Genomic DNA, 56,855 nt, shown 5'->3' with positions numbered 1-56,855 from the left:
GGATTGCGCAACGGTCTGGTTGCTGCGGTTGAGCTCCTCGACCAGCGTATTGAGCTGCGCGTCGCCGTAGATCTCCCACCAGGCGCCGCGGGCGATGGCGTCGGACGGTTTGGCCTGGGTCCAGCCTTCGGCCTGCTTGAACTGCGCCGGGGTGCTCAACGCTGGACGGTGGTAGTCGGGGCTCAGGGTACAGGCGCTGAGCATCGCCACGCACAGCCCGGCGCCAACCAGGCGCGAGCCGCGCCCCTGGGTCAGGCGCATGAGGGCACGGTGCAGGCGGGTATGGGCAAAGTTCATAGCGGGGTATCCAGGGCAGCGTCGGTGCGCACGCCGCGCCAACGGTTGAAACGGTGGCGCAGGCGGTCGAGATAGAGGTAGACCACAGGCGTCGTGTACAGGGTGAGCATCTGGCTGAAGACCAGGCCGCCGATGATGGTCAGGCCCAGCGGCTGGCGCATTTCGGCGCCTTCGGCCTGGCTGAGCAACAGCGGCAGTGCGCCGAGGATGGCGGCCAGGGTGGTCATCAGGATCGGCCGCAGGCGCAGCAGGCAGGCGCGGCGGATCGACTCTTCGGGCGACAGGCCGTCGTTGCGCTCCAGCTGCAGGGCCAGGTCGATCATCAGGATGGCGTTCTTCTTCACCACGCCGATCAGCAGGAACAACCCCAGCAGCGAGATCAGGCTGAATTCGCCGCCGGTCAGGTACAGCGCGAGCAATCCGCCGACGCCGGCCGAAGGCAGCGTGGACAGAATGGTCAGCGGGTGGATGTAGCTCTCGTAGAGAATGCCCAGCACCAGGTACACCAGCACCAGGGCGCCGAGGATCATCAGCGGCTGGCCTTCGGTGGTCTTGGTGAAGGCATTGGCAGTACCACCCAGCTTGGCGATCACCGATTCCGGCAAACCCAGCCTGGCCACCGCACGTTCCAGCGCAGCCAGGGCCTGGTCGGTGCTGTAGCCTTCGGCCACGTCGAACGAGATGTCTTCGGAGGCGAACTGGCCTTCGTGGCTGACGCGGTCGTTGGCCAAGCTGTTCTCGTAACGGGCAAAGCTGGACAGCGGCACACGGGCACCGTCGGCGGTGATCACCTGCACCTGCTCCAGGGTGCTCGGGTCCCAGGCGTACTTGGGGTTGATCTCCAGCACCACCTGATACTGGTTGAGGCTGTCGTAGATGGTCGAGATCTGCCGCTGGCTGTAGGCGTTGTTGAGCACCGAGGTGACCATGCTCATGTCGATGCCCAGGCGCTTGGCCTGGTCACGGTCCACCACCAGGGTCACCTGCTGGGTGCCGGCGCCGTCGCGGGCATCGATGGCGGTCAGTTCGGGCAGCTTGCGCAGCTCGGCGGCCACCTTCGGGAACCACTCGCGCAAGGCGGCCAGGTCACCGCTCTGCAGGGTGTAGAGGTACTGCGAAGTACTCTGGTCGCGGCCACCACCGCCCAGTTGCAAGTCCTGGTCGGCCATCAGGAACAACCGGCCGCCGGGCACCTTGGGCATTTCCTTGCGCAGGCGTTCGATGACCTTTTGCGCATTTTCCTTGCGCTGGGTGATGGGCTTGAGCCGCACCAGTATGAAGGCGTTGTTGGTGCCGCTGTTGCCGCCGATGAAGCCGGCGACGCTCTCCACGGCCGGGTCCTTGAGCAGCGCCCGGCGGTAGATCTCCATCTTCGGCTGCATCACGCTGAACGACAGGCCATCGTCGCCACGGACGAAACCCTGCAGCTGGCCGGTGTCCTGCTGTGGCATCAGCGTCTTGGGCACCACCACATACAGGGCGACGTTGAGACCGATGGTGGCCAGCAGGCTGAACAGCGTCAGGCGTTTGTGGCGCAGCGCCCAGCCCAGGCTGCGATCGTAACCGGCGACCATGCGCTGGTGGATGCGGTCGCTGAAGCGCTGCAAGCGGGTCTGCTGCTGCGGGCCATGCACCTTCAACCAGCGCGAACAGAGCATCGGCGTAAGCGTCAGCGACACCACCAACGAGACGATGATCGCCGCCGCCAGGGTGATCGAGAACTCCTTGAACAGGCCGCGCACGATGCCGCCCATGAACAGGATCGACACGAACACCGCCACCAGCGAGACGTTCATCGACAGCAGGGTGAACCCGACCTCCTGCGCACCCTTGTAGGCGGCGCGCATGGGGTTCTCACCGTTCTCGATATGCCGGGAGATGTTCTCCAGCACCACGATGGCATCGTCCACCACCAGGCCGGTGGCCAGGATCAGCGCCATCAGCGACAGGTTGTTCAGCGAGAAGCCGCACAGGTACATCACCGCAAAGGTGCCCACCAGCGACACCGGCACGGCCAGGCTTGGAATCAGCGAGGCGCGGAAGTTGCCGAGGAACAGGTACACCACCAGTATCACCAGCGCCACGGCGATCAGCAGGGTGTGCTCGGCCTCCTTGAGGGTGGCCTTGATCACCGGCGAGCGGTCCATGGCCACGTCCAGCTTGACGCTGGCCGGCAGCAGCGACTGCAGGGCCGGCAGCTCGGCCTTGATCTGCTCGACGGTCTGGATGATGTTGGCGCCGGACTGGCGGTTGACCACCAGCAGCACCGCGCTCTCATCGTTGAAGAAGCCGCTGTTGTAGCGGTTCTCCACGCCATCGGTGACCTTGGCCACGTCGGACAGGCGCAGGATCGCGCCGTTCTGCTGGCGAATCACGATCGGCTTGTAGTCTTCGGCTTTCTCCAACTGATCGTTGGCGCGCACCTGCCAGTTGCGTTCCTTGTCCTCGACAAAACCCATGGGCCGGCGCTGGTTGGCGTTGGCCACGGCGGTGCGCACATCGTCCAGGGCCAGGTTGTACTGGTTGAGCAGCTGTGGCTCCAGCTCGATGCGCACGGCGGGCAGCGAACTGCCGCCGATCTGCACCTCCCCTACCCCGCTGACCTGGGACAGGCTCTGGGACAGGATGGTGTCGGCCAGGTCGTACAACTGCCCCTTGGACAGCACTGAGGAGGTCAGCGACAGCACCATGATCGGCGCTTGCGACGGGTTGATCTTCTTGTACGTGGGCATGCTGCGCATGCCACTGGGCAACAGGTTGCGGGTGGCGTTGATCGCCGCCTGCACCTCACGCGCGGCACCGTCGATGTCACGGCCCAGGTCGAAGCCGATGATCACCCGGGTCGAGCCCTGGTTGGAACTGCTGGTCAGGGTGGTGACACCGGCAATCGCACCGAGCTTGCGCTCCAGCGGCGTGGCCACGGTGGACGCCATGACCTCGGGGCTGGCGCCGGGCAGGCTGGCCTGGACCACGATCACCGGGAAGTCCATCTGCGGCAGCGGCGAAACCGGCAACAGGCCGAAGCTCACCCCACCCAGCAGCATGATCGCCAGGCTCAGCAGCATGGTCGCCACTGGCCGGCGGATGAAAGGACCGGACAGGTTCATGCGTCGGCCTGCTGTGCGTCAGCCGCTGGGCGCCAACGGCGGGCCAGGCGGTCGAAGTACAGGTAGATCACCGGGGTGGTGAACAGGGTCAGCACCTGGCTCACCAGCAGCCCGCCGACCATCACCAGGCCCAGCGGCTGGCGCAGTTCGGCACCGGAACCGGTGGCGAGCATCAATGGCACGGCGCCGAACAGCGCGGCCAGGGTGGTCATCAGGATCGGCCGGAAACGCAGCAGCGCCGCCTGGTAGATCGCATCGCGCGGGCTCATGCCCTGGTGGCGCTCGGCTTCCAGGGCGAAGTCGATCATCATGATCGCGTTCTTCTTGACGATGCCGATCAACAGGATGATGCCGATGATCGCGATCATCCCCAGGTCATTGCCGCTGAGCAGCAATGCCAGCAAGGCGCCCACTGCCGCCGAGGGCAGCGTGGAGAGGATGGTCACCGGGTGGATATAGCTCTCATAGAGCACCCCCAGCACGATGTACATGGTCACCACCGCGGCCAGGACCAACAGCAAGGTGCTCGACAACGAAGCCTGGAACGCCTCGGCGGCACCCTGGAAGCGGGTCTGCACGCCAATCGGCATGCCGATCTCCTGTTGCACCTGTTCGATCACCTGCACCGCCTCGCCCAGGGACGCGCCATGGCCGAGGTTGAACGACATCATCACCGCCGGGAACTGGCCGATGTGCGAGATGGCCAACTGGGCCTGGCGCTGCTCGATGCGCGCCAGCGCCGACAGGCGCACCTGGCCGCCGTCGCTGGCCTTGACGTGGATCGACTCCAAGGCCTGCGGGCCAAGGCTGGCAGCGGTTTGCGACTGCAGCACCACGCGGTACTGGCTGGCCTGGGTGTAGATGGTCGAGATCTGCCGCTGGCCGAAGGCGTCATACAAGGCGTTGGTGATCTGCGACACGCTGATGCCCAGGCGGCTGGCCATGTCACGGTCGATCACCAGGTACACCTGCAGGCCCTTGTCCTGCAGGTCACTGGCCACATCCTGCAATTCGGGGCGCTGCTGCAGGGCCTGCACCAGCTTGCCGCTCCACTGCGCGAGCAGCTCGGCGTCGGGCGAACTGAGGCTGAACTGGTATTGGGTGCGGCTGACCCGGTCCTCGATGCTCAAATCCTGCACCGGCTGCATGAACAGGCGGATCCCCACCAGCCGGTCGAGCTGTGGCTGCAGGCGGTTGATCACCTGGCTGGCGGTGACGTCGCGCTCGCCGTGGGGCTTGAGGTTGATCAGCAGACGGCCGCTGTTGAGGGTGGCGTTGTCGCCGTCCACGCCGATGTACGAGGACAGGCTCTGCACCGCCGGGTCCTTGAGGATCACCCCGGCCAGCGCCTGCTGGCGCTCGCTCATGGCGGCAAACGAGGTGGACTGCGGAGCTTCGGAGATGCCCTGGATCACACCGGTGTCCTGGGCCGGGAAGAAGCCTTTGGGCACCACCAAGTACAGCATCACGGTCAGCGCCAGGGTGGCCACCGCCACCAGCAGCGTCAGCGGCTGGTGCTTGAGCACCCAGGTCAGGGCGCTGCCGTAGTGTTTGATCAGCCAGTCGATCCAGGCGCCGCTGGCACGGTAGAAGCGGCCCTGCTCTTCTTCCTTGGGCTCGCGCTTGAGCAGGCGCGCGCACATCATCGGCGTCAGGGTCAGCGATACCACCAGGGAAATCAGGATCGCCACCGCCAGGGTGATGGCGAACTCGCGGAACAAACGCCCGACCACATCGGCCATGAACAACAACGGGATCAATACCGCGATCAAGGAAAACGTCAGCGAGATCAGGGTGAAGCCGATCTGCTTGGCGCCCTTGAGCGCCGCCTGGAAGGGTGTCTCGCCCTCTTCGATGTGCCGGGAGATGTTCTCCAGCATGACGATGGCGTCGTCCACCACGAAGCCGGTGGCGATGGTCAGGGCCATCAGCGTGAGGTTGTTGACCGAGAACCCGGCCAGGTACATCACCCCGAAGGTGCCGATCAGCGACAGCGGCACGGCGATGGACGGAATGATCGTGGCGCTGACCCGGCGCAGGAACAGGAACGTGACCATCACCACCAGGGCGATGGCGAACAGCAGCTCGTGCTGCACGTCGCGCACGGCGGCGCGGATGGTCTGGGTGCGATCGGTGAGGACCATGACGTCGAGGCCGGCGGGCAGGTTGTCGGTGATCGACGGCAGCAGCTCCTTGATCCGGTCGACCACTTCGATGACATTGGCACCGGGCTGGCGCTGGATATTCAGCAGCACCGCCTCGTTCTGGTTGGCCCAGGCGGCCAGGCGTTCGTTTTCGGCGCCATCGACGATCTCGGCGACGTCCTTGAGCCGCAGCGGCGCACCGTTGGCGTACTTGAGGATGAGGTTGGCGTATTCCTCGGGCGAGCGCAGTTGGTCGTTGGCGTCGAGCATCGACACCCGGGTGGGGCCGTCGAAGTTGCCCTTGGGCTGGTTGACGTTGGACGCACCGATCAAGGTGCGCACGTCATCCAGGTTCAGGCCGTTGGCGGCCAGGGCATCGACGTTGACCTTGATCCGTACGGCCTGGCGCTGGCCGCCGGCGATGCTGACCATGCCCACGCCGCTGATCTGGGCGATCTTCTGCGCCACGCGGGTGTCGACCAGGTCGTTGAGCTTGGGCAACGGCATGGTTTTCGACGAAATCGCCAGGGTCAGCACCGGGGTGTCGGCCGGGTTGACCTTGTTGTACACCGGCGGTGCCGGCAGGTCGCTGGGCAACAGGTTGCTGGCGGCGTTGATCGCGGCCTGCACCTGTTGCTCGGCAACGTCCATGTTCATGTCGAGGTTGAAGCGCAGCGTGAGCACCGAAGCGCCACCGGAGCTGGTCGAGGCCATCTGCTCCAGGCCCGGCATCTGCCCGAACTGGCGTTCCAGCGGTGCGGTGACGGCGCTGGTCATCACCTGCGGGCTGGCGCCGGGGTACAGGGTCATGACCCGGATGGTCGGGTAGTCGACCTGGGGCAAGGCCGCCACCGGCAGCATCTTGTAGGCAATCAGGCCGGCCAGGACGATGGCCAGCATGCTCAGCGTGGTGGCGACCGGCCGCAGGATGAACAGGCGGGAAAGGTTCATGCGCCCGCCTTGGAGCTCGATTTACCGGTGGTCTGTGCCGCGCCCTTGGCGTCCTGGCCCTGCAGGTGCTGGCCGGGGGTGGTGGGCACTTGCGAGCTGTCTTCGACCACATCGACTTTGGTGCCTTCGCGCAGGCGGTCGGTGCCTTCCAGCACCAGGCGATCGCCGGCGGACAGGCCTTCGAGGATCACGCTGTGCTGGCCATCGCTGGCCCCTACCTTGAGCTTGCGGATGTTGACCTTGCTGTCCTGGTTGACCACGTAGACGAAGGTGCCGTCGTTGCCGAACTGGATCGCCGCGGCCGGGGCCAGCACCACCTGTTTGAGGGTATCGGCCAGCAGGCGCACGTTGACGAACTGGTTGGGGAACAGCGCGTGGTCCTTGTTCTGGAACGTGCCCTTGAACTTCAGGGTGCCGGTGGTGGTGTCGATCTGGTTGTCGAGGCTGCCCAGCACGCCGGTGGCCTGGAGCTTGCGATCGCCACGGTCCCAGGCTTCGACCGGCAGGCTGGCACCGCTGCGGTAGCGGGCAAGCACGGTGTCCAGCTCGGTTTCCGGCAGGGTGAAGGCGACGTTGATCGGCTCGGTCTGGGTGATCACCACCAGCGCGGTGGTGTCGTTGGCGGCGACCAGGTTGCCCAGGTCCAGTTGGCGCAGGCCCAGGCGGCCGTTGATCGGTGCCCGGATCTGGGTGAAATCGAGGTTCAGGCGGGCATCGTTGACAGCGGCCTGGTTGGTCTTGACCAACCCTTGGAACTGCGCCACCTGGGCTTCGGCGGTGTCGAGGGTCTGCTTGGCGATGCTGTCTTCGGCGTACAGGCCTTTATAACGGGCCAGGTCGACCTGGGCGTTCTTCAGTTGCGCCTGGTTCTGCGCCAGGGTGCCTTCGGCCTGCTGCAGGGCAATGCGGTACGGGCGCGAGTCGATCTCGGCGAGCAGGTCGCCGGCCTTGACCTGCTGGCCTTCCTGGAAGTGAATCTTGACCAGCTCGCCGGCCACCCGGCTGCGCACGTTGACGGTGTTGGTCGCGGTGACGGTACCCAGGGCCTTGTAGTACAGCGGGAAGTCGCCGACACGCACAGGCTCAACGCGCACCGGCACCGGGTCGCTCGAGGCGCCGAAGCCCGGGCGCCCGCCCATGCCCATGCCTTTGCCCGGCCGGCCACCGCCAGCCGCTTCCTTGTGGACGGGCGCTGCAGGCCACAGCCACCAGGCCAGCAGGGCCACCAGCAGCAGGATCAGCAGGCCGAACAGCCAGCGACGGGGGGAACGGGAATTGGACACTTGCATGGGACGAACGAACCTTGTTCAGAGAAAGACGGCGGGAAGAGCGTGAACGATAAGCACTGGCATCGGATTAGCAAAGGAGCTTTACCCGTGCTTTACCTTCGGCTGACGTTGGGCAGGGAGTTCACTTTAAATGAAAACGGCCTGGAACGTTGTCCAGGCCGTTACCGGGTGTAACCCGCAGGGGCTGCGCAGCAGCCCCAATAACACTTACTTCAGTACAGCCAGCGCCGCCTCGTAGTTCGGCTCGTCGGCGATCTCGCCCACCAGCTCGCTGTGCAGCACCTTGTCGTTCTCGTCCAGCACCACCACGGCGCGGGCGGCCAGGCCGGTCAGCGGGCCGCTGGCGATGGCCACGCCGTAGTTCTCCAGGAACTCCACGCCACGCAGGGTCGACAGGTTCTTCACGTTCTCCAGGCCTTCGGCGCCGCAGAAGCGTGCCTGGGCGAATGGCAGGTCGGCGGAGATGCACAGCACCACGGTGTTGGCCACGTCGTTGGCCTGGGCGTTGAACTTGCGCACCGAGGTAGCGCAGGTCGGGGTGTCGACGCTTGGGAAGATGTTCAGCACCTTGCGCTTGCCGGCGAAGTCCTTGAGCGACTTGTCGGACAGGTCGCCTGCGACCAGGGAGAAGGCCGGAGCCGCGGCGCCGGCTTTTGGCAGTTCGCCTTTGACCTGAACCGGGTTGCCTTTGAGAGTCACTTGAGCCATGGCAAAAATCCTTATACGGGGTTTGAAAAAGACCCTGAGTTAAGCATGAAGCCGCGCAAGTGCCTATAAGCAAACATGAAATTGTTCTATTGCCAGACAATTTTTGTGGACAAAAAAATGCCCGGGTGGTGACAACCAACCCGGACATTCTTTATTGCAAGCGGTCGTTTCAGCCGATCAGGCCATATACCACCGAGGTCAGGGCCACCAGGCCGATCACAACCACGAACAGGTTCGACAGCGCGCCGCTGTACTTGCGCATCGACGGCACGCGACGGATGGCGTACATCGGCATCAGGAACAGCAGCACGGCGATGATCGGGCCACCGAGGGACTCGATCATGCCGAGGATGCTCGGGTTGAGGGTAGCGACGATCCAGCACACCACCAGCATCAGTGCGGCGACCATGCGGTCCAGGGCCTTGGCGCCCGGGCGCAGGCCGGTCTTGACGATCATGCCCTTGAGGCCTTCGCTGGCACCGATGTAGTGGCCCAGGAACGACTTGGCGATGGCGATGAATGCGATCAGCGGCGCGGCAAAGGCGATGGTCGGCTGGTCGAAGTGGTTGGCCAGGTACGACAGGATCGACAGGTTCTGCGCCTTGGCTTCGGCCAGCTGGGCGCTGCTCAGGGTCAGCACGCAGCTGAACACGAAGAACAGCACCATCAACACCATCAGCAGGTGGGCGCGGCGCAGGATCTGGCCGCTGCGCTCGTCAGCATGGTCACCGTAGCGGCGCTTCTGGTCGACAGCGAAGGCCGAGATGATCGGCGAGTGGTTGAACGAGAACACCATCACCGGGATGGCCAGCCACACGGTGTGCAGGAAGGCAGAGCCCGACGGCACTTGCGACGCGGTGTCGAGGATGCCGCCGGTCCAGTGCGGCACCAGGTACAGGGCCAGCAGCGCCAGGGCGACGATGAACGGGTAGACCAGCAGGCTCATGACCTTGACCGTGGCCTGTTCACCGCAACGCACGATCGCCAGCAGGCCGAGGATCAGCACGAACGACAGGATCACCCGCGGCGGCGGCGCGATGTGCAGCTGGTGCTCCATGAAGCTGCTGACGGTGTTGGTCAGGGCCACGCTGTAGATCAGCAGGATCGGGAAGATGGCGAAGAAGTACAGCACGGTGATCAGTGCGCCGGCCTTGATGCCGAAGTGCTCTTCCACGACCTGGGTGATGTCGCCGCCGCTACGCCCGGACAGCACGAAACGGGTCAAGCCGCGGTGGGCGAAGTAGGTCATCGGGAACGCCAGCGCCGCGAGGATCAGCAGCGGCCAGAAGCCGCCGAGGCCGGCGTTGATCGGCAGGAACAGGGTTCCGGCGCCGATGGCCGTGCCGAACAGGCCCAGCATCCAGGTGGTATCGTGACGCGACCAGCTGCCAAGGGTGGCGGGGGTCGATTCTGCAAAGCGTTGTTCAACGCTTGGGGCCTGCTCATTCATTCCGGGTGAAGCTCCACTCGCAAGACTGCAACAGGCTGAGAATGGCGAAATAGACGTTTCGCCCAACTCAACCGGGGAAGAGGGGCGCGATTGTGCATGCAAAGGTTGCACTTGGGGAAGCCCCGTCCGAGGGACGGTTGCACTTGTCTGTACAAGAGACCCGGTTTTACGAGGGTGAAAGCATCGCGGGGCAAGCCCGCTCCCACGCTACCCCATGCAATGAGGTTTGGCGTGGGAGCGGGCTTGCCCCGCGATAAGGCCGGTTGACTCAGCGCAGGGCTCAGCCCTTGTGCACCGCCGCGAACGCCTCGGCCACCTGGCGCAGGTTGGCCGGACGCAGCCCGGACATGCACACCCGGCCGCTGTCGATCAGGTACACGCCGAACTCGTCACGCAGGCGACGCACCTGCTCGACGCTGAAACCGGTGTAGCTGAACATGCCGCGCTGGCGCAGGAAGAACTGGAAGTCCTGGCCCGGCAGCAGCTCGCCGAGCAGGTCGACCAGGCCTTGGCGCATGTCGAGGATACGCTTGCGCATCACTTCCACTTCCGCCGCCCACTGGGCATTGAGCGCGGCATCGCCGAGCACGCCGGCCACCAGCTGGGCACCGAACGCGGGCGGGCTGGAGTAGTTGCGGCGCACGGTGGCCTTGAGCTGGCCGAGCACGCTGACCGCGGTGGCGGCGTCGTCACAGACCACCGACAGGCCCCCTACCCGCTCGCCGTACAGCGAGAAGATCTTCGAGAACGAGTTGCTGACCAGGCACGGCACGCCGGCACGGGCCATTTCGCGGATGGCGTAGGCATCCTCGACCAGGCCTTCGCCGAAGCCCTGGTAGGCGATGTCGAGGAACGGGATCAACTGACGCGCCTTGACCACCTCGACCACTTGCTGCCACTGCTGCTGGTCCAGATCCACGCCGGTGGGGTTGTGGCAGCACGGGTGCAGCAGCACCACGCTGTTGGCCGGCAGGGTCTGCAGGGTGGCCAGCATGCCGGCGAAGTCGACGCCACGGGTGGCCGAATCGAAGTACGGGTAGGTATGCACCTTGAAGCCCGCCCCTTCGAAGATCGCCCGGTGGTTGTCCCAGGTCGGGTTGCTCACCCAGACTTCCGAGCCCGGGAAGTAGCGTTTGAGGAAGTCGGCACCGACTTTCAGCGCGCCAGAACCGCCCACGGTCTGCACGGTGGCCACACGGCCATCGGTCACAGCCGGGTGATCGCTGCCGAACAGCAGCGCCTGGATCGCCTGGCGATAGGCAGCCAGGCCTTCCATCGGCAGGTACAGCGACGCTTCATGGGGCTGTCCGGCCAGGCGTTTCTCGACTTCAGCCACCGCCGCCAGTTGCGGCACCACGCCGGCTTCGTCGTAGTACAGGCCGATACTCAGGTTGACCTTGTTGGCGCGCGGGTCGGCCTTGAAGGTTTCCATCAGCGAAAGGATCGGGTCGCCGGCATAGGCATCGACATGTTTGAACACAGCGTGCAGCTCCTTGGAAATCAGGACAGTTCAGGAAAGGCTGCAGCGAGGATACCCGCAGACAGGCGTCAGGAACATCACTGATGTGCAAGGGGGTGGATGCACCGTTGCACACGCTGGCCCCTGTGGGAGCGGGTTTACCCGCGAAGATGACACCGCGATGCATGGCACGGGCTACGCCCGTGATCGCGGGCAAGCCCGCTCCCACAGGGATCGCGCCAGCTTGAGAAATTCCGGTTCAGCCAGCCAGTTCCTTCAAACCGGCCAACTCCTGCTCGGTCAACGCCACCCCTTCGCGCCCGGCCACTTCACGCTCGCGATAGCGACGCTCGCCCGGCATGCGCGACAGCCCCACCGCCTGCATCCGCTCCACCAGTTCACGGCTGCGCTGGGCAAAGCGCTCGCCCTCGGCCTTGCTCGGGTCGATCACGATGATCAGTTGCCCGGTCCACGGCGTCTTCGCCCCCGGGTGCCCGGACCAGTCGAATTCCCAGGAGAAGTGGCCACCGGTCAGCGCCGCCGCCAGCAACTCGACCATCATCGACAGCGCCGACCCCTTGTGCCCGCCGAATGGCAGCAGCGCACCGCCTTCGAGAATGGCCTTCGGATCGATGGTGGGCTGCCCGCCGGCATCCACGCCCATGCCTTCAGGCAATTGCTGACCGGCACGGGCGGCAATCTGCACGTCACCGTGGGCCATGGCGCTGGTGGCCATGTCGAACACGATCGGATCGTGCCCGGCGCACGGTGCGGCAAAGGCGATGGGGTTGGTGCCGAACAACGGCTTGCGCGCACCGTGGGGCACCACGCAGGTCATGCTGTTGACCACGCTCAGTGCCACCAGGCCTTCATCGGCAAACGGCTCGACATCCGGCCACAGGGCGGCGAAGTGGTGCGAATTGTGGATCGCCAGCACGGCGATGCCGGCGCTGCGGGCCTTCTCCACCAGCAGCGCGCGCGCCGCCGCCAGGGCCGGCTGGGCAAAACCGCCGCCGGCATCGACCCGCACATAGCCCGACGCCACGTCGGTCACCTGCGGCACGGCCTTGCCATCGACCCAGCCGCTGGCCAGGGTCGAGACGTAACCGGGAATACGGAACACGCCATGGCTGTGGGCGCCATCGCGCTGGGCGCTGGCGCAGTTGTGGGCCAGCACGGCGGCCACCGCTGCACTGCAGCCATGGCGTTGGAGGATCGCTTGCAGCAGCGCCTGCAGCTCGGCAAAGGGCACGCGCACGGCAGGGCTGGTGGACGGTGCGGACATCTGAAGCTCCTTTCTTGGTATTGGAATGGCTACAGCGCAACGCCCTGACTTTCCCGTGAATGACAGCTATCTGTCAAATATTGACTTGATGACAGAAAACAGCCATTTTCTTCCCCACGCCAGAAATCAGCCGGAGCGCGTCATGAGCCAATCGATCAAGCAACGCCTGGAAAGCAGCCTCGACAGCGCTGCCGCCTCTGGCCGCAAGATCGCCAGCTACATGCTCGCCAACCTGCACGAGCTGCCGTTCCAGACGTCGGCGAGCATCGCCGCCAAGCTGGACGTCAGCGAATCGAGTGTCGGCCGCTTCTGCCGCGCACTGGGCTACGCCCACCTCAAGGCGCTCAAGCAGGACTTGCAGAACGACCTCGGTGATGGCCCCTGGCTGGTCGGCGATCGCCTGCAGGAGTTTCGCCAGCAACCCGAAGACGACCGCGAACACGCCGGCAGCCTGGAGCTGGAAATGGCCGCCCTGGTACGTGTGCACGAATACAGCCGCAGCGAGGCCTGGCGCCAGGTGGCCCGCCGCCTGGCCGACAAACCCCAGGTGTTCATCGCCGGTTTCCAGACCGAGCGCGGCATCGCCCTGTGCATGACTCACCTGCTGCAGTACCTGCGCAATGGCGTGCACTGCGTGGATGGCAGCGCCGGGCACTTCGGCGAGGTGCTGCTGGGCAAGCCCGAGGACCTCACCCTGGTGGTGTTCGAGGCCCGCCGCTACTCGCGCCACGCCCTGCAGCTGTGCCAGAAGGCCCGCGCCCTGGGCATCCCGGTGACGCTGGTCACCGACACCTTCTGTGACTGGGCCGATGCCAACGCCGACGAGGTGTTCCGCATCCCCACCGAATTCAATCTGTTCTGGGACTCCACGGCGGCAATGCTGTCGTGGGTGCACCTGATGGTCAACGAGGTCTGCAAGAAGCTCGGGCCGGATGTTGAAAAACGCTTGGAAGCAACTGCCGCTCTACATAACGAGTTCGTCGGCTACACCTCGTGGCCGGCGGGCAAACAACAATAGCAAGAGTGTTGGTACAGAGGTGCGAGATGAAAAGATCCATGGCTGTGGTGGGTGCGTGCGCCCTGCTGCTGGCGGGTGCCGCCAGTGCCGAAACCCTGCGTTTTGCCACCGAAGGCGCCTACCCGCCCTTCAACTATGTCGATGCCGATAACAAGCTGCATGGCTTCGATATCGACATCACCCATGCCCTGTGCGAGCAGATGAAGGTCGAGTGCACCCTGGTGGCGCAGGACTGGGAAGGCATCATCCCCGCCCTGATGGCACGCAAGTATGACGCCGTGGTGGCGTCGATGATCGACACCGAAGAACGGCGCAAGAAGATCGCCTTCACCGACCACTACTACCGCACCCCGCTGACCGTGGCCGTGGCCAAGGACAGCAAGATCACCGACGCGCAGACCGACTTCGTCGGCTACACCGTCGGCGCCCAGTCCTCCTCCACCCAGGCGATCTACGCCGAAGACGTGTACGGCAAGGCCGGCGCCGACGTGAAGCTGTACCCGACCATGGACGAAGCCAACGCCGACCTTGCCGCCGGGCGCCTGGACGGAGTGATCGCAGACAAGTTCCCGCTGCACGAGTGGCTGAACAAGAGCGGCAAGGACTGCTGCAAGATCCTCGGCGACGTCAAGGACACCAAGGCCGATGCGGCAATTGCCGTGCGCAAGGACGACGAGGCGCTGCGCACACGGTTGAATGCGGCCCTGGCGGCGATCGTGGCCAATGGCACGTACCAGAAGATCGCCAGCAAGTACTTTGCCTTCGATATCTATAACTGACGCGGCGGCCTGACAGATCCCTGGGGCTGCTATGCAGCCCTTTCGCGGCGCAAGGCCGCTCCTACAGAGCCACGCAGTCACCTGTAGGAGCGGCCTTGTGCCGCGAAAGGGGCGCAAAGCGCCCCCAGACCCGCCGACCCCGAGGGCTAATCCATGCTCGATCAACTGTCTCTACTGTCCTTCGCCAGCGGCGGCTGGGGCCAGGCGCTGCTGGCCGGCGCCCTGGTGACCGTGTCGCTGGCCCTCGCCTGCCTGCCCGTCGGCCTGCCGCTGGGGCTGCTCGTAGCCCTGGCCGCACGTTCGCGCAAACGCCTGCCACGGGCCTGGGCCACCACCTTCTCCACGGTGTTCCGCGGCCTGCCCGAACTGCTCACCCTGCTGATCATCTACTACGGCTGCCAGATCGCCGCGCAGAAGATCCTCGCCGCCCTGGGCTACCCGGGCGAGGTGCTGATCAACACCTTCCTCGCCGCCATGGTCGCCTTCAGCCTGGTGTTCGCCGCGTTTTCCAGCGAAATCTGGCTGATGGCCTTCAAGACCCTGCCCAAGGGCCAGCTGGAGGCCTGCTCGGCCCTGGGCCTGAGCAAGCGCACCGGGTTCTTCAAGGTGGTGCTGCCGCAGCTTGCGCGCATCGCCCTGCCGGGGCTTTCGAACAACTGGCTGAGCCTGCTCAAGGACACCTCGCTGGTGTCGACCATCTCGCTGATCGACCTGATGCGCCAGACCAACCTGGCGGTCAGCGTGACCAAGGAGCCAATGTTCTTCTATGGCGTGGCCTGCCTGGTCTACCTGCTGTTCTCGGCGGTCTCGGGCCGGGTCTTCGCCTTGCTTGAAAAGCGCAGCAACCGCCACCTGCAAGGAGCCCGCACATGAGCCTCGAACAACTGCTGGCCTACGTACTCGACCCGGACCTGCTGGAGCGCTACGGCCCTCGCTTCGTCGACGGCCTGCTGGTCACCGCCAAGCTGGTGGCCATCTCGTTCACCCTCGGCGCGCTGCTGGGCATGCTGCTGGCCCTGGCGCGGATGTCGCGCAACCTCGTGCTGCAACGCCTGGCCGCCGGCTACGTGTACTTCTTCCGCGGCTCGCCACTGCTGGCCCAGCTGTTCCTGCTGTACTACGGGCTGGGCTCGCTCAAGGGCTTCTGGCAGGACGTCGGGCTGTGGTGGTTCTTTCGCGAGGCATGGTACTGCGCCCTGCTCGCCTTCACCCTGAACACGGCGGCCTACCAGGCAGAGATCTTCCGCGCCAGCCTGCTGGCCATTGCGCCTGGGCAGTACGAGGCGGCCAAGGCGCTCAACCTCAAGCGCTCGACCACCTTCTTCAAGGTGATCCTGCCGCAATCGCTGCTGGTGGCCATCGGCCCGCTGGGCAACGAGCTGATCATGATGATCAAGGCCAGTGCCATCGCCTCGCTGGTGACCATCTACGACCTGATGGGGGTGACCAAGCTGGCCTTCTCACGCAGCTTCGACTTCCAGATCTACCTGTGGGCGGCGGTGCTCTACCTGCTGATCGTCGAGATCGTCCGGCGCACCCTGAAACACCTGGAGGCCCGCCTGGGCCGCCACCTGAACTGATTGAAGGATACGTTCCATGCATTGCCAAACCATCGTTCTGGGCGCCGGTATCGTCGGCGTCAGCACCGCGCTGCACCTGCAGGCGCGCGGCCGCCAGGTGATCCTCATCGACCGCGACGAGCCGGGCAGCGGCACCAGCCACGGCAACGCGGGGCTGATCGAGCGCACCAGCGTGATCCCCTATGCCTTCCCCCGGCAGTTCGGCGCGCTGCTGCGCTACGGCCTCAATCGCCAGCCCGACGTGCGCTACAACCTGCTGCACCTGCCCAAGGCCGCGCCCTGGCTGCTGCGCTACTGGCAGCAATCGGCGCCGGGCCGCGTGGCCGAAGCTGCGGCGGACATGCTGCCGCTGGTGCAACGCTGCGTCGAGGAACACGACGCCCTGATCGAGGCCGCCGGCCTGCAAGGCCTGGTGCAGGCCAAGGGCTGGATCGAGGTCTACCGCGACAGCGCGCTGTTCGAGCAGGCCAAGCAGGATGTGCTGGGCCTGGCGCGCTATGGCCTGAAATACGAATTCCTCGACCGTGGGCAACTGCAAGCCCGCGAGCAGGGGCTCGACGGCGGCGTGGTCGGCGGCATCCACTGGCTCGACCCGAAGACCGTGAGCAACCCCGGCGGCCTCACCCGTGGCTATGCCGCACTGTTCGTCCAGCGCGGCGGCCAGTTCCTGCACGGCGACGCCCGCACGCTGCAACGCACCGAGGGCGGCTGGCAGGTCGACACCCAGCGCGGCGCGATCACTGCCGACGAAGTCGTGGCCTGCCTCGGCCCGCAGTCGGGCGAACTCTATGAGCGCCTGGGTTATCACTTCCCGCTGGGGATCAAGCGCGGCTACCACATGCACTACGGCACCCGCGACGGCGCCGTATTGCAGCACTCGGTCTGCGACACCCAGGGCGGCTACGTACTGGCGCCGATGGCCCGGGGCGTGCGCCTGACCACCGGCATCGAGTTCGCCGCCAGCGACGCCCCCGGCAACGAGATCCAGCTGCGCCGCTGCGAAGCCCTGGCGCGCAAATTGTTCCCGGCCCTGGGTGAACGGCTGGACGACAAGCCCTGGCTGGGCCGCCGCCCGTGCCTGCCGGACATGCGCCCGGTGATCGGCCCGGCACCGCGGCACCAGGGCCTGTGGTTCAACTTCGGCCACGCCCACCATGGCCTCACCCTGGGCCCGGTCAGCGGCCGCCTGCTGGCCGAGCTGATGACCGGCGAACGCCCTTTCACCGACCCTGCGCCCTACAGCGCCGCACGCTTCGACTGAACCTTGAGCGGGAGAACAACAACGATGTCCGCACCTTCCAGTCTTGCCAGCCTTGCAACCCCGCAACCCACGCCCGACCTGCGCCCGGAGCTGATCCGCATCGAGGGCCTGAACAAGCACTACGGCGCGTTTCACGTGCTGCACGATATCGACCTGTCGGTGCGCGAAGGCGAGCGCATCGTGCTGTGCGGCCCGTCGGGCTCGGGCAAATCGACGCTGATCCGCTGCATCAACCGCCTGGAGATCGCCCAGCAGGGCAGCATCCAGGTGGCCGGCATCGACGTGGCCGGCAGCGACCGCAAAGCCACCCAGATACGCAGCGAAATCGGCATGGTGTTCCAGCACTTCAACCTGTTCCCGCACATGAGCGTGCTCGACAACTGCCTGCTGGCGCCCACCAGCGTGCGCGGCCTGTCGCGCAAGGACGCCGAGGAACGGGCACGCATGTACCTGGCCAAGGTCGGTATCGAGAACCAGGCGCACAAGTACCCCAGCCAGCTCTCCGGCGGCCAGCAACAGCGCGTGGCCATCGCCCGGGCACTGTGTATGAAGCCGCGGATCATGCTGTTCGACGAACCCACCTCGGCGCTCGACCCGGAGATGGTCGCCGAGGTGCTGGATGTGCTGGTGCAGCTGGCCGGCACCGGCATGACCATGCTCTGCGTCACCCACGAAATGGGCTTCGCCCGCCAGGTGGCCGAGCGCGTGCTGTTCCTGGAAGGCGGGCAGATCATCGAGGACAGCCCGCCCGAGGAGTTCTTCGGCCAGCCACGCACGGCCCGGGCGCAGGCGTTCCTCAAGCAGATCCTGCACTGAGCCGGTTGGCGCGGGGCCTGCCCGCGCCGCTTACTGGCCGGCCGGCGTGAGCTGTTTGAGGCGCTCGCTGGCCGGCGCCGGGCGGCCGTACAGGTAGCCCTGGAAGTGCGAGCAGCCCTCGGCCATCAGCCGCTGCATCTGCTCCTGCGACTCCACCCCTTCGGCCGTGGTCTTGATCATCAGGCTGTTGGACAGCTCGGTGATGGCGCGGATGATCGACATCGCCTCGCGGCTGTCGCACATGTCGTGAACGAACGACTTGTCGATCTTGATCCGGTCGAACGGGAACGAGCGCAGGTAACCCAACGACGAGTAGCCGGTGCCGAAGTCGTCCAGGGAGATCGACACCCCCAGGTCCTTCAGTGCCCTCAGGGTGCGCACGTTTTCCTCGCTGTTGCCCAGCAGCACCGACTCGGTGATTTCCAGCTCCAGGCGCGTGGCCGGCAGCCCCGAGTCGGCCAGGGCCAGGGCCACGGTGTGGACCAGGTTGGCGTTCTTGAACTGCACCGGCGACAAGTTGACCGACACCGTCTGCTCGGTGCCCCAGCTGGCCGCTTCCTGGCAGGCCAGGTTGAGCGCGCGAACACCGAGCTCATGGATCAACCCGGTCTCTTCGGCAATCGGAATGAAGTCCATGGGCATGATCATGCCGCGCACCGGGTGCTCCCAGCGCAGCAGCGCCTCGTAGCCGGTGACGCTGTTGCTCTGCTGGTCGACCACGGCCTGGTAGTGCAGTTGCAGCTGGCCCAGGTGCAGGGCCGTGCGCAGGTCGGTCTCCACCAGACGGCGCTGGCGGGCAGCCACGTCCAGCTCGACATGGAAGCTCTCGAAACGGTTGCGGCCGTTGCGCTTGGCCTCGTACAGGGCCATGTCGGCGTAACCGAGCAGTTGTTCGGCGTTGTCGTGATCGTCGGGCGCGATCGCCACTCCGATGCTCACCCCCACGCTGAACTGGTGGCCCTCGATATGAAACGGCGGGCTGATGGCATCGATCAGGCGCTGCGCGGTGTTGCGCGCGGCCTCGCGGTTATCCAGGCCGACCAGCACCACGGCAAACTCGTCACCGCCCAGGCGCGCCAGGGTGTCGTGCTCGCGCAACTCGCGGCGCAGGCGCTTGCCGAGGGCGCGCAGCAACTTGTCGCCGAAGGCGTGGCCGAGGGTGTCGTTGATGTTCTTGAAGTTGTCCAGGTCCAGGCACAGGGTGGCGGTCAGCTTGCCACTGTCCTCGCCGCGCAGCAGGGCCTGCTTGAGCCGTTCATGGAACAGCGTGCGGTTGGGCAGCCCGGTCAGTGCGTCATGGTGGGCCATGTGGTGAATCTGGGCGTGGGCAGCCAGTTCCTCGGTGGCATCTTCGGCCACGTACAGCACGTAGTCGCCCTGCCCGGCACGGCCTTCGCAGCGCAGGGCGCGGCTGCGCAGGGTGCGCGGGCCGCTGGCGGTGTCGACGCGGGTTTCGGCGACATAGCCCTTGCTGCTGCGCGCGCCGCGGGCCAGTTGCTGCTCCAGATAATCCGCCGCCTCCGGGGCCAGGCCCTGCCCGGGCAACTGACCGACCAGGCTGACGCCCTGGCCGCCGAACAGGCGCTCGGCCTGGGGGTTGGCCAACAGGATCTGCTCGCTGGCCAGGTCCTGCACGATGACGCTGGCCGGGATATTGCCGATCACCGAGTCGAGGAACTGCGACAGGGTGGTCATCTCCTGGCTGTATTGCTCGGCCAGTTCCTTGGCCTTGAGCAGTTCCAGCTCCTGCTGGCGGCGCTCGGACATGTCGCGGGTGATCTTGGCAAAGCCGATCAGCTGGCCGCTGCCTTCATCGAGGATCGGCTCGATCACCACGCTGGTCCAGAAGTGCGAACCGTCCTTGCGCTGACGCAGGCCGTCTGCCTGGAAGCGCCCGGCTTCCAGGGCGGTTGCCAGGCTCAAGGCCGGCAGGCCGGCATCGCGGTCGGCGTCGGTGTAGAACACCGAGAAATGCTGGCCAACGATTTCCTCGGCGTGGTAGCCCTTGGCCCGCTGCGCCCCCGGATTCCAACTGGCGACGACACCCTCGGGGGTCAGCAGGTAGATGGCGTAGTCGACCACGCTCTGGATCAACAGGCGGGACAGGGTGTCTGGGCTTGCAGCTAGCGGCATGGGATTTACCTGAGCAAGGAAGCTTCCGGACTTCGCGTCAGACCAGTCCGAAAATACGAATTACTGGCATTATGCCGCCAGACGAACGGTTTTTGTGAAGTGCGTCACAAAAAAATCGCGCGCATTCAATGGCGGTACGGCGTGACCAGAAAATTGCGCAGCTGCGGTTCGTCGTCCAATGCGATCTCGCGTATCGGGCGCGGCAGGTCGGCCAGCACGGCCTGGCAGAAGCTCATGGCCGGGGCATCCCCGGCATAGCAACGCAGCAGCCAGTCGACCCGGCCGTCGCTCAGCAACTGCAGGGCCACGGCACGGCCTACGCCCTGGCGCCGATAGCGCTTGAGGATGAACAGGTCGGCCAGCTCCAGTGCATCGATGCCCGGCAGTTCGCTGCGCTCGACCAGCACGAAGCCGGCGATGAAACCATCCACCAGGACCAGGTGGGCGGCCCAGTCGGGGGACTGCCAGTAGCGCTCGAAGTGAGGCTCGTGAAGGTAGAAGCGCCCGTCCACCTCGACATCCTCCTGCTCCCAATCGGACGAATCGTAGGCATAGAACTGGTAGAGGTTGCGTACCAGGTCGGCCTGGTCGGGGCCGGTCTGGAGCAGTTCGATGGGGGTGGGCATCAAGGGCGCTCGGGCAGTGAGGAAGCGCGATTCTAGCGCCAAGCTGGCAAGTGCGCATCGATGGCCTTGCACGGTCACTGTAGGAGCGGCCTTGTGCCGCGAAAGGGGCGCGAAGCGGCCCCAGGATCTGTGTATGTCACACAATAGCCGGGGCTGCTGCGCAGCCCTATCGCGACACAAGGCCGCTCCTACAGAGATCGCACAACGCTCCTAGATCACCGCCGCCACCGCATCGATTTCCACCAGCATGCCGTCCAGCGCCAGCCGCGGTACCGGGATCAAGGTGCAGGTCGGGGTCATGTTGCCATCCCAGGCGCGGGCAGCTGCGGCCACCCACTGCTGCAGCCGGGTTTCACTGTGGTCCACCACCAGCAGGGTGAGCTTGAACACGTCCTGCAGGCTGGCACCTTTGGAGGCCAGGGCGATCTTCAGGTTGATCAGCGCCTGACGCACCTGTGCGTCGAACTGTGGCGACAGCGCGCCATCCAGGCCCTCGCCGCCCTGCCCGGCCACATACAGCAGGCGACTGCCGGCGCGGACTTCGGCGACATGGGAATACGCGTTGGCGCTGGGGTCGTAGAGGCCTTCGGGGTTGGACAGGGTAAAAGCGCTTGGTTGGGGCATGGGCACGCTCCATCGAGGGGAAGAGCGGGCGAGTATCAGACCTCAGGTTTGGTTGAGGTCAAGCAGAAGCGAGACGCTGTCTATGGCGCAGTGAAGGCTGCTGGGTGTTCGGCGGAAGATTTGCAGCGCCTATGAGATCGAGCGCCGCCCGCGCGGCGCTCGATCTTGAGGGCGATGCAAACCTGCCGCCTTACACCTGGCTGCCCAAACACCATTCCAAGACATGCACCTGGCCGCCCACACTCCATTCCACGACAGGCACCCGCTGCCCCCGTTGTCTTTACCCGCCACACCCCGCACACTCACTGCCGCCAGCCAGGAAACGGAGTCCGCAGTGCCCACGCCACGCCAGTTCAGCAAGAAAACCAGCACCAGCAACATGCTGCGGCTCAAGACCAGCGACGGCAGCGCCCAGCGGCCTTACCGGGTCGACTTTGTCCTGCTCGAACATTTCTCCATGGCCAGCTTCACCGTGGCCATGGATGTGCTGGTCACCGCCAACCTGCTGCGGGCCGACAGTTTTGCCTTTACCCCCCTGTCGCTGGGCGGCGGTGACCGGGTGCTCAGCGACCTGGGCCTGGAGCTGGTGGCCAGCCCGCTGGAACCGACCGACCTGCACGACCTCGACCTGCTGGTGATCTGCGGCGGCCTGCGTACCCCGCTCAAATACCCGACCCTGGACCGCCTGCTCGGCGACTGCGCCGCCCACGGCATGACCCTGGGCGGGCTATGGAACGGTGCCTGGTTCCTCGGCCGCGCCGGGGTGCTCGACGACTACGGTTGCAGTGTCCACCCCGAGCAGCGCGCCAGCCTCAGCGAATGCAGCCCGCAAACCCGCATCACCCCAGCCAGCTTCACCCTCGACCGTGACCGCCTCAGCGCCGCCAGCCCCAACGGCGCCATGGAGCTGATGCTCGGCCTGGTCCGCCGACTGTACGGCGATGCCCTGGCCGAGGGTGTGGAAGAGATCCTGTCGTTTTCCGGGGCGCGCTATCGCCAGGTCGGCCCTGGGGCGAAAAAGTCCATGAGCCTGCACCTGCGCACCATCGTCGAGCTGATGGAAAACAACCTCGAGGAAACCCTCAGCCTCGACCAGCTCGCCGCCTACTCCGGGCGCTCGCGGCGGCAGATCGACCGGCTGTTCCAGGCCCAGCTCGGCACCTCGCCACGGCGCTACTACATGGAGCTGCGCATCACCAAGAGCCGGCGCTTGCTGCAATATTCCGACCTTTCGGTGATGGAAGTGGCGGTGGCTTGCGGGTTTGTCTCGGTGTCGCACTTCAGCAAGTGCTATGCGGCGTACTTTGGCTACCCGCCGTCACGCGAACAGCGTTTGGGCGAGTAACCCGCTAGCCCCGCTCATCGAGCAGTTGCCTGATGACCCGCTCCTGCCCGTCGTAGTCGCCTTCGCCGAAATGCACATGGCGCACCTGCCCTTTGCGATCGACAAAGTAGTGCGCTGGCCAGAACTGGTTACCCCAGGCATTCCAGATCCGATAGCCGTTGTCCACCGCCACCGGATAGCCGATACCCAACCGGTTGACCTGCTCACGCAGGCTGGCGACATCGTGCTCGTAGTCGTACTCCGGCGTGTGCACCCCGACCACCACCAGCCCCTGGTCGGCATAGCGCCGCGCCCAGTCGTTGACGTGGGGCAGGCTGCGCCGGCAGTTGATGCAGTCGTAGGTCCAGAAATCCACCAGCACCACCTTGCCCTTGAGCTGCTGCCCCTCCAGCGGCGGTGAGTTCAGCCACAGCTCGGCGCCGGCCAGCGACGGCATCGGGCCGTAGTTGTCGCCTGCCAGCAGGTGGCCGGCCAGCCCAAGCCCGACAAGGGCCAGGGCCACGCCGCCGGCCTTGAGCAGGCGACGTTCGGTCCCTTTGCCGCGCGGATCAGTTGTCATGGCAGCTACTGGTGGCGTAAGTACGGTACTCGACGCTTTGCGGCTTGCCGTGGGAGTCGAGGTAGTCCATGCGGGTGTTGACCAGGCCACAGCCAGTGCGCTGGTCGTCTTTTACCGACAGGACTTTCTTGATGTCCAGATGCTCCCCGTAGCGATACTGCATCACGCTGCTGTCGTTCATCGAGGTGCTGCTGGCCTGGGCGGTGATGGCGCCCAGGCCAAGGATGGCGAACAGGGCAGCGCTGGTAAAAGTCTTGACGGTCATGGCATCTCTCCTGGTACGGCTTCTTGGGTGGGGAGGCGTTGCTCCCCGGTCGAGAGCCATTTCAGCGCCGCCAGGTATCGCGCTTGTGTCCGCCCAGGCGCCGAAGTGCCTGCGCCTGTATCTGCAGCCGCGCCAGATACACTGCAATACAAACCACCGCAGGCAAGGCCGAACGCGCTCTGTACACTGCGCCCACACCCAAGACAAGGACACCCCCGATGGAACACGTCGATCACATCCTGGTCGTTGACGACGACCGCGAGATCCGCGAACTGGTCGGCAACTACCTGAAGAAGAACGGCCTGCGTACCAGCATCGTCGCCGATGGCCGGCAGATGCGCGCCTTCCTGGAAAACAACGCCGTCGACCTGATCGTCCTCGACATCATGATGCCCGGGGACGACGGCCTGTTGCTGTGCCGCGAGTTGCGCGCCGGCAAGCACCGCAACACGCCGGTGCTGATGCTGACCGCGCGCAACGATGAAACCGACCGTATCATCGGCCTGGAAATGGGCGCCGACGACTACCTGACCAAGCCCTTCTCCGCCCGCGAGTTGCTGGCGCGGATCAACGCCGTGCTGCGCCGCACGCGCATGCTGCCGCCCAACCTGACCATCAGCGAAAGCAGCCGGCTGATCGCCTTCGGTCCCTGGCGCCTGGACACCACCTCGCGTCACCTGCTGGACGCCGAAGGGACGCTGGTGGCGCTGTCCGGCGCCGAATACCGGCTGTTGCGGGTATTCCTCGACCACCCGCAACGGGTGCTCAGCCGCGAACAACTGCTCAACCTCACCCAAGGCCGCGAGGCCGACATCTTCGATCGCTCCATCGACCTGCTGGTCAGCCGCCTGCGCCAGCGCCTGGGCGACGACGCCCGCGAGCCCACCTGCATCAAGACCGTGCGCAGCGAAGGTTATGTGTTCTCGCTGCCGGTGCAGTTGCTGGAGTCGCCTGCATGAAATGGCCACGCACCCTCGCCTCGCGCCTGGCGCTGATCTTCTTCACCGGGCTGGTGCTGGCCTACGGCCTGTCGTTCAGCCTGCAGGCGTATGAACGCTACGTCAGCAGCCGCTCGATGATGCTCAGCAACCTGGAGCTGGACGTGTCCACGTCGGTGGCCATCCTCGACCGCCTGCCTGCCGCCGAGCGCCCGGCCTGGCTGCCGCGTCTGGAGCGGCGCACCTACCGCTACCGCCTCGACAGCGGGCTGCCCGGCGAGGCCATGCCCAGCGCCGAAGCGCCCATGGCCGCCGAGTCGATCGTCAAGGCCATCGGTGATCGCTACCAGTTGACCTTCCTGGAAATCCCCGGCCCCAACGCGCACTTCCAGGCCCACCTGCGCCTGGCCGACGGCGCGCCATTGACCATCGACGTAACCCCGGCGTCGGTGCCGGTGGCCACCTGGCTGCCGGTGGTGCTGCTGATCCAGCTGCTGGTGCTGCTGCTCTGCACCTGGCTGGCCGTACGCCTGGCCATCGGCCCGCTGACCCGCCTGGTGCAGGCGGTGGACAACCTCGACCCGAACCACCCCGGCCCGCAGCTGGACGAAAGCGGCCCGCGCGAGGTGCGCTACGCCGCCGTCGCCTTCAATGCCCTGCAGGCGCGTATCGCGGCCTACCTCAAGGAACGTATGCAACTGCTCGCGGCGATCTCCCACGACCTGCAAACGCCGATCACCCGCATGAAACTGCGGGTCGAGCAGATGGACGACGGGCTGGAAAAGGACAAGCTGTGGCACGACCTCGATGCCATGGAGCATCTGGTGCGCGAAGGCGTGGCCTACGCCCGCAGCATGGACAGCGGCACCGAAGCACCGTGCAAGGTCAACCTGGATGCCTTCCTCGACAGCCTGGTGTTCGACTACCAGGACAGCGGTGCCCGGGTCGAGCGCCGTGGCAGCACCCAGGCCACTCTGCAGGCACGGCCCCACGCCTTGCGCCGGGTGCTGGTCAACCTGGTGGACAACGCCCTGAAGTTTGCCGGTGCCGCCCAGCTTGAAGTCGGCCACGAGAGCGGCGTGACGCTGATCCGTGTACTCGACGACGGCCCGGGCATCCCTGAGGCGGAGCTCGATGAAGTGCTCAAGCCGTTCTACCGGGTCGAGGGGTCGCGCAATCGCAGTACCGGCGGCACCGGGCTGGGCCTGGCCATCGCCCATCAACTGACCCAGGCCATGGGCGGCAGCCTTACCTTGCGCAACCGCGCAGAAGGCGGGCTGTGCGCACAGATCGAGCTGCGCTGAACTGCCTGTGCTGGCCTCATCGCTGGCAAGCCAGCTCCCACAGGCTTAGCGCATGGCGCGGGCTGATGCGGTCGGTGTGGGAGCCGGCTTGCCGGCGATGAGGCCGCCAAGGCAAAGCTGATCTACAAACCGATACACAACCCCCACCCCGCCGACACACTGCAGATACCCCACCCGCACACACTCCCGGCCACGACAGCGCGACGGCACCCCGCCGTCATCGCACACTCCGGGAAACCCATCGATGAAAGCCTTGCCCTCCGGCTGGAAGCTGTTTGCCGCCCTCGCCGCCCTGACCCTGCTGATGACCGCCGCCGTGCTCGCCGCTTACCCGGCGGGCGCCGAAGGCCTGCGCAGTGCCATCCGCGCCACCGCACGCAGCTCGTTCGCGCTGTTCCTGCTGGCCTTCCTCGCCTCGTCACTGGTCACCCTGCTGCCCGGCGCGGCAAGCCGCCAGCTGATGCGTGAAAGGCGCTACCTGGGGCTGGCCTTCGCGTTTTCACACACGGTGCACGGGGCGCTCATCTACCTCTATGCCCAACGCTTCCCCGAACTGTTCTGGGCCGGGCGCACGGCACTGGCCAACCTGCCGGGCTCGCTGGGTTACCTGTTCATCCTGCTGCTGTGCGTCACCTCGTTCAAAACCCCCGCTCGCCTGCTCGGCCCGCGCCTGTGGAAGGGCCTGCACAGCACGGGGGCCTGGGTGCTGGCGGCGGTGTTCTGCCTGTCCTTCTACAAACGCATTCCCCTGGGTGGCGGGTACCCGCTGGCATTCGCCCTGATGTTCGCCGCCATCACCCTCAAGCTCATCGCCAAGGCAGCCCTGCCACTGCGCCGCCTGGCCACGTCCCACTGATCCCAAGGAGTCCTGCCATGTTGACGCACACCCTGACCCGCCCGTTTACCGCCCTCGACCGCATCGGCAGCTGGGGCGCCGACTTGCCGCTTCGGCTGTTCCTGGCCTGGGAGTTCTTCGAATCGGGGCTGGAGAAATTCAACGGCGCCAACTGGTTCGCCGACTTGCAAGGGAACTTTCCGTTCCCCTTCGACCTGCTGCCGGCGGGCCTGAACTGGCAGTTGTCGATGTGGGCCGAGCTGCTCTGCCCGCTGCTTCTGCTGTTGGGCCTGGGCACGCGGCTGGCCAGCGCGGTACTGGCGCTGGTGACGCTGGTGGCAATTGCCGCCGTGCATTGGCCGGCCGAGTGGTCAAGCCTTGCGGAGCTGGCCCAGGGCTATGCGATCAGCGACCAGGGGCATGGCAACTTCAAGCTGCCGCTGATCTACCTGGTGGCGCTGCTGCCGTTGCTGCTCAAAGGTTCGGGGCGCCTGAGCCTGGACCACTGGCTGTGGCGTCGGGCCTGAACCCACAAAAAAGGGCCCACGCTCGGTGAGCGTGGACCCTGATGCCGGTCAGTCAAGCTAATTGGGGCCGCTTTGCGGCCCTTCGCGGGTAAACCCGCTCCCACAGGATTTCGCCTATTCCTGTGGGAGCGGGTTTACCCGCGAAGGGCTGCAAAGCAGCCCCATTACCGACGATGAAACGTTACCTGACGGGACCGGTTTCGACCCCGCCCATCTGGCCGAAGCGCCCGGCCTGGAAGTCGTCGAACGACTCTGCGATTTCCGCCTGGCTGTTCATCACGAACGGGCCGTAACCCACGATCGGCTCGTCGATCGGCTCGCCGCTGAGCAGCAGCACGCTGACGTCCTCCAGCGCGTCGATGCGCAGTCCCTCGCCGTCACGCTCGAACAGCACCAGGCTGGCCGGGCCGGCTTCGCGCTCGCCGTTGACCCGCAGCGTGCCGCGCAGCACTACCAGCGCCGCGTTGCGCCCGCTGGCAACCGGCAACTGCAAGCTGGCGCCGGCCTTCAGGCGCAGGTCCCAGACATCCATGTCGGTGAAGGTGCGGGCCGGGCCCTGGTGCTCGAGGTAGCGCCCGGCGATCACCCGCAGGCTGCCCGCCTCGCCCTCCAGCGTCACCACCGGGATGTCGCTGGCCAGCAGGGTCTGGTAGCCGGCGGCGGCGCGCTTGTCCTTGGCCGGCAGGTTGACCCACAACTGCACCATCTCCAGGGTGCCGCCACGCTCGGCAAAAGCCGGCGAGTGGAACTCCTCGTGAATGATGCCGCCCGCGGCGGTCATCCACTGCACGTCACCCGGGCCGATCAGGCCACCGGCGCCGGTGGAGTCGCGGTGCTCCAGCTCGCCCTGATAGACGATGGTCACCGTCTCGAAACCACGGTGCGGGTGCTGGCCGACGCCGCGGCGGGCACTGGTGGGGGCGAAATCGTGGGGGCCGGCGTAGTCCAGCAACAGGAACGGGCTGATATGCCGGGCCAGATGGTCGTAGGTGAACAGGCTGCGTACCGGGAAACCGTCACCCACCCAGTGGGCGTGGGGGCTGCGGTGGATACCCTGGATCTTTTTCATGAGAAACCTCCTCTCGTGGATGAACACCACCTTACAGATGAGGTTAATGGTCCGCTAGACAGCCAAATTGGCATGCATCGTTCTACGAGTGGAACAATTCGACTGTACCGGCAAACTAGCCGGTACAGTCGGCAGAGGTATCAGACCCCCTGCGCCTCGGCCTGCTCATGGGCCTGGCGCAAGCGCTCGCGACTGTTGCTCAGGTGCAGGCGCATGGCCATTTTCGCGCCTTCGCTGTCGTGCCGGGCAATGGCCTCGTAGATGGCTTCGTGCTCGTGCATCAGCCGGCCCATGTAATGGGCCTGGTCGTCATGGGCCAGGCGCGCGGAATTGAGGCGGGTGCGCGGAATGATGCTGGTGCCCAGGTGGTTGATGATATCGGCGAAGTAGTGATTGCCGCTGGCCTGGGCGATGCGCAGGTGGAACTGGAAGTCCGCCGAGACCGCGTCCGAGGCGTGGGCCGCCCCTTCGTTGAGCTCGTCGAGCGCAGCGCGCATGCCGGCCAGCTGCTCGTCGCTGCGTCGCTGCGCGGCAAGCCCGGCCGACTCGACTTCCAGGGCAATACGCAATTCCAGCACCGCCAGCACTTCGCGCAGGGTGACAACGGTGGCCGGGTCTATACGGAAACCGGCGGCGGTCGGTGCGTCCAGTACGAACGTGCCGATGCCGTGGCGGGTCTCGACCTGGCCGGCGGCCTGCAGCCGCGATATGGCTTCACGCACCACGGTACGGCTGACGCCTTCCTCGGCCATGATCTGCGATTCGGTGGGAAGCTTGTCGCCGGGCTTGAGCTGGCCGCTGCGAATGCGCTCGGTCAGCACCGTGACCAGTTCCTGCGCGAGACTGCGCGGCTTGCGCCGGGTGCGCGGCTGTACCTGCTGCTCTGTCATGCCCTGTACATCTTGTTGTGAAAGACAGGCGTGATGATAGCGCAGGCAGTTGTACGATCACATACGTCTGCCGGGGATTTCACCTCTCATCGCCCACCGGCAGGCGACGGGGTGTCATCGAATGCTGGCGAAATGCCCTGCCATGGCGCTAGGCTGCGCGTTTGCCCATGCCCACCAAGGAAGGAACCTGCATGAAGACTTTCGATCGCCTGTTGCTCGCCAGCGGCCTGCTGATCCCGTTCTGGTTGCTGATCGGCGTCGCGCTGACCGCCCAGGCCTACCCCGGCTACAGCCACCTGCAACAGGCCATGAGCCAGCTCGGCGCGGTGGACGCCCCCACCCACACGCTCTCGCCATGGATCAACAACTTCCCCCTGGCATTGCTGTTCGCCTTGTTCGCCTGGGGCGTGGCGCGACGTTGGCGGCAATCCAGGCTGGCGCAGCTGAGCGCGCTGCTGATCCTGCTGCACGGCGTGGGCAGCCTGGGCACCGGCTGGTTTGCCTGCGACGCGGGCTGTGCGCCGGCGACACCTTCACTGTCGCAGCAGTTGCACAACCTCAGCGGGTTGCTGATGTTCCTCTCCCTGACCCTGGCCTGCGTACTGTGGATCGGCCTCGGCCAGCGCCTGGCCCGATCGCGCGGCCTGGCCTGGTGGTCGTTGCTGTGCGCCGTGCTGGCGGTGGTCACGGTGCTGCTGATGGCGCGGGCGGCCGAGAGCGGGCAACTGTTCGGTCTGTATCAGCGCCTGAACTACGGGGTCTCGCTGCTGTGGCTGGCGACCCTGGCCCTGGTGTCGCTGCGAGCCCGCCGCCACAACCCACTGCGCATGGCCATCGCCTGACGGCAAACTGCTGGCCCCCAGGCGTTTGAAGTACGGGCAAACTCCGTTTTCCTTCAGACGCTTAGGACAGCAACATGCGGGTATTTCTAGCAAGCGTAGCCGGCTGCCTGTTGGCCGTCGCCACCTTCGGCGCCCAGGCCCGGGCACTGAGCCAGAACGATCGCCAGGTGTGCGGCTGGGGCGCGCAGATCGCCGCCGAGGCCCAGCAGGCCAAGCTTTCCGGGGTCACCTTGTACGCCACGCGCAAGAAGCTGCAGGCCCGCAAGTTCGCCAAACCCTGGATGCGCATGACCGCCTTCGGCATCACCGAGCAGACCTACAACAGCCGCTCGCAACTCAAGCCGGCAGCGATCAAACAGACCTACTATGAGCAGTGTGCTCAGCATGCGCTTGCAAAGCGATAAATTCTTATAAATCAATAAATTACTATAACATCTGAAAGCGATTTATCCATATTCGCCATGCCGGCACATTCTGGATAAATCCTTACAGATCAATTAGTTATATACTTTATGTGATTTGGTTTCGAGAGTCGTGGCGCCATGGCGCGCCATCCTTGAAACAGGCCTCGAGCCACGCCTTGAACGCCCGCATCACCGCCGTGTTCAGCCGCGCCGAAGGCCGCACCAGGTAGATCCCCGCGGTCACATCCAGTTGCCACTCCGGCAGTACCCGCACCAGCCGGCCGGCCTGCAGGTCCTCGACCATCAACCAGTCGCCACCGGCAAGAATCCCCACGCCCCGCCGCGCCGCCTCCAGCAGTGCTTCGTTGTCGTTGCCGCGCAGGCTGCCGGCGACCTTGACGCTCGCCTGTCGGCCCTTGGCGGTAAGGTGCCATTCGGGGAACGAACGCAGCCCACTGAAGCCCAGGCAGTTGTGGCTGGCCAGGTCGGCCGGCAACTGCGGCGTGCCATGCCGTGCCAGGTAGCCAGGCGCGGCGCAGAGGATGCGCAGGTGCTCGCACAGCTTGCTGGCCACCAGGCGGTTGTCGGCCAGCTCGCCAATGCGGATGGCCGCATCGAAACCCTCGCCCACCAGGTCGACGAAACGGTCGGCGTACTCGGCGTCGATCGTGACCTGCGGGTGGGCCAGCACGAAGTCCGCCAGCAGCCCGCTCAGCCAGCGCCGGCCCATGGCCGCCGGCAGCGCCAGGCGCAGGCGGCCGCGCACCTGTGCGGCGCCCAGTGCAGCCTCCTGCTCGGCCTCGTCGATCAAGCGGCTGGCATGGCGCAGGCGCTCCACCAGGCGCTCACCCTCGTCTGTGAAACGCAGCTGGCGGGTGGTGCGTTCCACCAGGCGGATGCCCAGACGCTGCTCCAGCGCACCCAGGCGCCGGGACAGCACCGAAGGGTGACGCTCCAGCTGGCGCCCGGCGGCGGCGAACGAGCCCTGCTCATGCAGGGCCAGCAAGGTGGCGAGTTCGTCGGCGCGACGGCTGTCGAAGGGATCCATGGCAAGGCTCATCCGGGATCAGGGGGTAAGGATCAACGCCCCCTCCGACCGGCCCTGCTCCAGGTCTTCATGGGCCCTGGCCACATCGGCCAACGGGTAGCGGCGCCAGATCCGCGGCTGGATGATACCCGCGGCGAGCGCTGCCAGCACGCTTGCGGCGCGGGCCTGGTACTCCTCGACGGTGCGGGTATGGGCAGCCAGTGACGGCCGGGTGACGAACAGCGAGCCCTTGGCATTGAGCGTGGCGACCTCGATGGCTGCCGGTGCGCCGGAGCTGCCGCCGAACGACACCAGCAGACCGCGCGGGCGCAGGCTGTCCAGCGAAGCGTCGAGCGAAAGGCGCCCGACGCTGTCGTAGACCACATCCACGCCCTCCCCGGCGGTCAGCTCGCGCACCTCGGCGGCCAGGGTGGCGGCATTGAACTGCAGCACGTGGTCACACCCTGCCGCCTTGGCCCGGGCCATGCTCTGTGGCCGCGACACCACACCGATGACGGTCGCCCCCAGGTGTTTGGCCCAAGGCACCATCAACTGGCCAAGCGCTCCGGCGGCGCCATAGATCAGTACCCGCGTGCCACGGCCGACCGGATAGGTGCTGGTCAGCAGGTATTGGGCGGTGATGCCCTTGAACAGAGTCGCGGCGGCCTGCTCTTCGCTCAGGCCCGCCGGCAGCTTCACCAACCGCTCGGCCGGGTACAGGCGAGCGCTGGCGTAGGCGCCAAGCGGGCCGGTGGCATAGCCGACAGGGTCGCCCACCTTCACGTTGGTGACGCCTGCGCCTACCGCGGCCACTCGCCCGGCACCCTCCAGGCCCAAGCTGCAGGGCAGCGGCAACGGCGCGCCACCCTTGCGCTGCAGCACGTCCAGCGGGTTGACCCCGATAGCGGCCTGTTCCAGCCATACCTCGCCAGGGCCGGGTTGTTGTACCGGCAGGTCCTGAAGGTGCAGGACTTCGGTGCCGCCGGTCTGCTGCAGGACTACTTGCTTGGCCATGTTCGTTTCCTTGGGTGATTGCAAAGTCAGGCTGAGGCTAGAGTGCTGCAATAGATCGAACAATGAGGCCTGGTGCAGATGATTCGTGCACTTGAAACAGCAATAGCCCGAATAAAACCCACAGCGCGGTTGCCTTGCCAGCCCGCAATTGCCGAGACTCTGATCACGACCTCCTGACGACTTCAGGCCCCGTGGGTATTGCATGAACAACGACAAGAGCTTCCACCTGGCCCTGCCACGCCGCTCGCTGGTGCTGCCCATCGCCCTGAGCCTGCTGGCCTTCGCCGCCAATTCACTGTTTTGCCGCCTGGCCCTGCGTGACGGCGCCATCGATGCCAATGCCTTTACCGCCATCCGCCTGGGCAGTGGCGCGCTGCTGCTCGCCGCCCTGCTCGGCCTCGGCCAGCGGCGCCGCCGGCCTGGGGGCAGCTGGGCGGGCAGCCTCGCGCTGCTGGCCTATGCCTGGCTGTTTTCCATCGCCTACCTGCAACTGGGTGCCGGGGTGGGCGCGCTGATCTTGTTCGGCGCGGTGCAACTGAGCATGTTCGCCTTCGCCCTGCTGCGCGGCGAAGCCCTGCAACGGCGGGTGCTGGCCGGCATGCTGCTGGCCTTTGCCGGGCTCATCGCCCTGCTGTTGCCCGGCGCCGACGCACCACCACTGGCCAGCGCCGTGATGATGCTGCTGTCGGGGGTGGCCTGGGGCGTCTATTCGCTATTGGGCAAGGGCTCGGCCGATGCGTTGGCCGACACGGCCGGCAACTTCCTGCGCTGCCTGCCCTTGCTGGCGCTGGCGGCCATTGCGCTGCTGCTCGGCTGGCAGCCTGCAACCTTGAGCCGTGAGGGTGTGTGGTACGCCCTGGGCTCCGGAGTGCTGGCCTCGGGTGCCGGCTACAGCCTGTGGTATGGCGTGGTCAGGTACATGAGTGCCCAGCAAGCGGCAACCTTGCAACTGAGCGTGCCGGTGATCGCCGCACTGGGCGGGGTGTTGCTGTTGGGCGAGCCGCTGTCGTGGCGCTTGAGCCTGGCTTCGCTGGTGGTGCTCGGCGGAGTGGCGCTGGCGTTGCTGCCAGCGCCCAGGCGCTGACCACGGCCGGGCGATCAGCGCTTGCGCGCCACCACGCCGTACAGCATGTCGCCGATATAGATGCCCGTACTGGCCTGACGCTCAGCATCAAGCCGTGACTGCAGGGTTTCGATACCTACCTGCCGGGCACTGGCCACACCCTGCTCGATAATCCGCGGCAGACAGGCGCGAACGATATCTGCCAAGGCGTAGCGGCTGTCGGGCGTCTGCACCAGGCATTCGGCGCGCAGGTCCTCCACCGCAAGCCCGGCCTGGCTGAAGATGCGGTGCAGCTTGACGCCGATGTGCAGGTCGGCGCCCTCTTGCTCCAGCATGCGCTGCAGCCACTGCTGGGCCTTGCGGTGCAACGGGAAAGGCTCGAGGCTGGCCGGCGTCAGGCTGGCGTCGTGCTCCTGGAACACCATCACGCCACCCGGCAGCAGGTGCCGGGCCAGCCCCCGCACGGCCTTGGGCGCGTCCGGTTGGTACATCAGCACCCGACGCCCGACGATGGCGTCGAACAGCCCCAGCGAGGCAGGCAGCGCGTGCAGGTCGGCGTGGATGAACTCAGGCGGTGCAGCGCCTCTGGGCACCTCGCGTTGCCGGGCGCTCTCCAGTGCCCCGGCCGCCTGGTCAACGCCCACCACCGCGCCATCGCCATCCACCAGGCGGGCCAACAGCAGGCTCACGTCGCCGCTGCCGCAACCGACATCCAGCACACGCATGCCAGGGCCTATTCCGGCGTCGAGCAACAACCGCGTGGTGAAATCCGCTTTCGCCAGTACCATGCCATGCTCCTTAGCGAGGACGTGCCAGTGTGCCGAGCAACAGCCCCCTGACACAAGGCGGATCTGGCCTATCCTTGTGCCACCCGCGTCCACCGGAGCCCTTGCATGCCAGCCCCACAAGACCCGCTGCTGCGCAGTTGGCAGCACAACGCCCAGGCCTGGATCGACGCCGTGCGCGGCGGCGCCATCGAGTCCCGCCGCCAGGTTACCGACCAGGCCATCCTGCTCGCCGTGCTCAGCCGCCAGCCGCAGCGCGTGCTCGATCTTGGCTGTGGTGAGGGCTGGCTGTTACGGGCACTGGCCACGCGGGGTGTCGAGGCGGTCGGGGTGGATGGCGATGCAACGCTGATAGCGGCTGCACAGGCGGCGGGTGCGGCTACGGTGCACCTGGCCAGTTATGAGCAGTTGGCCGCAGGAACGGTGGATATTGGCCACGAGTACTCGCTGATCTGCGCCAACTTCGCGTTGCTGCACCAGGACATCATTCCTTTGTTGCATGCACTGGGCGGGCTGCTGCAAGCCCAGGGAACGCTGGTGATCCAAACCCTGCACCCGTGGACAGCGGCCGCCGGAGACTACCAGGATGGCTGGCGCGAAGAGTCGTTCGCCGGGCTCAGCGGCGATTGGCAGCCGATGCCTTGGTATTTCCGCACCTTGGCCAGCTGGTTGAAGGCCCTGGAAATGGCCGGGTTCAGGCTGCTGGAACTGCACGAGCCGCAGCATCCGCAAAGCGCGCTGCCGCAATCGTTGTTGCTGGTGGCGCAGCACGTCAGTGATCCTGAACGCAGCGCTGTGCAGGAGTGGCCTCAGCCGTAAAGCAGGCACCGCGCTGGATGGCACGGGCTTCGCCCGTGTTCGCGGCTGACGCCGCTCCTACGGGGTGTGCAAACCCTGGATCGCAATAATTGCTACAACGCAGGCGGGGTCAGCTGCAGCACACGGTCGCGACCGCCTTCGGCGAGCAGGTAGCCACCTTTGCCGTCCGGCACGATCGCTTGCGGTGCCTTGAGAAAACTGAGCACGGTATGGCGCGATCCATCGCCGTCGACGCGCAGCAGCCGGGCACGGTGGGTGGAGTCCTCGCTGATCCACAGGCCGCGTGCATCGCAGAGCAGGAACGTGGGGTTGCGCAGACCTTCGACCACCACGGGGTCCTGGCCATCGTCGCTGAGCGCCCGAACCTTGCCGCTGGCCTTTTCGGTGTAGAGCAGGCGCCCGTCATTGCAACGGGTCAGCCCTTCGGTTTCGCTAAGGCCCGAGCGCAGCACGTCCAACTGGCCGCTGCGCCAGTCGTAGCGCATCAGCCGGCCATCACCCTTGCGGTCTTCGATCGCGTAAAGGTGTTCGCCATCGTTGTACAGGCCTTGCACATTGTTGCCCTGGAACAAGGGCATGACCTGGCCATTGCGCGACAGGCTGACCGGCGCCTCGCCCACCTCCTGGCTGAACGCCCAGCCGCCCTCCACGGCGACCATGCCGTCGGGTTTGGACAAGCCTTCGACCAGCACCATGCGATTACCGTCGGCATCGATCTTGAGGATGCTGCCTTTGCCACCGTTGAGTTCGCGGCTGACCAGCAGGCTGCCGTCGGCCTGCGGCAGCAACGAGGCGGCCTTGTCCAGTGCGCCGTGCAACACCTGCACGCGCCAGCCATCGGCGGCCTGCACCGGGTAGAAACTCTGCCAGGCGAAAAAGCCCAGGGTGCTGGCCACCAGCCCTGCGCTGGCGGCCAGGGCCAGGCGGACACTGCGCTTGCGCAGAACATGCTTCATCGATTCAGCTCCAGGGAAGTGGCGAGATCGTAGCAAGGGCATGTGAAAAAAATGTCAAAAACCAAGGGCCGGCTTGGTCAAGATAATTAATGGATATAAAAATAACGAAACAATCTAACTGAATGGAATAAACAAATTGAAATAAGCCCTGCCAGCTCCGTAGGCTGGAGCCACGCTTTCCCGCCTATTCAAGGAGCCCTCACCGTGCCTTCCCGTGCCCTCTCCCCCCTGCGTCGCCTGCTGATCGGCGGCCTGCTGGCCAGCGTTGCCAGCGCCCTGTTGCCTTGGTCCAACGCGGTTGCCGACGATGGCAAGACCCTGCGTATCGGCTACCAGAAGTTCAACAGCATCAACATTCTCAAGGGCAGCGGCGCCCTGGAAAAAGCCCTGGCGCCCCAGGGAGTGAAAGTCAGCTGGCATGAGTTCGCCGCCGGCCCGCAACTGCTCGAAGCGCTGAGCACCGGCGCCATCGACCTGGGCCACGCCGCCGACGCGCCTTCGGTGTTCGCCCAGGCCGCCGGCAAGCCGGCGGTCTACCTGGCCGCCGAGCAGCCCTACCCGCGCGGCATCGGCCTGGTGGTGCGCGAGCAGGACCAGATCACCTCGGTCGCCCAGCTCAAGGGCCAGCGCGTGGCCACCGGCCGCGGCTGGAACGCCCAGTACCTGCTGGCCGTGGCCCTGGAGCAGGCTGGCCTGAGCTACCAGGACATCACCCCGGCCTACGTCAACAACGCCGCGGATGCCGTCGCCGCACTGCAGTCGGGCAGCGTGCAGGCCGTCACCCTGTGGGACCCGTTCCTCGCCGCCGCCGAAAACCAGCCGGGCCTGAAGAACCTGCGCGACGGCAGCGGGCTGTCCAACAACCGCACCTTCTACCTGTCCACCGCCGACTTCGCCGACCAGCACCGCGCGCTGCTCAAGACCTTCTTCGGCGAACTGGCCAAGGTCAGCCAATGGGCCAACGCCCAGCCCGGCGAAGTCGCCAGCCTGCTGGCGCCGCAACTGGGTATCGGTGCCGACGTGCTCAAGACCGCCAGCGAGCGGCGCAACTACAACGCCGTGGCCATTACCCCGCAGATTGTCGCCGAACAGCAGAAGCTGGCCGACACCTTCCAGGGGCTGGGGCTGATTCCGCGTAAGTTGAATGTTGCCGAGGCGGTTTACCCGACCTCTGTGCTGCCCTGACAAGGATGCCTTTCGAGGTGATTGGGATGGGGGCTCCAAGTGTTCGACGAGAGCCTTTCTGCGCCTACAAGATCGAGCGCCGCCCGCGCGGCGCTTCGCGGGTAAACCCGCTCCCACATCTGTTTCGAGCCAATGAGTCCTGTGAAGGTACCGCTGCCCGCCTTGGCGCATGTCTTGAGTCATGTGGGGCGGCAGCAACGCCCACGCTGAAATTGTGTCGAGCCAACAAAGCGGGCCAGGTAATGGCACAGCAGAGACTGGCCCGAAATAGATGTGGGAGCGGGTTTACCCGCGAAGCGCCGCGCGGGCGGCGCTCGATCTCACAGGCGCTGCAACCCTCTCGCCGAACCCTTGAAGCCCTCACACAATCTCATTCAAAGACCTTGAAGGCCATGCCCCTGACAAGGAGGTAACAATGCCCCGCCCAATCCGCTTCAACGCCTTCAGCATGAACGCCGCCAGCCACCAGTCGCCCGGCCTGTGGCGCCATCCGCGCAACACCAGCGTCGCGTTCAACCAACTGGACTACTGGACCGACCTGGCCCGCCTGCTCGAACGCGGCCTGTTCGACGCGCTGTTCATCGCCGACGTACTGGGCATCTACGACGTCTACCAGGGCGGCCCCGAGGCGGCCCTGCGCGGCGGCGTGCAGGTGCCGGTGAACGACCCGCTGCTACTGGTGCCGGCCATGGCCGGGGTCACACAACACCTGGGCTTCGGCGTGACCTTTTCGTTGACCTATGAGCACCCGTATCCCTTCGCCCGGCGCATGTCCACCCTCGATCACCTGAGCAATGGCCGGGTCGGCTGGAACATCGTCACCGGCTACCTCGACAGCGCCGCGCGCAACCTGGGCCTGCCCCGGCAGCTCGGCCACGACCAGCGCTATGACCTGGCCGAAGAATACCTGCAGGTGCTGTACAAACTCTGGGAGCAGAGCTGGGAAGACGATGCGGTGGTGCTGGAGCGCGAAACCGGGCGCTATATCGAGCCAAGCCGGGTACACCCGATCAACCACCACGGCGAGCACTTCCAGGTACCCGGCATGCACCTGTGCCAACCCTCGCCACAGCGCACCCCGGTGCTGTTCCAGGCCGGCGCCTCGGCACGCGGCCAGCAGTTCGCCGCACGGCACGCCGAGTGCGTGTTCATCAGCGGCCCGACGCCCGCAGTACTGCGCCGCTATGCCGACGGCATTCGCCAGGCCAGCGAGGCGGCCGGGCGCGGGCGCGAGGAGGTACTGATCTATGCACAGGCACTGCTGATCGTCGGCGCTACCCGCGAGCAGGCCGAAGCGCGCTTCGCCGAATACCGCCGCTATGTGGATCTCGACGCCGCCCTGGCGCTGCTGTCGGGCTGGACCGGCATCGACTTCGCAGGCCTGGACCCCGACGCGCCCATTGAATATGTGGAGAATGACGCCGGCCGTGCCGCCCTGGCGGCGTTCACCGCCGCCGACCCGAACCGCCGCTGGAGCGTACGCGAGGCCGCTGAGTTCGTCGGCCTGGGCGGGCGCGGCCCGGTGCTGGTGGGCAGCGCCAGCGAGGTGGCCGACCAGTTGGAGCAATGGCTGGAGCAGACCGGCATCGACGGTTTCAACCTCACCTATGCGGTACAACCAGACGATCTGGCCCAAGTGGTCGAGCTGTTGGTGCCCGAACTGCAACGCCGTGGCCGCTACCCCACCGCCTACGAGGACGGTACCTTGCGCCACAAGCTGTTCGGCCACGGCGCCCGCTTGCCGGCGGAGCATGTCGGGCGCCAGGTTCGCATTCAGTAAACAAATACCGGGTATTTCAACATTTAATTTGTGGATGCCACGGGCAGGCTCTTATGCTGTCCCGGCATCCCCTGCACGCACCGGCCGGTGTGGTCAAAGGCATGGGGAGAGAACAACAAGTCGAGACCGTTCATGTCGAAACCATCCTACTTCGCCCCCCACGGTGGGCACCCGGCTCAGACCGAGCTGCTGACTGACCGTGCCATGTTCACCGAAGCCTATGCCGTCATCCCCAAAGGCGTGATGCGTGACATCGTCACCAGCCACCTGCCGTTCTGGGACAAGATGCGCATGTGGGTCATCGCCCGCCCGCTGACCGGTTTTGCCGAAACCTTCTCGCAGTACATCGTCGAAGTCGCCCCGGAAGGCGGCAGCGAGCGCCCTGAGCTGGACCCGAACGCCGAAGCGGTACTGTTCGTGGTCGAAGGCCAGATCGACATCACCGTCGAAGGCAAGCACCACACCCTGGTCCCAGGCGGCTACGCCTTCCTGGCCCCGGGCGCCGAGTGGAGCCTGCGCAACAACAGCAAGGCCAACGTCACCTTCCACTGGCTGCGCAAGCACTACCAGAAAGTCGAAGGCCTGCCGGTGCCGGAGTCGTTCGTCACCCACCGCGACAACGCCACCGTCATCGAGATGCCGGGCACCGAAGGCGCCTGGAAGACCACCCGCTTCGTCGACATGGCCGACATGCGCCACGACATGCACGTCAACATCGTGACCTTCCAGCCGGGCGGCGTGATCCCGTTCGCTGAGACCCACGTCATGGAACACGGCCTGTATGTCCTGGAAGGTAAAGCGGTGTACCGCCTGAACCAGGACTGGGTCGAGGTCGAGGCCGGCGACTTCATGTGGCTGCGCGCCTTCTGCCCGCAGGCTTGCTACTCCGGCGGCCCGGGCCCGTTCAGCTACCTGCTGTACAAAGACGTCAACCGCCACGTGCACCTGACCCTCAACCCGCAGCGTTGAGTTCAGGTTGATGTTTGCAAAGCCCGCCGTGATGGCGGGCTTTGTTTTTGTGGCCATACTTGCAACTTGCCCTTGCTGCGGCCACCGATCATGCCCCTCTCCCGCCTGCTGCTTGCCCTGCTGCTGTCGCTACCGGCCCCACTGCTGGCCGCCGACGACTGGCAGCTGGCCTATGACCGCGAAGGTATCCGCGTCTACCTCAGCAGCGTCGCCGGCTCCCCCTACCAGCAGTTTCGTGGCGTCAGCACCATGAATGCCAGCGTGCGCACGCTCACCGACCTGCAGGAAAACCTGCGGGTGGCGTGCAAATGGCTGTATGCGTGCGAGCAGATGCGCCTGCTGGACGTGCAGGGCGACAGCACCTGGGTGTACCTCACCACCAACCTGCCGTGGCCCACGCTGCCGCGGGACATGGTGCTCAAGGTCAGCACCGAGCGGCTGGACGACGGCACGCTGGTACGCCACCTCAGCGCCGACCCAAGCAAGGTGCCCGAAGAACCGGGGCTGATCCGCGTAAGGCGCATCAACGGGGAATGGATCATGAAGCCGGTGGGCGCAAAGCGGACCGAGGTGACCTATCAGTTGCAGGCTGATCCGGCCGGGGATGTACCAGGCTGGCTGGCCAACCGGTTCGTGGTGGATGCGCCGGTGGTGACGCTGCGCACGTTGCGTGCGGTGGCGGAGCGCCAGCGTTGAGCGCGAGACCGATTCATGGCCGATGAAAGCATCGCGGGGCAAGCCCGCTCCCACGCAACCTTTAAATAGCGGCGTGGGAGCGGACTTGCCCCGCGATCAGTCACGAAGCAAGCGGGTGATCGTCGATCAGTCAGCCAAACGCCAGGTGGTCGCGCCTTTGCTGTCTTCCAGCACCACACCCATGGCGGTGATCTGGTCGCGGATGCGGTCGGACTCGGCCCAGTTCTTGTCGGCCCGCGCCTGCAGGCGCGCCTGGATCAAGGCTTCCACTTCGGCGGCGTCGACCTTGCCTTCGGCCCCTGCGCGCAGGAAGTCGTCGGCGTCCAGTTGCAGCACACCCAGCACATCGCCCAGCTCACGCAGACGACCGGCCAGGCCAGCGGCAGCCTCGGGGTCGCTTTCACGCAGGCGGTTGATCTCGCGCACCAGGTCGAACAGCACGGCGCAGGCTTCGGGGGTGCCGAAGTCGTCGTTCATCGCTGCGCTGAAGCGCTCGACGAACTCATCACCGCCTTTGGCCGCCACCCGCGGCAGGCCGCGCAGGGCGTGGTAGAAGCGCTCCAGTGCGCCTTTCGAGTCACGCAGGCTGTCTTCGGAGTAGTTGATCGCGCTTCGGTAGTGGCTCGCCACCAGCAGGTAACGCACCACCTCCGGGTGGTACTTGTCGAGCACGTCGCGGATGGTGAAGAAGTTGTTCAACGACTTGGACATCTTCTCGCCATTGATACGGATCATGCCGCAGTGCATCCAGGCGTTGGCGTACTGCTTGCCGGTGGCCGCCTCGCTCTGGGCGATCTCGTTTTCGTGGTGCGGGAACTCAAGGTCGCTGCCGCCGCCATGGATGTCGAAGCTCTCGCCCAGGCAGCAGGTGGACATCACCGAGCACTCGATGTGCCAGCCCGGACGGCCTGGCCCCCAAGGCGAATCCCAGTAGGGTTCGCCCGGCTTGACGCCCTTCCACAGCACGAAGTCCAGCGGGTCCTGCTTGGCCTCGTCGACTTCGATGCGTGCACCGATGCGCAAGTCTTCGATCTTCTTGCGCGACAGCTTGCCGTAGCCGACGAACTTGCCGACGCGGTAGTACACGTCGCCATTGCCCGGGGCATAGGCGTAACCCTTGTCGATCAGGGTCTGGATCATCGCGTGCATGCCGGGAATATGGTCGGTGGCACGGGGTTCCAGGTCGGGCTTGAGGATGCTCAGGCGGCGCTCGTCCTCGTGCATCGCATCGATCATGCGCGCGGTCAAGGCATCGAACGACTCGCCGTTCTCGTTGGCACGGTTGATGATCTTGTCGTCGATGTCGGTGATGTTGCGCACATAGGTCAGCTCATAGCCGCTCTTGCGCAGCCAGCGGGTGACCAGGTCGAAGGCCACCATGCTGCGGCCGTGGCCCAGGTGGCAGTAGTCGTACACGGTCATGCCGCACACGTACATGCGCACCTTGTTGCCATCGAGCGGCTTGAAGGCTTCCTTGGTCTTGGTCAGCGTGTTGTAGATGTTGAGCACGGCGGTTCCTCAGCTGCCCCAGGAGTCACGCAGGGTGACGGTGCGGTTGAACACCGGGCGGCCCGGCTGGCTGTCTTTCAGGTCGGCGCAGAAGTAGCCTTCGCGCTCGAACTGGAAGCGGTCTTCAGGTTGAGCCTGGCCCAGCGATGGCTCGGCGCGGCAGCCGGTCAGCACCTGCAGCGAATCGGGGTTGATGTTGTCGAGGAAGCTGCCGCCGTCTTCGGTCTTTTCCGGGTTGGCGGAACGGAACAGGCGGTCGTACAGGCGTACTTCGCACTCGACGCTGCCTGCGGCCGGCACCCAGTGGATCACGCCCTTGACCTTGCGGCCTTCGGGGTTCTTGCCCAGGGTGTCCGGATCGTACGAGCAGCGCAGCTCGACGATGTTGCCGTCGGCGTCCTTGATCGCCTCGTCGGCGCGGATCACGTAGCTGCCGCGCAGGCGCACTTCACCGGCCGGTTCCAGGCGCTTGTAGCCCTTCGGCGGCTCTTCCATGAAGTCGTCGCGGTCGATGTACAGTTCGCGGGCGAACGGCAATACGCGCACGCCCATGTCTTCCTTGGGGTGACGCGGCAGTTCGAGCTGCTCGACCTGGCCCTCTGGATAGTTGGTGATGACCACCTTCAGCGGGCGCAGCACGCACATGGCGCGTGGCGCGGTGCGGTCGAGGTCGTCGCGGATGCTGAACTCGAGCATCGCCATGTCGACCACGCCGTCGGAACGGTTGGTGCCGATCATTTCGCAGAAGTTGCGGATCGATGCCGGGGTGTAGCCACGGCGGCGGAAGCCCGACAGGGTCGACATGCGCGGGTCATCCCAGGCGCTGACGTGCTGTTCGTCGACCAACTGCTTGAGCTTGCGCTTGGAGGTGATGGTGTAGTTCAGGTTCAGGCGGCTGAACTCGTACTGGCGCGGGTGCGCCGGTACCGGCAGGTTGTCGAGGAACCAGTCGTACAGCGGGCGGTGGCCTTCGAATTCCAGGGTGCAGATCGAGTGGGTGATGCCTTCGATGGCATCGGACTGCCCGTGGGTGAAGTCGTAGTTCGGGTAGATGCACCACTTGTCACCGGTCTGGTGATGGTGGGCATGGCGGATGCGGTACAGGATCGGGTCGCGCAGGTTCATGTTCGGCGAGGCCATGTCGATCTTGGCCCGCAGCACGCGCTCGCCGTCCTTGAACTCGCCGGCCTTCATACGGGCGAACAGGTCGAGGTTCTCTTCGACGCTGCGCTCGCGGAACGGGCTGTTCTTGCCCGGCTCGGTCAGGCTGCCACGGTATTCCTTGGCCTGATCAGGGGTCAGGTCGCAGACATAGGCCTTGCCACGCTTGATCAGTTCAACGGCCCAGTCGTGCAGTTGGTCGAAGTAGTTGGAGGCATAGCGCACCTCGCCGGCCCAGTCGAAGCCCAGCCATTTCACGTCGCTCTGGATGGCGTCGATGTATTCCTGGTCTTCCTTGGCCGGGTTGGTGTCGTCGAAGCGCAGGTGGCAGACACCGCCGAATTCCTTGGCCAGGCCGAAGTTGACACAGATCGACTTGGCATGACCGATGTGCAGGTAGCCGTTGGGCTCTGGCGGAAAACGGGTGACGATGCTGCTGTGCTTGCCCGCGTCCAGGTCTGCCTGGATGATCGGCCGCAGGAAGTTCACAGGAACGGCGGGGGCGCCTTTGGCAGCGGCGTTGGGCGCGTTGTCGGCAGTGGGCTTGCTCATAGTGTCCTTGAATGCAGGTAGCTGGCCTGGGTAGGCCGATTCAAACAAAGGGCCTATCATAGCCGAAGCAGTCAAGCTGCTGACAGCCGGGCGCAGACAAACTGACGCGATTTGCGCAGCTATTTGTCGCAGCCGCCGGTCTAAACCGGCAGAATGGCCGCCGCGCACCTTGTGGCATGTGCCGCGGCCCGCTGAACCTGCGTCAGCTTACCCGAGCGCCCTGCGCCCCCTATTCCCGATGCCTTGAGAGCGAACTTAAGCATGTCCAAAGTCAAACTGAGCACCAACCACGGCGACATCGTCATCGAGCTGAACGCCGAAAAAGCCCCGATCACCGTGGCCAACTTCATCGAGTACGTTAAGGCCGGCCACTACAGCAACACCGTGTTCCACCGTGTGATCAAGGGCTTCATGATCCAGGGCGGCGGTTTCGAGCCAGGCATGAACGAAAAGCGCGACAAGCGTGCCAGCATCCAGAACGAAGCCGACAACGGCCTGAAGAACGACAAGTACACCATCGCCATGGCCCGTACCATGGAGCCGCACTCGGCCTCCGCGCAGTTCTTCATCAACGCCTCCAACAACGACTTCCTCAACCACAGCGGCAAGAATGTCCAGGGCTGGGGCTATGCCGTGTTCGGTAAAGTGACCGAAGGCACCGAGGTTGTCGACGCCATCGAAAAAGTCGCCACCGGTTCCAAGGCTGGCCACCAGGACGTACCGAAAGAAGACGTGATCATCGAGAAAGCCGAGATCATTGAGTGATTCTGCTGATCTCCGATCTGCACCTGCAAGAAGAACGCCCGGACATTGTCCGGGCGTTTCTTGATCTGCTCGACGGCCGCGCCCGTCACGCCAAGGCGCTGTACATCCTCGGCGACTTCTTCGAGGCGTGGATCGGCGACGATGCCATGACCCCGTTCCAGCAGTCGATCTGCCAGGCCCTGCGCCAACTGAGCGACAGCGGCACGGCGGTGTACCTGATGCACGGCAACCGCGACTTCCTGATCGGCCAGGCTTTCTGCGAAGCCGCCGGCTGCACCCTGCTGGCCGACCCCAGCGTGGTCGAGCTCGGTGGCGAGCAGGTGTTGCTGATGCATGGCGATACCCTGTGCACCCGCGACCTGGCCTACATGAAACTGCGCCGCTACCTGCGCAATCCGCTGACACTGTGGATCCTGCGCCACCTACCGCTGTCCACGCGGCACAAACTGGCGCGCAAGCTGCGCAGTGAAAGCCGCTCGCAGACACGCATGAAGGCCACCGAGATCATCGACGTGACCCCGGAGGAAGTGCCCAAGGTGATGGCCGCCCATGGCGTACGCACCCTGGTGCATGGCCACACGCACCGCCCGGCGATCCACAAGCTGGTGGTCGATGGGCAACCGGCGCGGCGGATCGTGCTGGGCGATTGGGATCGGCGTGGCTGGACGCTGCAGGTGGATGAACAGGGCTTTCAGCTGGCCCCGTTCGATTTCGCCTGAGCCCCTATCGCCGGCAAGCCGGCTCCCACAGGGATGATGCATGGCTTGCGTTCATCCCTGTGGGAGCCGGCTTGCCGGCGATGAGGCCAGCCCAGACAGTGCAAAACGGTTGCTCCCACAGGGTAGCGTCCATCCTGTGGGAGCTGGTCGGTGATGAGCCTCACCGAGCTACTGAGCGCTCACCACCGCAGCCCGGTCCTTCTCGCTGATCACATACTGGCGATACTGCGGATCCGCCTTGATCTGCGCCTCGGTGAACGGGATCACTGACAGTTGCTTGGCCGCAAATGCACGGGTCTGGTCACCGGCATGGGCCGAAGCCGCCTCGCTGGACAGTGAAAACGCCAACAAGCCCTGGGCCTGGGGCCCCTGCTCGGTGAAACTGACCACCTGCAGGTAGCTGGAACCGCTGACCACCAAGCGCTTGCCCGGTGCGACCGGCACACTGAGCATGGCGTTATACACCCCCAACTCTTGCGGACCGCCAGGCACCGGCGTGCCGTCGCTGGCCTGCTGGATCTGCCCCCAACGCTGCTCGGCAGCGATGCCGGCTTTGCCAACCTGAGCCAACGAAGCCAGCGCAGCCTGGTGCAACAGTTTGCCCACCGCCGCCTGCTCCACTGCCAGGCCACGAGGCGTATGCAACGGGTCGGCCGGATCGAACGCCACTCGCCAGCTTTCGCGATGTTCGGCCAGCGCGCCGGCAATGTTCTCGAAGTGCACCAGGCCAATCCCGGCCTCCAGGTCAGCCTTGCCATTCCAGGCCTGCAGGCTGGCGCATACCGCCGCGACATCCGCCGACGCGCCTTTGCACCATTGCAACAGGTCGGGCAACAGCAGACTGGCCAGGTATACCTCGTCGTCGAAGACCATGCGCTTCAAGGCATCGCCGTCCAGTTTGGCGCTACCTTGCAGGCGCTGCAGGGCAAAACGGCTGCGCATGCCCAGCGGTTGTTCGGCACGGCTTTGCAGCGGCGAGAAACCGGCCAGTGGCTGAGCAGGATTGACCAACCAGGCCGAGTCATTGGAATGCTGCACGAAGTCGCTGCGCACCAGGCTCGGTTGCAGGCGCGCCGGGAAGATCCCCGGTTGTGCGGCCTGGGCGTCCACCTTCCACTGGCAGGCACTGCGCGAGCCGTCCAGCACCACCACCGGCTCGGTGACGCCAGGGTTGCCGCAACGGGCCAGCAACTCTTCATCGACATAGGGCACCACTGACTGATTCAGGTACAGCGCCTGCCCCGCCGCGTCGACCGCCAGGGTGTTGACCCAGGGGATGCCCTGCAACTGCGCCACCGACGCTTGCAGCGCGCCCAGGCTGTCGGCGCGATTGATCCGATACCACTGTTGCAGTACCCGGGTGTTTTCCAGGTTGGCATCGCGCAGCGCATAGGCCGCCTGATTGTCCCAGTCCAGCCGGCCGGGCCACTGCACCACCGGGCCGAACTTCGACAGGTAGATGGGGCGCTCGACCTGCTGCAGCGCGCCGCCCTCGCCTTTCACCGTGACGCTGACCTTCCGCTGCTCAAGTGGCAGCGACTGACCATCGACCAGGTAACGGGTCGGGTCTTTCGGATCGAGTTGCAGGCGGTACACCGTGAAATGCTTCGACGTGTCTACCGTGTGGGTCCAGGCCAGGTGCTTGTTGAAACCTATATTGACCACCGGCAGGCCCGGCAACGCCGCCCCCATGACATCCAACTGCCCAGGGATGGTCAGTTGCATCTGGTAGAAACGCATGCCGCCTACCCAGGGGAAATGCGGGTTGGCCAACAACAGGCCGCGGCCATTGGCCGAGCGCTGCGCGCCCACCGCAACGGCGTTGCTGCCACGGCTCATGGCGAACTGTTGCTGCCGGGCCAGGGCCACGCTGTAGTCGACCGTGGGCCGCTGCGCCGCAAGCTTGGGCGGGGTCGCCGCCACCACGGCCTCGGCGAACTGGCCTACGCCACCTTCGGCCAACAAGCGTCGGGTCAACTTGACCAGGTCCAGGCTGGTGATCGGGCGCACCCAGTCGCCCGCCCCGCACTCGGCGGGCAGGCCCTGGGCCCGACGCTCGCCCAGGGCGCGGTTATAGCCGCGGGCATAGCCGTCCAGCAGGTCGCGCACCGCTGCCGGTTGTGCCTGCAGGAAGCCGTTGACTGCAACGGGGTTGTTGAGCCAGGTGAAGAACAGGTCGCTGGCGAGATTGTCGCGCTGCTCCACGGTCTTGCCGTCACCACCGAAGTAGCGAGAGCGCTCGCCGTTGACCGTCAGCACCTCGTTGGCCAGCAGGCACAGGTTGTCCTGGGCGTAGGCATAGCCGATGCCATAGCCCAGGCCACGCTCGTCATTGGCCAGGATGTGCGGCACACCAAAGCTGGTGCGGCGGATCTGCGCAGAGGCTTCGCCGCTAGCCTCGCGCGCTTGCGCCAGCAGGCTGGAGGCAACCAGGGCGGCGGCGAGGCCAAGGCGCAGGGTAGGACGCGAAAGAGGGATCACAGGCACTCCTCGTGCAATCGGGGGTTATCCCGATCAGACGAATGGCCGGATGAAAATTTTACGCCCTCTTGCCTGCTGCAACGTCTTCAACAAGGCGTGTCAGATTTTTTTACCGAGGGACTGCAGTTTTGCCGTTCTCGTTCGTCTTAATAGGTGAGAGAGGCAACAACGATGAATCCGCTGCGGTCGATGAAAAGGAGCATTCGCATGTACAACCCACAACCTTCGCTGCCGGCGGCGCGCAGCCCGGTCAGCACGCCCTGCGCACAGGAAGTGCGCACTGGCAACGAGCAGATTCGCGAACTGCTGCGCGTCTACGGGCTGCGTACCAGCCTGATCCGTCTCAAAGTCATCGACGCCCTGCACAGCGCCGATCGCAATGGCCGCAGCATTGGCGTGCGCGGTGTTCACGCGCACCTTGAGCAGTTGGACATTCCGTTGTCGTTCCTCAGCGTGCGCGAAGTGCTCAAGCGGCTGTGCACCGAGGGTGTCATCAGCCTGGGCAACGACAAGTGCTACAGCCTCGAGCCCCAGGCCCGCGCCGTACTCGAGCAGCCCACCTTGCGTTGAGCGTACGGCCGGCCATGATCCGCCGGCCGGCCCGCCTCAGGGCTTGACCTTGCGCCGCAGGATCCCGTTGATCACCACCACGACCACCGCAACGGCGATGGCGATGAACTGGAATGTCTGCTCGCTGATGGTGCCCTGCTTCTGCAGGTGACTCAGGCCGAGCATGATCCCCAGTACCACCAGGATGATCAGGATCGAATATTTCAGGCGCTGCACATGTGTCATCGGGAGTTCCTTGCGACATCGGGGACATGAGGCTCCCTTGGAGCCGGCGTCATGATACCTCGCCGCCATTTCCTACGCTGATTTTCCTGCCGACCTACGACGCACGCCTCCCAGCAGCATCAGATTCGCTGCTTGCCTGACGCAAAATCACCTCGCCAGTCGCCGCCCGGATACCTGGGAATATTGTTCCCCTGCAATTGCATGGGGTGATGCACCCAAACTGCCACCATGGAAGGTCTTCTCTAGGACTTTTGGGGCCTGTAGCGCAAGGGTGAAGAATTTTCATACAACGATTATCCCGTTTGCTTTCAATCATCGTGCCGACAAGGCTACAAGCGCCGGTCCGATTCGCGCCTAGCGACCCTTTCTGATGCTGTTTGAAAATCGAGGCGAGCCAAGCGCCCAGCCGCGCCATGGCAACCCTCGGCGCGCGGTCTATACACAGGCCTCGCGTCAAACGATCCCACAGCTCAAGGATGCCTTGCGTGGACATGCCAGACCTGAACAACATCGAAGTTACCCAACTGCCTCAATCACTGCAGGTGCTGATCGAATGCATCGGCCTCGAAAATGCCTATCGGCTCACCGCTGAGTTCGGCGGGCGCCCCAAGTACATCCCCAAACACCGCTCACGCACCAAGTTGGCAGATGTCCTGCCGCCCGAATCGCTCGACGCGCTGATCAAGCGCTTTGCCGGCCTGGCACTGGAGATCCCCAAGGCCGACCACTTTCAGCGCCAGTTGCGCAACCAACAGATTCAGAAGGAAAGCGCCAGCGGCCTGTCACGCAGCCTGTTGGCCGACAAATACGGGCTTAGCCTGCGACAGATCGGCAACATTCGGCGCCAGGACTGCCAGGCTCGCTAAGCGTTGAACGGATGAATGAAACGACCAGAGGCGTCCGCGCCCGGCCACTGGCAGCCGGCGCGGACGAGCGCGAACAGTCAGAAGTCGCGCTTGTAGAAGATGTCCAGCGAGCTGGCCAGGCCGCTGGCGGCCTCCAGGTAGACTTTCTTGCTCAGCTTGTAGCGCAGGGCAATGGTATTGGCAGGCTCGAATACCCCCACACCGTAACGCAGGCTCAGCCGCTCGCTGAGGTTGCCGCTGGCGACCACGCTGGTGCTGGTGCCCGAGCCCTCGGTGTCGAGCTGGAAATCGTCGATCCCCAGGTTCGACGCCAGGCTGCCCGTAATCCCGGCACTGCCCGCCAACCCCAGGCCCAACGCCGCCTCGGCCAACATGTTGCTGTCTTCACCTGAAGCGCCCAGTGGCCGCCCCAGCACCAGATACGACAACGCCTGCTCCTGGCTCATCGCCGGCTCCGAAAACACCTTGGTGGTGGGTTGTTCGGCGCTGCCGCTCAGGCGAATACCGGCAATCACGTCATCCACCTGACGAATCGCTTCGATATCCAGGTACGGCTGGTCGATGGGGCCGGCGAACAGCAGGCGCGCCCGGCGGATGGTGAGGCGCTGGCCATAGGCACGGTAGCGACCATCGGCCAGGCTCAGTTCCCCGCGGGTATCGAGGTTGTCACCGATGTGCACATGGCCAAGCAGGTTGGCGGTGAGGCCGAAACCACTGAACGACAGCTTGTCGCGGCCGACCTCGACGTCGATGTCCATCGCCACCGCCATGGGCGGCTTGCCCTCCTGCGTCTGGTGGCCAACGATCACCGTGTCGTCGGATACCTGCACCGTCGACGGTGGCAGTTCACGCACGGTGATCTTGCCCTTGGGCACCAGCACCTTGCCGGTTACCGCCAGCTTGTCGTCGACCAGGCGGATGACCAGGTCGGGCGCAACCTCGAGCACCGCGTAAGGCTCGACGGTGACGGGCAGTTGCTGGCCGCTCAGGCGCAGCTCCATGGCCAGCGCCTGCCCCCAGGTCATCTGCCCGGCCAGCTCGCCACGCCCGGCATCACCACTGCGCCAGTCGCCCTTGAGCTGCACCTGCTCGCCGGCGATCAGCGCCTGCAGTGAAAGTGCCTGCAGGCTCACCGGTAGTTCTGCACCGCTGACTTCACCACCGCTCAATGCCAGGTTGCCGTTGACCTGCGGGGCCAACAGGCTGCCCGACAGGCGACCGCTGCCATTGAGCTGGCCCGCCAGGCGCTCGACCATCGGCAGGAACGGCCTGGCTACCGACAGCTCCAGCCCGGCGAGGCGGAACTCACCGGTCAGCGGCTTGTTGCGCCCAAGCGGATCAAGGCGGGTGTCGAGGGTCAGCTCCCCCAGGCGCTCGCCACGAAAGGCCAGGCGGGTGTCCACCCGACGCGGGGCCAGGGTGCTGTCCAGGCGCAGCACCTGGTAGGGGAAATCAACCCAGCGCCCCTTGTCGCGCACGCGCAGGGTGCCGCCGCCGGCATCGACACGAATACTGCCCTTGGGGCCGCTGGCCGGGATATCGAGGTTGATGTCGGCATTGAGCAGCCCCTGCCAGGCGAAGTCCTTGGGCAGCCATTGCGCCAGGCTGTCCAGCGGGAACTGCTTGAGGTGGTAGCGCAGGCGCGGCTCTGGCGCCAGGCGCTGGTCCTCGCCACACAGGCTGGCAAGGCCTGCGCGCCAGCAATGGGCACCGAAATCCAGCTGGCCGCTGGCCAGGCGTTGCAGGCGCGCCGGAGCTTGCAGTTGCCAGTCCTGGCCACCGGCCTGGATACGCCCGCTGGCCAGGCGACCGCGCCAGTCACCTTTGCTGAGAGTGCCATCGAGCGCCAGGTCGAGCTTGAGCTGCGGGCCATCGAGCGCCAGGGTGGCAGCCTGCTGGCGGATATCGCCCTTGCCCTGTACATCCAGGTTGCCCAACGGGGTTTCGCCCAGGCGGATGGCGCCGGCCTTGAGCGTAAGCTGCCCACGCTGGGCATTGTCCAGGCGTGCGTCGAGGTCCAGCCGCTGCACACGATTGTCGGCCTGCGCCAGCTGCTGGCCATGCAGCGTCAGGCTGCCCTGGGGCGCAGCGAGGGTGCCAGCCAGGTCCAGGCGGCCCTTGACCTGGCCCTGCAGCTGCGGCCAGAGCTGGCCAAGCCGCGGCAGGTCGAGGTCAACACGCCCGGCCAGGCGCTGCTGCAGGCTGCCACTGCCGTTGATGCGGTTGTCGCCCAACTGCACCGCCAGGCTGCCCAGGGTCCAATGGTCGCCCTTGCCGTCGGCATCCACCTTGAGCACGGCTGGCTGGCCACGCAGGCGCCCCTTGAGGTCGAGCTGCGCCTTGAGCTGCAATTGCTGGTTCTTGAGCTCGCCCTGGCTGCGCAATGGCCCGGCCAGGCTACCGGGCAGCTCGGCCAGCCAGTAGGCCGGGTCGAGCGCCGCCAGCTGCAGGTCGACATCCCAGGCCAGGGTGTCGGCAAAGCGCAAGGCGACGCTGCCGGCCGCCTTGCCCTGCCCTGCACTCAGCGCCAGCTGCGCCAGCCGCACCTGGCCGAGGTCACCGTCGAATGGGCTGGCGACGGTGAAGGCGCCTGCCGGACCATCCAGGTCGCCGTTGAACACGCCCTTGTAGTTGCCATCGCGGTACTGCACCTGCGCATTGAAGCGTTTGAGGGTCACCTGCGGTGGCTGTTCGAGGGGGTATAGGCGCAACCAGGGAAAGTCGAGCCAGTCGATGCTGGCGTCAGCACTCAAGCCCTGCTGCCAGTCGGCACTGGCCTGCAGCTTGACCCGCTGGGTATCGCTGGCATTGAGGTCCAGGGCATCGAGCCGGGCACCCTTGGCGTCCACCTTGCCGGCCAGCACCAGGCCCACCGGGCCCTGCTCCGCCGGCAGCGTGGCCGCACCGGCCAGCTGGTAGCCCTTGAGCAGGTCGCCCTGGGCGTCGAGCCTGAGCTGGTTGAGTTGCAGGGTGTCGGGCAGGCTGGCGGCGGGCTTGAACGCCTCGGCGCGCAGGCTCAGTTTCGCCGGCAGGTGTTCGGCCAGGGCCTGCAGCTCGCCGCTCAAGCGGGCATCGAGGTAGCCACTGCTGGTGGCGTCCAGCGTCAGTGTCTGTTGCAGCTCGCCCTTGGCGCTCAGCGCCAACTGCCAGGGTTGGCCGTCCACGGCCGGCAGTTGCAAGGTGCCTTGCAGTTGCAGCGGCCAGTTGCCTTGCGGTTGCAACTCGCCCTGCAGTTCAAGGTGCAGGTCGTCGCGCTGCAGTTGCAGGCTGTCGACCCGCAGGCCGGCCGTGGTCCAGTGCGCAGCCAGTTGCAGATTGCCCAGCAGCTCACTGCCATCAAGCCGCAGCTGGCCGACCTTGACCTCGCCCAGTTCGATGGCCAGCGGCAGGTTCAGCGCCGGCAGTTGCAGTGGGCCGCTGTCGGGCTCGCTTTCGCCCGAGGCGAAGGCCATGTCGATACGCTCGGCCTGCAGACGCTCGATGCACAGGGTGGCGCGCAACAGGCAGGCGGGGGACCAGGCCAGCTGCGGTGCTTGCAGCTCAACCCGATTCTCACCGTCAAGCCAGCGCAACTTGCCGGCTTGCCAAATGCCACCCAGGCGCCCTTCGAAGTCGCTGACCTCAAGCCCCGGCACCAGCCCAATTACCCAACGGCTGCCCGCCTGGGTACCCAATACCAGGCCCAGTGCCAAGGCGATCAGCAGCAACAAGGCGCATATAACGAGCAAGAGGGATCTGAACACACGCATCACAGTTCGGGCCCCATGGAGAAGTGCAAACGAAAACCACCGTCGTCATCTAGCGCGTGGGCCAGGTCCAGGCGCAGCGGCCCTACCGGCGAGACCCAGCGCACGCCGATGCCGACACCGGTCTTGAGGCTAGGCAACTCCAGGCTGTTGAACGAGTTGCCCTGGTCGATGAAGGTTGCCAGGCGCCATTTTTCGGCGATCGAGTACTGGTACTCGGCACTGCCGGCCACCAGGTAGCGACCGCCGATACGGTCGCCCTTGTTGTTCTCTGGCGACAACGACTGGTAGTCGTAGCCACGCACGCTCTGGTCGCCACCGGCGAAGAAACGCAGCGACGGTGGGATGTTCTGCTGGTAGCCGTTGGTGGCGCTGCCGCCGAACTGCACGCGGCCGAGGAAACGGTGGTTGTGGCCAAGGGTGGTCAGGCCTTTGAGCAGCACGTTGCCGTGCACCAGGTTGGTATCCGAACCCAGCCCTTCCTTGGCCGCCTGCAGGTCGAACTGCAGCCGATAGCCCTGGTGCGGATCGATCCGGTTGTCGCTGCGCAGGTAGGCGAAACTGACCCCCGGCATCAGCAGGTTGCTCAGGCCCGAATCGTCACCCAGGCGATACTCTTCGCGTTGGTACTTGAGCGAGATCACTCGCTGCCAGCCGCTGGGCAGCTTGCTGTGCCATTCCGGGCCGACGGTCAGCAGCTTGCTCAGTGTGTCGGTACCGGCGATATCCTCGTTCTGGTAGCCGCCGGCAAAGCGCAATTTGTCGGTGAGCGGTGGATCGAGCGGGATGTCGTACCACAGGCCGACGTTCTGCCGGGGTGCCGACAGTTCGGTCTCCCAACCGTAGCTATGGCCTTGCGGGTTGACCCAGTGGCGGGTCCAGTTGGCCTTGGCACGCGGGCCGACGTCGGTCGAAAAGCCCAGGCCCAGGCCCATGGTGCGTGGTTTACGCGTGTCGAGGCGAACTTCGACGGGAATGTCTTCGCCCACCGCGGCGGTCGGCGCGGCATCCACCCGTACGCCTTCGAAATAGCCGCTCGATTGCAGATCGTTGTTGAGCTCGGCGATCAACTCCGAGTCGTAAGGGGTGCCGGGCTGGAACTGCACCATGCGCTGCAGCAGGTCCTGGTCCAGGGGCGTGTCACCGCCGAAGTGCACCGCACCCAGGCGATAGCGTGGGCCGCTCTGGTAGACCAGTTCGATGTCGGCGACGCCGGCCTGCGGGTCGACCGCCAGGCGCTGACGCGTGAAGCGGCCACTGAAAAAACCATAGCGCGACGCCTGGTTGAGGATCAGCCGCTTGGCATCTTCGTAATGCCCATGATTGAGTTGCTCGCCGGGCCGCAGCGCCTTGCTGTCGGGGATGCGAAATGCCTTCATTTCGCTGGCCGGCCCTTCGATGCGCACCGTCACGTTGCGCAGGCGTACCGGCTCACCCGGATCGACACGGATGATCAGTTGTGGGGGTTTGTCCTTGTCACTCGGCGCCTTTACTTCGCTGTCGATGCGTGCCTGGTAATAACCCAGCGCCTGCGCCGCCTTGCGGGTCTGCTCTTCGGCGCCGCGACTGAAACGCAGCAGCGCTTCTTCATCGCGCTCGCCGAGGCTGCCGATATAACCTTCGATGTTGGCCTTGAGCGGCTTGTTGGCGGGTTTCACCCGGACCAGCAACTCGCTCTGCGCCCATGTCATGGAGCTGGCGGCCAACAGCAGCAGGCCCCAGCAAAGTCTTCCTGAATACGTCATGCGGCGCATGCTACCAGAGCGAGCCGGTCAAGGGTGCCGCCTGTCAATACCGGTCACACAACTGTCGCATTGGACGACACAGGATTGGGATGAAAGAACACCCTTTCTCGGATTGGCCCTACAGCGACCTCACCGATCTCCTCATAGCCCTGGCGCTCATAGAAGGCCAGGTAGTGTGCATTGCCGGTATCCAGTACCACGCCCTGGGTGGCCGGGTCTTCAGCGCACCAGTCGTGCACCGCTTGCAGCAACTGTTCGCCGTAGTGCTGCCCCTGGAACTGCGGGTGCACGCCCAGCAGCGGCAGCACATGCACCTGCCCGCTCGGCAGGCAACCCGCGAGCGCAGCCTGATAGTCCAGGTAGCGTCGTGTGCAGCGCAGGCCGGTGCCGAGCATCATGCGCAGGCGCCATGCCCAGCTGTCAGCCACGCCCAGTCGACGTTGTGGCGGCACGATCAGCGCGACCCCGACCAGGCGGTCATCCGCCAGCAGGCCGATCGCCGGCAATTGCAGGTAGAAGTGCTGACGCAGCCATTCGCGCACCAGCGCCCGCAGACGCTGTTCATAGCCAGGGCGCTGGGCTTCGAACAGCCAGGCAAAGGTCGGTTCGTGACGGTAGGCGTGGTACAGCAGCGAGCGAGCCTCGCGGGCGTAGCCTTCGTCGAGCAGGCAGATCCGGGCTGGTGCGGCAGGGGCGTCGGGCATCGCGGGCGGTCCTCCTGGAATGGGCGTGCAGTGCCTTGGAGTTGCTGCACCGCGTATCGTTCACCTCCCACAGCACGTTAGCAGCGCTAACACTGGGTCGCCACGCTGGCCGCCGCCGGCGATGTCGGCTAGCATTCGAGGCTTTTACCAGGATTGTCTTTCCATGAAAGTCGTCTCGTTCAACATCAATGGCCTGCGCGCCCGCCCGCACCAGTTGGCGGCGCTGATCGACAAGCACCAGCCGGACGTGATCGGTCTGCAGGAAACCAAGGTCAGCGACGAACAGTTCCCGCTGGCTGAAGTCGAGGCGCTCGGCTACCACGTGCATTACCACGGCCAGAAAGGCCACTACGGGGTGGCGCTGCTGTCTCGGGAGAAGCCGCTGTCGCTGTCCAAGGGTTTCGCCAGTGATGAAGAGGATGCCCAGCGCCGCTTCATCTGGGGCACCTTCGCCGACCGCGACGGCACGCCGATCACAGTGATGAACGGCTACTTCCCCCAGGGCGAGAGCCGCGACCACCCCACCAAATTCCCGGCCAAACAGCGCTTCTACAGCGACCTGCAAGTGTTGCTGGAGAGCCAGTTCAAGAATGACCAGCCGCTGCTGGTGATGGGTGATGTGAACATCTCGCCGCAGGATTGCGACATCGGCATCGGGGCGGACAACGCCAAGCGTTGGTTGAAGACCGGCAAGTGCAGTTTCCTACCTGAAGAGCGCGAGTGGATGGAGCGGCTCAAGGGCTGGGGGCTGGTCGACACGTTCCGCCACCTGCACCCGGAAGTGGCTGATCAGTTCAGTTGGTTCGACTATCGCAGCCGGGGGTTCGAGGATGAGCCCAAGCGTGGGCTGCGGATCGACCTGATCATGGCTTCGCAGGGGTTGCTGCCTCGGGTCAAGGCGGCGGGGATTGACTATGAGCTGCGGGGGATGGAGAAGCCTTCGGATCATGCGCCGATTTGGCTTGAGTTGGGGTGAGGGCTCGGGTTCGGGACTCAGTGTGTTGGTTTTGATG

General features: G+C 65.4%; 50 protein-coding genes (1 of these 50 running past the window's edge). 24 read left to right on the top strand and 26 right to left on the bottom strand.

Features of this window, described 5'->3' with window-relative positions:
- The 8 genes from DM373_RS15695 to DM373_RS15655 all read right to left on the bottom strand — a co-directional run.
- A protein-coding gene (locus tag DM373_RS15695) for an efflux transporter outer membrane subunit (RefSeq protein WP_110994446.1) crosses the window boundary here: on the bottom strand, positions 1-297 show its beginning. 1,194 nt of this gene lie to the left of the window's left edge; the window shows 297 of its 1,491 coding nt (coding positions 1-297); it begins with the start codon at positions 295-297; the stop codon falls past the left edge of the window.
- The gene (locus DM373_RS15690) at positions 294-3,404 is read right to left on the bottom strand and encodes an efflux RND transporter permease subunit (RefSeq protein ID WP_110994445.1); all 3,111 of its coding nucleotides are present in this window, start codon (positions 3,402-3,404) and stop codon (positions 294-296) included. Before DM373_RS15690 ends, DM373_RS15695 begins: the two co-directional genes overlap by 4 nt.
- The gene (locus DM373_RS15685) at positions 3,401-6,499 is read right to left on the bottom strand and encodes an MdtB/MuxB family multidrug efflux RND transporter permease subunit (protein WP_110994444.1); all 3,099 of its coding nucleotides are present in this window, start codon (positions 6,497-6,499) and stop codon (positions 3,401-3,403) included. Before DM373_RS15685 ends, DM373_RS15690 begins: the two co-directional genes overlap by 4 nt.
- Positions 6,496-7,788: an MdtA/MuxA family multidrug efflux RND transporter periplasmic adaptor subunit gene (locus DM373_RS15680; protein ID WP_110994443.1), complete on the bottom strand. Its 1,293-nt coding sequence runs from the start codon at positions 7,786-7,788 to the stop codon at positions 6,496-6,498. Before DM373_RS15680 ends, DM373_RS15685 begins: the two co-directional genes overlap by 4 nt.
- Positions 7,789-7,995: 207 nt before the next feature.
- Positions 7,996-8,496, bottom strand: a complete 501-nt coding sequence (gene tpx / locus DM373_RS15675; protein WP_110994442.1) for a thiol peroxidase — start codon at positions 8,494-8,496, stop codon at positions 7,996-7,998.
- Positions 8,497-8,665: 169 nt separating this feature from the next.
- The gene (locus DM373_RS15670; protein WP_110994441.1) at positions 8,666-9,946 is read right to left on the bottom strand and encodes a serine/threonine transporter; all 1,281 of its coding nucleotides are present in this window, start codon (positions 9,944-9,946) and stop codon (positions 8,666-8,668) included.
- A gap of 280 nt (positions 9,947-10,226) precedes the next feature.
- Positions 10,227-11,426, bottom strand: a complete 1,200-nt coding sequence (locus DM373_RS15665; RefSeq protein ID WP_110994440.1) for an amino acid aminotransferase — start codon at positions 11,424-11,426, stop codon at positions 10,227-10,229.
- A gap of 238 nt (positions 11,427-11,664) precedes the next feature.
- Complete coding sequence (locus tag DM373_RS15655) at positions 11,665-12,690, bottom strand: Ldh family oxidoreductase (RefSeq protein WP_110994439.1); 1,026 nt, start codon at positions 12,688-12,690, stop codon at positions 11,665-11,667.
- A gap of 142 nt (positions 12,691-12,832) precedes the next feature.
- Between DM373_RS15655 and DM373_RS15650 the strand changes: the two genes are divergently transcribed.
- The 6 genes from DM373_RS15650 to DM373_RS15620 all read left to right on the top strand — a co-directional run bounded on the left by DM373_RS15650 (position 12,833) and on the right by DM373_RS15620 (position 18,144).
- A complete protein-coding gene (locus DM373_RS15650; protein ID WP_110994438.1) occupies positions 12,833-13,708 on the top strand; it encodes a MurR/RpiR family transcriptional regulator in 876 nt (291 codons plus the stop codon).
- A gap of 26 nt (positions 13,709-13,734) precedes the next feature.
- Positions 13,735-14,487, top strand: coding sequence for a transporter substrate-binding domain-containing protein (locus tag DM373_RS15645; protein ID WP_110994437.1), 753 nt, complete (start codon positions 13,735-13,737; stop codon positions 14,485-14,487).
- A 153-nt stretch (positions 14,488-14,640) separates the two neighbouring features.
- Positions 14,641-15,360, top strand: coding sequence for an ABC transporter permease (locus DM373_RS15635; protein ID WP_110994435.1), 720 nt, complete (start codon positions 14,641-14,643; stop codon positions 15,358-15,360).
- On the top strand, positions 15,357-16,067 hold the full coding sequence (locus tag DM373_RS15630; RefSeq protein WP_110994434.1) for an ABC transporter permease: 711 nt from the start codon (positions 15,357-15,359) through the stop codon (positions 16,065-16,067). Before DM373_RS15635 ends, DM373_RS15630 begins: the two co-directional genes overlap by 4 nt.
- A 16-nt stretch (positions 16,068-16,083) precedes the next feature.
- Positions 16,084-17,328, top strand: coding sequence for an NAD(P)/FAD-dependent oxidoreductase (locus DM373_RS15625; protein ID WP_110994433.1), 1,245 nt, complete (start codon positions 16,084-16,086; stop codon positions 17,326-17,328).
- A 24-nt stretch (positions 17,329-17,352) separates the two neighbouring features.
- Entirely contained in the window at positions 17,353-18,144 is a 792-nt protein-coding gene (locus DM373_RS15620) for an amino acid ABC transporter ATP-binding protein (protein ID WP_110994432.1), read from the top strand.
- 30 nt (positions 18,145-18,174) lie between these two features.
- Here the strand turns inward: DM373_RS15620 and DM373_RS15615 are convergent, their stop codons facing one another.
- The 3 genes from DM373_RS15615 to DM373_RS15605 form a co-directional block, all read right to left on the bottom strand.
- The gene (locus DM373_RS15615; protein ID WP_110994431.1) at positions 18,175-20,277 is read right to left on the bottom strand and encodes a putative bifunctional diguanylate cyclase/phosphodiesterase; all 2,103 of its coding nucleotides are present in this window, start codon (positions 20,275-20,277) and stop codon (positions 18,175-18,177) included.
- Between the two features lie 125 nt (positions 20,278-20,402).
- On the bottom strand, positions 20,403-20,903 hold the full coding sequence (locus DM373_RS15610) for a GNAT family N-acetyltransferase (RefSeq protein ID WP_110994430.1): 501 nt from the start codon (positions 20,901-20,903) through the stop codon (positions 20,403-20,405).
- A 210-nt stretch (positions 20,904-21,113) separates the two neighbouring features.
- The gene (locus DM373_RS15605) at positions 21,114-21,527 is read right to left on the bottom strand and encodes a RidA family protein (protein ID WP_110994429.1); all 414 of its coding nucleotides are present in this window, start codon (positions 21,525-21,527) and stop codon (positions 21,114-21,116) included.
- Positions 21,528-21,861: 334 nt separating this feature from the next.
- Here DM373_RS15605 and DM373_RS15600 point away from each other — a divergent pair, with 334 nt between their 5' ends.
- On the top strand, positions 21,862-22,872 hold the full coding sequence (locus DM373_RS15600; protein ID WP_110994428.1) for a GlxA family transcriptional regulator: 1,011 nt from the start codon (positions 21,862-21,864) through the stop codon (positions 22,870-22,872).
- 4 nt (positions 22,873-22,876) lie between these two features.
- On the opposite strand, the gene DM373_RS15595 is transcribed toward DM373_RS15600, so the two are convergent.
- Both DM373_RS15595 and DM373_RS15590 read right to left on the bottom strand, forming a co-directional pair.
- Positions 22,877-23,392: a thioredoxin family protein gene (locus DM373_RS15595; protein ID WP_110994467.1), complete on the bottom strand. Its 516-nt coding sequence runs from the start codon at positions 23,390-23,392 to the stop codon at positions 22,877-22,879.
- Between the two features lie 28 nt (positions 23,393-23,420).
- Positions 23,421-23,696: a DUF2790 domain-containing protein gene (locus tag DM373_RS15590; protein ID WP_110994427.1), complete on the bottom strand. Its 276-nt coding sequence runs from the start codon at positions 23,694-23,696 to the stop codon at positions 23,421-23,423.
- 218 nt (positions 23,697-23,914) lie between these two features.
- Between DM373_RS15590 and DM373_RS15585 the strand changes: the two genes are divergently transcribed.
- The 4 genes from DM373_RS15585 to DM373_RS15570 all read left to right on the top strand — a co-directional run bounded on the left by DM373_RS15585 (position 23,915) and on the right by DM373_RS15570 (position 27,300).
- Positions 23,915-24,655 (top strand): response regulator, encoded by a 741-nt coding sequence (locus DM373_RS15585; protein ID WP_110994426.1) that lies wholly within the window; start codon positions 23,915-23,917, stop codon positions 24,653-24,655.
- On the top strand, positions 24,652-25,938 hold the full coding sequence (locus tag DM373_RS15580) for a sensor histidine kinase (protein ID WP_110994425.1): 1,287 nt from the start codon (positions 24,652-24,654) through the stop codon (positions 25,936-25,938). Before DM373_RS15585 ends, DM373_RS15580 begins: the two co-directional genes overlap by 4 nt.
- Before the next feature lie 244 nt (positions 25,939-26,182).
- Positions 26,183-26,794, top strand: coding sequence for a ferric reductase-like transmembrane domain-containing protein (locus DM373_RS15575; protein ID WP_110994424.1), 612 nt, complete (start codon positions 26,183-26,185; stop codon positions 26,792-26,794).
- Between the two features lie 17 nt (positions 26,795-26,811).
- On the top strand, positions 26,812-27,300 hold the full coding sequence (locus tag DM373_RS15570; protein ID WP_110994423.1) for an HvfX family Cu-binding RiPP maturation protein: 489 nt from the start codon (positions 26,812-26,814) through the stop codon (positions 27,298-27,300).
- A 181-nt stretch (positions 27,301-27,481) separates the two neighbouring features.
- On the opposite strand, the gene DM373_RS15565 is transcribed toward DM373_RS15570, so the two are convergent.
- Together DM373_RS15565 and DM373_RS15560 are read right to left on the bottom strand one after the other, a co-directional pair.
- Entirely contained in the window at positions 27,482-28,369 is an 888-nt protein-coding gene (locus DM373_RS15565; protein WP_110994422.1) for a pirin family protein, read from the bottom strand.
- A 140-nt stretch (positions 28,370-28,509) separates the two neighbouring features.
- A complete protein-coding gene (locus DM373_RS15560) occupies positions 28,510-29,259 on the bottom strand; it encodes a FadR/GntR family transcriptional regulator (protein ID WP_110994421.1) in 750 nt (249 codons plus the stop codon).
- A gap of 191 nt (positions 29,260-29,450) precedes the next feature.
- Here DM373_RS15560 and DM373_RS15555 point away from each other — a divergent pair, with 191 nt between their 5' ends.
- Complete coding sequence (locus DM373_RS15555; RefSeq protein WP_110994420.1) at positions 29,451-30,101, top strand: DUF998 domain-containing protein; 651 nt, start codon at positions 29,451-29,453, stop codon at positions 30,099-30,101.
- Between the two features lie 74 nt (positions 30,102-30,175).
- The gene (locus DM373_RS15550; protein WP_110994419.1) at positions 30,176-30,505 is read left to right on the top strand and encodes a hypothetical protein; all 330 of its coding nucleotides are present in this window, start codon (positions 30,176-30,178) and stop codon (positions 30,503-30,505) included.
- Positions 30,506-30,611: 106 nt separating this feature from the next.
- Here the strand turns inward: DM373_RS15550 and DM373_RS15545 are convergent, their stop codons facing one another.
- Together DM373_RS15545 and DM373_RS15540 are read right to left on the bottom strand one after the other, a co-directional pair.
- Complete coding sequence (locus DM373_RS15545) at positions 30,612-31,553, bottom strand: LysR family transcriptional regulator (RefSeq protein ID WP_110994418.1); 942 nt, start codon at positions 31,551-31,553, stop codon at positions 30,612-30,614.
- Between the two features lie 18 nt (positions 31,554-31,571).
- A complete protein-coding gene (locus DM373_RS15540; protein WP_110994417.1) occupies positions 31,572-32,546 on the bottom strand; it encodes a quinone oxidoreductase family protein in 975 nt (324 codons plus the stop codon).
- A gap of 202 nt (positions 32,547-32,748) precedes the next feature.
- Between DM373_RS15540 and DM373_RS15535 the strand changes: the two genes are divergently transcribed.
- Positions 32,749-33,630: a DMT family transporter gene (locus tag DM373_RS15535; RefSeq protein WP_110994416.1), complete on the top strand. Its 882-nt coding sequence runs from the start codon at positions 32,749-32,751 to the stop codon at positions 33,628-33,630.
- Positions 33,631-33,644: 14 nt separating this feature from the next.
- Here DM373_RS15535 and DM373_RS15530 read toward each other — a convergent pair whose 3' ends face one another.
- Positions 33,645-34,397: a methyltransferase domain-containing protein gene (locus DM373_RS15530; protein ID WP_110994415.1), complete on the bottom strand. Its 753-nt coding sequence runs from the start codon at positions 34,395-34,397 to the stop codon at positions 33,645-33,647.
- Between the two features lie 105 nt (positions 34,398-34,502).
- Here DM373_RS15530 and DM373_RS15525 point away from each other — a divergent pair, with 105 nt between their 5' ends.
- The gene (locus DM373_RS15525) at positions 34,503-35,213 is read left to right on the top strand and encodes a class I SAM-dependent methyltransferase (protein WP_110994414.1); all 711 of its coding nucleotides are present in this window, start codon (positions 34,503-34,505) and stop codon (positions 35,211-35,213) included.
- Positions 35,214-35,305: 92 nt separating this feature from the next.
- On the opposite strand, the gene DM373_RS15520 is transcribed toward DM373_RS15525, so the two are convergent.
- On the bottom strand, positions 35,306-36,169 hold the full coding sequence (locus DM373_RS15520; protein WP_110994413.1) for an NHL repeat-containing protein: 864 nt from the start codon (positions 36,167-36,169) through the stop codon (positions 35,306-35,308).
- Between the two features lie 204 nt (positions 36,170-36,373).
- On the opposite strand from DM373_RS15520, the gene DM373_RS15515 reads away from it, so the two are divergent.
- The 4 genes from DM373_RS15515 (at position 36,374) to DM373_RS15495 (ending at position 40,799) form a co-directional block, all read left to right on the top strand.
- Entirely contained in the window at positions 36,374-37,354 is a 981-nt protein-coding gene (locus tag DM373_RS15515; protein ID WP_110994412.1) for an aliphatic sulfonate ABC transporter substrate-binding protein, read from the top strand.
- 415 nt (positions 37,355-37,769) lie between these two features.
- Positions 37,770-39,134: an LLM class flavin-dependent oxidoreductase gene (locus DM373_RS15505; RefSeq protein WP_110994411.1), complete on the top strand. Its 1,365-nt coding sequence runs from the start codon at positions 37,770-37,772 to the stop codon at positions 39,132-39,134.
- Positions 39,135-39,266: 132 nt separating this feature from the next.
- The gene (locus DM373_RS15500) at positions 39,267-40,103 is read left to right on the top strand and encodes a bifunctional allantoicase/(S)-ureidoglycine aminohydrolase (protein WP_110994410.1); all 837 of its coding nucleotides are present in this window, start codon (positions 39,267-39,269) and stop codon (positions 40,101-40,103) included.
- Between the two features lie 90 nt (positions 40,104-40,193).
- Positions 40,194-40,799, top strand: coding sequence for an START domain-containing protein (locus DM373_RS15495; protein ID WP_110994466.1), 606 nt, complete (start codon positions 40,194-40,196; stop codon positions 40,797-40,799).
- 126 nt (positions 40,800-40,925) lie between these two features.
- Here DM373_RS15495 and cysS read toward each other — a convergent pair whose 3' ends face one another.
- Positions 40,926-42,308 (bottom strand): cysteine--tRNA ligase, encoded by a 1,383-nt coding sequence (gene cysS, locus DM373_RS15490; RefSeq protein ID WP_110994409.1) that lies wholly within the window; start codon positions 42,306-42,308, stop codon positions 40,926-40,928.
- A gap of 9 nt (positions 42,309-42,317) precedes the next feature.
- Positions 42,318-44,021 (bottom strand): glutamine--tRNA ligase/YqeY domain fusion protein, encoded by a 1,704-nt coding sequence (locus DM373_RS15485; RefSeq protein WP_110994408.1) that lies wholly within the window; start codon positions 44,019-44,021, stop codon positions 42,318-42,320.
- A gap of 261 nt (positions 44,022-44,282) precedes the next feature.
- On the opposite strand from DM373_RS15485, the gene DM373_RS15480 reads away from it, so the two are divergent.
- On the top strand, positions 44,283-44,786 hold the full coding sequence (locus DM373_RS15480) for a peptidylprolyl isomerase (protein ID WP_110994407.1): 504 nt from the start codon (positions 44,283-44,285) through the stop codon (positions 44,784-44,786).
- Positions 44,783-45,505, top strand: a complete 723-nt coding sequence (locus DM373_RS15475) for a UDP-2,3-diacylglucosamine diphosphatase (RefSeq protein WP_110994406.1) — start codon at positions 44,783-44,785, stop codon at positions 45,503-45,505. Before DM373_RS15480 ends, DM373_RS15475 begins: the two co-directional genes overlap by 4 nt.
- A 168-nt stretch (positions 45,506-45,673) precedes the next feature.
- Here DM373_RS15475 and pvdQ read toward each other — a convergent pair whose 3' ends face one another.
- The gene (gene pvdQ / locus DM373_RS15470) at positions 45,674-47,986 is read right to left on the bottom strand and encodes a bifunctional acylase PvdQ (RefSeq protein ID WP_110994405.1); all 2,313 of its coding nucleotides are present in this window, start codon (positions 47,984-47,986) and stop codon (positions 45,674-45,676) included.
- A gap of 207 nt (positions 47,987-48,193) precedes the next feature.
- Between pvdQ and DM373_RS15465 the strand changes: the two genes are divergently transcribed.
- Entirely contained in the window at positions 48,194-48,556 is a 363-nt protein-coding gene (locus DM373_RS15465; protein ID WP_110994404.1) for a fe2+ zn2+ uptake regulation protein, read from the top strand.
- A 36-nt stretch (positions 48,557-48,592) separates the two neighbouring features.
- Here the strand turns inward: DM373_RS15465 and DM373_RS15460 are convergent, their stop codons facing one another.
- Entirely contained in the window at positions 48,593-48,781 is a 189-nt protein-coding gene (locus tag DM373_RS15460; RefSeq protein ID WP_110994403.1) for a hypothetical protein, read from the bottom strand.
- A 485-nt stretch (positions 48,782-49,266) separates the two neighbouring features.
- On the opposite strand from DM373_RS15460, the gene DM373_RS15455 reads away from it, so the two are divergent.
- The gene (locus tag DM373_RS15455) at positions 49,267-49,647 is read left to right on the top strand and encodes a Mor transcription activator family protein (protein WP_110994402.1); all 381 of its coding nucleotides are present in this window, start codon (positions 49,267-49,269) and stop codon (positions 49,645-49,647) included.
- 77 nt (positions 49,648-49,724) lie between these two features.
- Here DM373_RS15455 and DM373_RS15450 read toward each other — a convergent pair whose 3' ends face one another.
- Genes DM373_RS15450 through DM373_RS15440 form a run of 3 tightly spaced genes read right to left on the bottom strand, consistent with a single transcriptional unit; the run spans position 49,725 to position 55,842 of the window.
- The gene (locus DM373_RS15450) at positions 49,725-53,396 is read right to left on the bottom strand and encodes a translocation/assembly module TamB domain-containing protein (RefSeq protein WP_110994401.1); all 3,672 of its coding nucleotides are present in this window, start codon (positions 53,394-53,396) and stop codon (positions 49,725-49,727) included.
- Positions 53,396-55,138: an autotransporter assembly complex protein TamA gene (locus DM373_RS15445; protein ID WP_110994465.1), complete on the bottom strand. Its 1,743-nt coding sequence runs from the start codon at positions 55,136-55,138 to the stop codon at positions 53,396-53,398. The genes DM373_RS15450 and DM373_RS15445 overlap by 1 nt, the downstream gene beginning before the upstream one ends.
- Before the next feature lie 53 nt (positions 55,139-55,191).
- The gene (locus DM373_RS15440) at positions 55,192-55,842 is read right to left on the bottom strand and encodes a GNAT family N-acetyltransferase (RefSeq protein ID WP_110994400.1); all 651 of its coding nucleotides are present in this window, start codon (positions 55,840-55,842) and stop codon (positions 55,192-55,194) included.
- Positions 55,843-56,005: 163 nt separating this feature from the next.
- Here DM373_RS15440 and xthA point away from each other — a divergent pair, with 163 nt between their 5' ends.
- On the top strand, positions 56,006-56,818 hold the full coding sequence (gene xthA, locus DM373_RS15435; RefSeq protein ID WP_110994399.1) for an exodeoxyribonuclease III: 813 nt from the start codon (positions 56,006-56,008) through the stop codon (positions 56,816-56,818).
- Positions 56,819-56,855 lie beyond the last annotated feature (37 nt).

The sequence above is a fragment of the Pseudomonas sichuanensis genome, assembly GCF_003231305.1.
GTDB lineage: Bacteria > Pseudomonadota > Gammaproteobacteria > Pseudomonadales > Pseudomonadaceae > Aquipseudomonas > Aquipseudomonas sichuanensis.
The sequence above is the reverse complement of the archived record's forward strand: the minus strand, read 5'-3'. Positions and strand labels throughout refer to the sequence as shown.

What these genes read in the sequence shown, in the direction of transcription:
- DM373_RS15465 (WP_110994404.1), top strand. Translation starts at nt 48,194, where the DNA reads ATGTACAACCCACAACCTTCGCTGCCGGCGGCGCGCAGCCCGGTCAGC.
- DM373_RS15460 (WP_110994403.1), bottom strand. Translation starts at nt 48,781, where the DNA reads ATGACACATGTGCAGCGCCTGAAATATTCGATCCTGATCATCCTGGTG.
- DM373_RS15610 (WP_110994430.1), bottom strand. Translation starts at nt 20,903, where the DNA reads ATGCCCACCCCCATCGAACTGCTCCAGACCGGCCCCGACCAGGCCGAC.
- DM373_RS15650 (WP_110994438.1), top strand. Translation starts at nt 12,833, where the DNA reads ATGAGCCAATCGATCAAGCAACGCCTGGAAAGCAGCCTCGACAGCGCT.
- DM373_RS15560 (WP_110994421.1), bottom strand. Translation starts at nt 29,259, where the DNA reads ATGACAGAGCAGCAGGTACAGCCGCGCACCCGGCGCAAGCCGCGCAGT.
- DM373_RS15535 (WP_110994416.1), top strand. Translation starts at nt 32,749, where the DNA reads ATGAACAACGACAAGAGCTTCCACCTGGCCCTGCCACGCCGCTCGCTG.
- DM373_RS15480 (WP_110994407.1), top strand. Translation starts at nt 44,283, where the DNA reads ATGTCCAAAGTCAAACTGAGCACCAACCACGGCGACATCGTCATCGAG.
- DM373_RS15495 (WP_110994466.1), top strand. Translation starts at nt 40,194, where the DNA reads ATGCCCCTCTCCCGCCTGCTGCTTGCCCTGCTGCTGTCGCTACCGGCC.
- DM373_RS15530 (WP_110994415.1), bottom strand. Translation starts at nt 34,397, where the DNA reads ATGGTACTGGCGAAAGCGGATTTCACCACGCGGTTGTTGCTCGACGCC.
- DM373_RS15540 (WP_110994417.1), bottom strand. Translation starts at nt 32,546, where the DNA reads ATGGCCAAGCAAGTAGTCCTGCAGCAGACCGGCGGCACCGAAGTCCTG.
- DM373_RS15525 (WP_110994414.1), top strand. Translation starts at nt 34,503, where the DNA reads ATGCCAGCCCCACAAGACCCGCTGCTGCGCAGTTGGCAGCACAACGCC.
- DM373_RS15605 (WP_110994429.1), bottom strand. Translation starts at nt 21,527, where the DNA reads ATGCCCCAACCAAGCGCTTTTACCCTGTCCAACCCCGAAGGCCTCTAC.
- DM373_RS15505 (WP_110994411.1), top strand. Translation starts at nt 37,770, where the DNA reads ATGCCCCGCCCAATCCGCTTCAACGCCTTCAGCATGAACGCCGCCAGC.
- DM373_RS15450 (WP_110994401.1), bottom strand. Translation starts at nt 53,396, where the DNA reads ATGCGTGTGTTCAGATCCCTCTTGCTCGTTATATGCGCCTTGTTGCTG.
- DM373_RS15645 (WP_110994437.1), top strand. Translation starts at nt 13,735, where the DNA reads ATGAAAAGATCCATGGCTGTGGTGGGTGCGTGCGCCCTGCTGCTGGCG.
- DM373_RS15545 (WP_110994418.1), bottom strand. Translation starts at nt 31,553, where the DNA reads ATGGATCCCTTCGACAGCCGTCGCGCCGACGAACTCGCCACCTTGCTG.
- DM373_RS15575 (WP_110994424.1), top strand. Translation starts at nt 26,183, where the DNA reads ATGAAAGCCTTGCCCTCCGGCTGGAAGCTGTTTGCCGCCCTCGCCGCC.
- DM373_RS15520 (WP_110994413.1), bottom strand. Translation starts at nt 36,169, where the DNA reads ATGAAGCATGTTCTGCGCAAGCGCAGTGTCCGCCTGGCCCTGGCCGCC.
- DM373_RS15590 (WP_110994427.1), bottom strand. Translation starts at nt 23,696, where the DNA reads ATGACCGTCAAGACTTTTACCAGCGCTGCCCTGTTCGCCATCCTTGGC.
- DM373_RS15445 (WP_110994465.1), bottom strand. Translation starts at nt 55,138, where the DNA reads ATGACGTATTCAGGAAGACTTTGCTGGGGCCTGCTGCTGTTGGCCGCC.
- DM373_RS15550 (WP_110994419.1), top strand. Translation starts at nt 30,176, where the DNA reads ATGCGGGTATTTCTAGCAAGCGTAGCCGGCTGCCTGTTGGCCGTCGCC.
- DM373_RS15485 (WP_110994408.1), bottom strand. Translation starts at nt 44,021, where the DNA reads ATGAGCAAGCCCACTGCCGACAACGCGCCCAACGCCGCTGCCAAAGGC.
- tpx (WP_110994442.1), bottom strand. Translation starts at nt 8,496, where the DNA reads ATGGCTCAAGTGACTCTCAAAGGCAACCCGGTTCAGGTCAAAGGCGAA.
- DM373_RS15500 (WP_110994410.1), top strand. Translation starts at nt 39,267, where the DNA reads ATGTCGAAACCATCCTACTTCGCCCCCCACGGTGGGCACCCGGCTCAG.
- DM373_RS15620 (WP_110994432.1), top strand. Translation starts at nt 17,353, where the DNA reads ATGTCCGCACCTTCCAGTCTTGCCAGCCTTGCAACCCCGCAACCCACG.
- DM373_RS15625 (WP_110994433.1), top strand. Translation starts at nt 16,084, where the DNA reads ATGCATTGCCAAACCATCGTTCTGGGCGCCGGTATCGTCGGCGTCAGC.
- DM373_RS15670 (WP_110994441.1), bottom strand. Translation starts at nt 9,946, where the DNA reads ATGAATGAGCAGGCCCCAAGCGTTGAACAACGCTTTGCAGAATCGACC.
- DM373_RS15635 (WP_110994435.1), top strand. Translation starts at nt 14,641, where the DNA reads ATGCTCGATCAACTGTCTCTACTGTCCTTCGCCAGCGGCGGCTGGGGC.
- DM373_RS15655 (WP_110994439.1), bottom strand. Translation starts at nt 12,690, where the DNA reads ATGTCCGCACCGTCCACCAGCCCTGCCGTGCGCGTGCCCTTTGCCGAG.
- DM373_RS15580 (WP_110994425.1), top strand. Translation starts at nt 24,652, where the DNA reads ATGAAATGGCCACGCACCCTCGCCTCGCGCCTGGCGCTGATCTTCTTC.
- DM373_RS15570 (WP_110994423.1), top strand. Translation starts at nt 26,812, where the DNA reads ATGTTGACGCACACCCTGACCCGCCCGTTTACCGCCCTCGACCGCATC.
- DM373_RS15615 (WP_110994431.1), bottom strand. Translation starts at nt 20,277, where the DNA reads ATGCCGCTAGCTGCAAGCCCAGACACCCTGTCCCGCCTGTTGATCCAG.
- xthA (WP_110994399.1), top strand. Translation starts at nt 56,006, where the DNA reads ATGAAAGTCGTCTCGTTCAACATCAATGGCCTGCGCGCCCGCCCGCAC.
- DM373_RS15555 (WP_110994420.1), top strand. Translation starts at nt 29,451, where the DNA reads ATGAAGACTTTCGATCGCCTGTTGCTCGCCAGCGGCCTGCTGATCCCG.
- DM373_RS15685 (WP_110994444.1), bottom strand. Translation starts at nt 6,499, where the DNA reads ATGAACCTTTCCCGCCTGTTCATCCTGCGGCCGGTCGCCACCACGCTG.
- DM373_RS15680 (WP_110994443.1), bottom strand. Translation starts at nt 7,788, where the DNA reads ATGCAAGTGTCCAATTCCCGTTCCCCCCGTCGCTGGCTGTTCGGCCTG.
- DM373_RS15440 (WP_110994400.1), bottom strand. Translation starts at nt 55,842, where the DNA reads ATGCCCGACGCCCCTGCCGCACCAGCCCGGATCTGCCTGCTCGACGAA.
- DM373_RS15565 (WP_110994422.1), bottom strand. Translation starts at nt 28,369, where the DNA reads ATGAAAAAGATCCAGGGTATCCACCGCAGCCCCCACGCCCACTGGGTG.
- DM373_RS15585 (WP_110994426.1), top strand. Translation starts at nt 23,915, where the DNA reads ATGGAACACGTCGATCACATCCTGGTCGTTGACGACGACCGCGAGATC.
- DM373_RS15690 (WP_110994445.1), bottom strand. Translation starts at nt 3,404, where the DNA reads ATGAACCTGTCCGGTCCTTTCATCCGCCGGCCAGTGGCGACCATGCTG.
- DM373_RS15630 (WP_110994434.1), top strand. Translation starts at nt 15,357, where the DNA reads ATGAGCCTCGAACAACTGCTGGCCTACGTACTCGACCCGGACCTGCTG.